The sequence below is a fragment of the Uruburuella suis genome (genome assembly GCF_004341385.1).
Lineage (GTDB): Bacteria > Pseudomonadota > Gammaproteobacteria > Burkholderiales > Neisseriaceae > Neisseria > Neisseria suis.
The window spans coordinates 1-57,671 of sequence record NZ_SLXE01000016.1 but is presented as its reverse complement, the minus strand read 5'-3'; the positions used below and the strand labels follow the sequence as shown (position 1 = coordinate 57,671).

The 57,671-nt window shown below is 56.5% G+C and carries 53 protein-coding genes (1 of these 53 running past the window's edge); 31 read left to right on the top strand and 22 right to left on the bottom strand.

Annotated elements, in window-relative coordinates; all coding sequences use genetic code 11:
* Positions 1–681: the 5' portion of a lysophospholipid acyltransferase family protein gene (locus tag EV680_RS07140; RefSeq protein WP_132954058.1), read on the bottom strand. The gene continues 234 nt to the left of window position 1, outside the view; the window shows 681 of its 915 coding nt (coding positions 1–681); it begins with the start codon at positions 679–681; its stop codon lies beyond the left edge, outside the window.
* Positions 682–749: 68 nt separating this feature from the next.
* Between EV680_RS07140 and metK the strand changes: the two genes are divergently transcribed.
* Positions 750–1,919 (top strand): methionine adenosyltransferase, encoded by a 1,170-nt coding sequence (gene metK, locus EV680_RS07135; RefSeq protein WP_132954057.1) that lies wholly within the window; start codon positions 750–752, stop codon positions 1,917–1,919.
* 74 nt (positions 1,920–1,993) lie between these two features.
* Here the strand turns inward: metK and EV680_RS07130 are convergent, their stop codons facing one another.
* The 4 genes from EV680_RS07130 to fur all read right to left on the bottom strand — a co-directional run bounded on the left by EV680_RS07130 (position 1,994) and on the right by fur (position 4,828).
* Positions 1,994–2,470, bottom strand: a complete 477-nt coding sequence (locus EV680_RS07130; protein ID WP_132954056.1) for a YchJ family protein — start codon at positions 2,468–2,470, stop codon at positions 1,994–1,996.
* A 237-nt stretch (positions 2,471–2,707) separates the two neighbouring features.
* The gene (gene dapD, locus EV680_RS07125) at positions 2,708–3,529 is read right to left on the bottom strand and encodes a 2,3,4,5-tetrahydropyridine-2,6-dicarboxylate N-succinyltransferase (protein WP_132954055.1); all 822 of its coding nucleotides are present in this window, start codon (positions 3,527–3,529) and stop codon (positions 2,708–2,710) included.
* A 21-nt stretch (positions 3,530–3,550) separates the two neighbouring features.
* Positions 3,551–4,279 (bottom strand): leucyl/phenylalanyl-tRNA--protein transferase, encoded by a 729-nt coding sequence (gene aat / locus EV680_RS07120; protein ID WP_132954054.1) that lies wholly within the window; start codon positions 4,277–4,279, stop codon positions 3,551–3,553.
* Between the two features lie 108 nt (positions 4,280–4,387).
* On the bottom strand, positions 4,388–4,828 hold the full coding sequence (fur, locus tag EV680_RS07115) for a ferric iron uptake transcriptional regulator (RefSeq protein ID WP_424580115.1): 441 nt from the start codon (positions 4,826–4,828) through the stop codon (positions 4,388–4,390).
* 135 nt (positions 4,829–4,963) lie between these two features.
* Here fur and EV680_RS07110 point away from each other — a divergent pair, with 135 nt between their 5' ends.
* Together EV680_RS07110 and dapB are read left to right on the top strand one after the other, a co-directional pair.
* On the top strand, positions 4,964–5,395 hold the full coding sequence (locus tag EV680_RS07110) for an outer membrane protein assembly factor BamE (RefSeq protein WP_132954053.1): 432 nt from the start codon (positions 4,964–4,966) through the stop codon (positions 5,393–5,395).
* Positions 5,396–5,408: 13 nt separating this feature from the next.
* Complete coding sequence (gene dapB / locus EV680_RS07105) at positions 5,409–6,218, top strand: 4-hydroxy-tetrahydrodipicolinate reductase (RefSeq protein ID WP_132954052.1); 810 nt, start codon at positions 5,409–5,411, stop codon at positions 6,216–6,218.
* A gap of 461 nt (positions 6,219–6,679) precedes the next feature.
* Here the strand turns inward: dapB and mtgA are convergent, their stop codons facing one another.
* Together mtgA and aroE are read right to left on the bottom strand one after the other, a co-directional pair.
* Positions 6,680–7,366 carry a monofunctional biosynthetic peptidoglycan transglycosylase gene (gene mtgA, locus EV680_RS07100; RefSeq protein ID WP_132954051.1) on the bottom strand — a complete coding sequence of 229 codons (687 nt, stop codon included), beginning with the start codon at positions 7,364–7,366 and terminating at the stop codon, positions 6,680–6,682.
* Positions 7,359–8,177 carry a shikimate dehydrogenase gene (gene aroE, locus EV680_RS07095; RefSeq protein ID WP_132954050.1) on the bottom strand — a complete coding sequence of 273 codons (819 nt, stop codon included), beginning with the start codon at positions 8,175–8,177 and terminating at the stop codon, positions 7,359–7,361. The genes mtgA and aroE overlap by 8 nt, the downstream gene beginning before the upstream one ends.
* Positions 8,178–8,666: 489 nt before the next feature.
* On the opposite strand from aroE, the gene glnA reads away from it, so the two are divergent.
* From glnA to EV680_RS07070, 5 genes are all read left to right on the top strand, one after another.
* Complete coding sequence (gene glnA / locus EV680_RS07090; protein WP_132954049.1) at positions 8,667–10,085, top strand: type I glutamate--ammonia ligase; 1,419 nt, start codon at positions 8,667–8,669, stop codon at positions 10,083–10,085.
* Between the two features lie 630 nt (positions 10,086–10,715).
* A complete protein-coding gene (gene gltS / locus EV680_RS07085) occupies positions 10,716–11,930 on the top strand; it encodes a sodium/glutamate symporter (RefSeq protein ID WP_132954048.1) in 1,215 nt (404 codons plus the stop codon).
* A 320-nt stretch (positions 11,931–12,250) separates the two neighbouring features.
* Positions 12,251–13,273 carry a lysozyme inhibitor LprI family protein gene (locus EV680_RS07080; RefSeq protein WP_132954047.1) on the top strand — a complete coding sequence of 341 codons (1,023 nt, stop codon included), beginning with the start codon at positions 12,251–12,253 and terminating at the stop codon, positions 13,271–13,273.
* Between the two features lie 115 nt (positions 13,274–13,388).
* On the top strand, positions 13,389–14,243 hold the full coding sequence (locus EV680_RS07075; protein WP_132954046.1) for an RnfABCDGE type electron transport complex subunit B: 855 nt from the start codon (positions 13,389–13,391) through the stop codon (positions 14,241–14,243).
* Positions 14,244–14,543: 300 nt separating this feature from the next.
* A complete protein-coding gene (locus EV680_RS07070) occupies positions 14,544–14,984 on the top strand; it encodes an META domain-containing protein (protein ID WP_132954045.1) in 441 nt (146 codons plus the stop codon).
* Between the two features lie 374 nt (positions 14,985–15,358).
* On the opposite strand, the gene bioB is transcribed toward EV680_RS07070, so the two are convergent.
* The 4 genes from bioB to EV680_RS07050 form a co-directional block, all read right to left on the bottom strand.
* A complete protein-coding gene (gene bioB / locus EV680_RS07065) occupies positions 15,359–16,366 on the bottom strand; it encodes a biotin synthase BioB (RefSeq protein WP_132954044.1) in 1,008 nt (335 codons plus the stop codon).
* Between the two features lie 171 nt (positions 16,367–16,537).
* Positions 16,538–17,098: a hypothetical protein gene (locus EV680_RS07060; protein WP_243650353.1), complete on the bottom strand. Its 561-nt coding sequence runs from the start codon at positions 17,096–17,098 to the stop codon at positions 16,538–16,540.
* A gap of 12 nt (positions 17,099–17,110) precedes the next feature.
* On the bottom strand, positions 17,111–17,644 hold the full coding sequence (locus EV680_RS07055) for an alpha/beta hydrolase (RefSeq protein ID WP_132954062.1): 534 nt from the start codon (positions 17,642–17,644) through the stop codon (positions 17,111–17,113).
* 73 nt (positions 17,645–17,717) lie between these two features.
* Complete coding sequence (locus EV680_RS07050) at positions 17,718–18,494, bottom strand: exodeoxyribonuclease III (RefSeq protein ID WP_132954043.1); 777 nt, start codon at positions 18,492–18,494, stop codon at positions 17,718–17,720.
* A gap of 239 nt (positions 18,495–18,733) precedes the next feature.
* Between EV680_RS07050 and pyrE the strand changes: the two genes are divergently transcribed.
* The 7 genes from pyrE to coaD all read left to right on the top strand — a co-directional run bounded on the left by pyrE (position 18,734) and on the right by coaD (position 24,513).
* Complete coding sequence (gene pyrE, locus EV680_RS07045) at positions 18,734–19,375, top strand: orotate phosphoribosyltransferase (protein WP_132954042.1); 642 nt, start codon at positions 18,734–18,736, stop codon at positions 19,373–19,375.
* Between the two features lie 112 nt (positions 19,376–19,487).
* Positions 19,488–19,880, top strand: a complete 393-nt coding sequence (locus EV680_RS07040; protein WP_132954041.1) for an MJ0042-type zinc finger domain-containing protein — start codon at positions 19,488–19,490, stop codon at positions 19,878–19,880.
* On the top strand, positions 19,877–21,190 hold the full coding sequence (gene argA / locus EV680_RS07035; protein WP_132954040.1) for an amino-acid N-acetyltransferase: 1,314 nt from the start codon (positions 19,877–19,879) through the stop codon (positions 21,188–21,190). The genes EV680_RS07040 and argA overlap by 4 nt, the downstream gene beginning before the upstream one ends.
* Before the next feature lie 98 nt (positions 21,191–21,288).
* Entirely contained in the window at positions 21,289–21,558 is a 270-nt protein-coding gene (locus tag EV680_RS07030; RefSeq protein ID WP_132954039.1) for an oxidative damage protection protein, read from the top strand.
* Positions 21,559–22,119: 561 nt separating this feature from the next.
* The gene (menA, locus tag EV680_RS07025; protein WP_132954038.1) at positions 22,120–23,028 is read left to right on the top strand and encodes a 1,4-dihydroxy-2-naphthoate octaprenyltransferase; all 909 of its coding nucleotides are present in this window, start codon (positions 22,120–22,122) and stop codon (positions 23,026–23,028) included.
* A gap of 86 nt (positions 23,029–23,114) precedes the next feature.
* Positions 23,115–23,810, top strand: a complete 696-nt coding sequence (locus tag EV680_RS07020) for a Bax inhibitor-1 family protein (protein ID WP_132954037.1) — start codon at positions 23,115–23,117, stop codon at positions 23,808–23,810.
* A 190-nt stretch (positions 23,811–24,000) separates the two neighbouring features.
* Complete coding sequence (gene coaD, locus EV680_RS07015) at positions 24,001–24,513, top strand: pantetheine-phosphate adenylyltransferase (RefSeq protein ID WP_207894311.1); 513 nt, start codon at positions 24,001–24,003, stop codon at positions 24,511–24,513.
* A 164-nt stretch (positions 24,514–24,677) separates the two neighbouring features.
* Here coaD and gluQRS read toward each other — a convergent pair whose 3' ends face one another.
* Entirely contained in the window at positions 24,678–25,562 is an 885-nt protein-coding gene (gene gluQRS / locus EV680_RS07010) for a tRNA glutamyl-Q(34) synthetase GluQRS (RefSeq protein ID WP_132954035.1), read from the bottom strand.
* 105 nt (positions 25,563–25,667) lie between these two features.
* On the opposite strand from gluQRS, the gene tsaB reads away from it, so the two are divergent.
* From tsaB to EV680_RS06995, 3 genes are read left to right on the top strand one after another with little or no spacing between them, the layout of a single operon-like run.
* The gene (gene tsaB / locus EV680_RS07005) at positions 25,668–26,348 is read left to right on the top strand and encodes a tRNA (adenosine(37)-N6)-threonylcarbamoyltransferase complex dimerization subunit type 1 TsaB (protein ID WP_132954034.1); all 681 of its coding nucleotides are present in this window, start codon (positions 25,668–25,670) and stop codon (positions 26,346–26,348) included.
* Positions 26,345–26,791, top strand: a complete 447-nt coding sequence (rimI, locus tag EV680_RS07000; RefSeq protein ID WP_132954033.1) for a ribosomal protein S18-alanine N-acetyltransferase — start codon at positions 26,345–26,347, stop codon at positions 26,789–26,791. The genes tsaB and rimI overlap by 4 nt, the downstream gene beginning before the upstream one ends.
* Positions 26,785–27,582 (top strand): uracil-DNA glycosylase family protein, encoded by a 798-nt coding sequence (locus EV680_RS06995; RefSeq protein ID WP_132954032.1) that lies wholly within the window; start codon positions 26,785–26,787, stop codon positions 27,580–27,582. Before rimI ends, EV680_RS06995 begins: the two co-directional genes overlap by 7 nt.
* Before the next feature lie 284 nt (positions 27,583–27,866).
* On the opposite strand, the gene EV680_RS06990 is transcribed toward EV680_RS06995, so the two are convergent.
* The 9 genes from EV680_RS06990 to groES all read right to left on the bottom strand — a co-directional run bounded on the left by EV680_RS06990 (position 27,867) and on the right by groES (position 37,473).
* Positions 27,867–28,322 (bottom strand): ClpXP protease specificity-enhancing factor, encoded by a 456-nt coding sequence (locus EV680_RS06990; protein ID WP_132954031.1) that lies wholly within the window; start codon positions 28,320–28,322, stop codon positions 27,867–27,869.
* Between the two features lie 72 nt (positions 28,323–28,394).
* The gene (locus EV680_RS06985; RefSeq protein WP_132954030.1) at positions 28,395–29,000 is read right to left on the bottom strand and encodes a glutathione S-transferase N-terminal domain-containing protein; all 606 of its coding nucleotides are present in this window, start codon (positions 28,998–29,000) and stop codon (positions 28,395–28,397) included.
* Positions 29,001–29,243: 243 nt separating this feature from the next.
* Positions 29,244–30,032 carry a cytochrome c1 gene (locus EV680_RS06980; protein WP_207894310.1) on the bottom strand — a complete coding sequence of 263 codons (789 nt, stop codon included), beginning with the start codon at positions 30,030–30,032 and terminating at the stop codon, positions 29,244–29,246.
* Between the two features lie 14 nt (positions 30,033–30,046).
* Complete coding sequence (locus EV680_RS06975) at positions 30,047–31,396, bottom strand: cytochrome b (RefSeq protein WP_132954028.1); 1,350 nt, start codon at positions 31,394–31,396, stop codon at positions 30,047–30,049.
* 11 nt (positions 31,397–31,407) lie between these two features.
* Positions 31,408–31,992 (bottom strand): ubiquinol-cytochrome c reductase iron-sulfur subunit, encoded by a 585-nt coding sequence (gene petA / locus EV680_RS06970; RefSeq protein WP_132954027.1) that lies wholly within the window; start codon positions 31,990–31,992, stop codon positions 31,408–31,410.
* Between the two features lie 121 nt (positions 31,993–32,113).
* Positions 32,114–32,863: a Nif3-like dinuclear metal center hexameric protein gene (locus EV680_RS06965; RefSeq protein WP_132954026.1), complete on the bottom strand. Its 750-nt coding sequence runs from the start codon at positions 32,861–32,863 to the stop codon at positions 32,114–32,116.
* Positions 32,864–33,058: 195 nt separating this feature from the next.
* Positions 33,059–35,041 (bottom strand): PhoX family protein, encoded by a 1,983-nt coding sequence (locus EV680_RS06960; protein ID WP_132954025.1) that lies wholly within the window; start codon positions 35,039–35,041, stop codon positions 33,059–33,061.
* Between the two features lie 399 nt (positions 35,042–35,440).
* Positions 35,441–37,087 (bottom strand): chaperonin GroEL, encoded by a 1,647-nt coding sequence (gene groL, locus EV680_RS06955; RefSeq protein WP_132954024.1) that lies wholly within the window; start codon positions 37,085–37,087, stop codon positions 35,441–35,443.
* Positions 37,088–37,185: 98 nt separating this feature from the next.
* A complete protein-coding gene (gene groES / locus EV680_RS06950; protein WP_132954023.1) occupies positions 37,186–37,473 on the bottom strand; it encodes a co-chaperone GroES in 288 nt (95 codons plus the stop codon).
* Between the two features lie 519 nt (positions 37,474–37,992).
* On the opposite strand from groES, the gene EV680_RS06945 reads away from it, so the two are divergent.
* The 4 genes from EV680_RS06945 to EV680_RS06930 all read left to right on the top strand — a co-directional run bounded on the left by EV680_RS06945 (position 37,993) and on the right by EV680_RS06930 (position 42,470).
* Positions 37,993–38,994, top strand: coding sequence for a Bug family tripartite tricarboxylate transporter substrate binding protein (locus tag EV680_RS06945; protein ID WP_132954022.1), 1,002 nt, complete (start codon positions 37,993–37,995; stop codon positions 38,992–38,994).
* 131 nt (positions 38,995–39,125) lie between these two features.
* The gene (locus EV680_RS06940; RefSeq protein ID WP_132954021.1) at positions 39,126–39,569 is read left to right on the top strand and encodes a tripartite tricarboxylate transporter TctB family protein; all 444 of its coding nucleotides are present in this window, start codon (positions 39,126–39,128) and stop codon (positions 39,567–39,569) included.
* Between the two features lie 17 nt (positions 39,570–39,586).
* Entirely contained in the window at positions 39,587–41,086 is a 1,500-nt protein-coding gene (locus EV680_RS06935; protein WP_132954020.1) for a tripartite tricarboxylate transporter permease, read from the top strand.
* Positions 41,087–41,417: 331 nt separating this feature from the next.
* The gene (locus EV680_RS06930) at positions 41,418–42,470 is read left to right on the top strand and encodes an AbrB family transcriptional regulator (RefSeq protein WP_132954019.1); all 1,053 of its coding nucleotides are present in this window, start codon (positions 41,418–41,420) and stop codon (positions 42,468–42,470) included.
* Positions 42,471–42,991: 521 nt separating this feature from the next.
* Here the strand turns inward: EV680_RS06930 and EV680_RS06925 are convergent.
* Entirely contained in the window at positions 42,992–43,981 is a 990-nt protein-coding gene (locus tag EV680_RS06925; RefSeq protein WP_132954018.1) for a helix-turn-helix transcriptional regulator, read from the bottom strand.
* Positions 43,982–44,321: 340 nt separating this feature from the next.
* Between EV680_RS06925 and EV680_RS06920 the strand changes: the two genes are divergently transcribed.
* The 9 genes from EV680_RS06920 (at position 44,322) to ppc (ending at position 57,340) form a co-directional block, all read left to right on the top strand.
* On the top strand, positions 44,322–46,487 hold the full coding sequence (locus tag EV680_RS06920; RefSeq protein ID WP_132954017.1) for a FepA family TonB-dependent siderophore receptor: 2,166 nt from the start codon (positions 44,322–44,324) through the stop codon (positions 46,485–46,487).
* A gap of 368 nt (positions 46,488–46,855) precedes the next feature.
* Positions 46,856–47,548: a hypothetical protein gene (locus tag EV680_RS06915; RefSeq protein WP_132954016.1), complete on the top strand. Its 693-nt coding sequence runs from the start codon at positions 46,856–46,858 to the stop codon at positions 47,546–47,548.
* 211 nt (positions 47,549–47,759) lie between these two features.
* Entirely contained in the window at positions 47,760–48,722 is a 963-nt protein-coding gene (locus EV680_RS06910) for an alpha/beta hydrolase (protein WP_132954015.1), read from the top strand.
* The gene (locus EV680_RS06905; RefSeq protein ID WP_132954014.1) at positions 48,715–49,536 is read left to right on the top strand and encodes a siderophore-interacting protein; all 822 of its coding nucleotides are present in this window, start codon (positions 48,715–48,717) and stop codon (positions 49,534–49,536) included. The genes EV680_RS06910 and EV680_RS06905 overlap by 8 nt, the downstream gene beginning before the upstream one ends.
* Positions 49,537–49,938: 402 nt before the next feature.
* Complete coding sequence (locus EV680_RS06900) at positions 49,939–50,901, top strand: siderophore ABC transporter substrate-binding protein (RefSeq protein WP_132954013.1); 963 nt, start codon at positions 49,939–49,941, stop codon at positions 50,899–50,901.
* Between the two features lie 759 nt (positions 50,902–51,660).
* Positions 51,661–52,629, top strand: coding sequence for an ABC transporter permease (locus tag EV680_RS06895; RefSeq protein ID WP_132954061.1), 969 nt, complete (start codon positions 51,661–51,663; stop codon positions 52,627–52,629).
* On the top strand, positions 52,619–53,581 hold the full coding sequence (locus tag EV680_RS06890; protein WP_132954012.1) for an iron chelate uptake ABC transporter family permease subunit: 963 nt from the start codon (positions 52,619–52,621) through the stop codon (positions 53,579–53,581). Before EV680_RS06895 ends, EV680_RS06890 begins: the two co-directional genes overlap by 11 nt.
* The gene (locus EV680_RS06885; protein ID WP_132954011.1) at positions 53,578–54,336 is read left to right on the top strand and encodes an iron ABC transporter ATP-binding protein; all 759 of its coding nucleotides are present in this window, start codon (positions 53,578–53,580) and stop codon (positions 54,334–54,336) included. Before EV680_RS06890 ends, EV680_RS06885 begins: the two co-directional genes overlap by 4 nt.
* A 304-nt stretch (positions 54,337–54,640) precedes the next feature.
* The gene (gene ppc / locus EV680_RS06880) at positions 54,641–57,340 is read left to right on the top strand and encodes a phosphoenolpyruvate carboxylase (protein WP_132954010.1); all 2,700 of its coding nucleotides are present in this window, start codon (positions 54,641–54,643) and stop codon (positions 57,338–57,340) included.
* Positions 57,341–57,671: the final 331 nt, after the last annotated feature.

Genomic DNA, 57,671 nt, shown 5'->3' with positions numbered 1-57,671 from the left:
GCAGAAAAAAAGCGTGGCCACATTTTTCACATTGGCCAGCTTGGCCGCCAGCGTCATGGTGTAGGCTTCGCGGTCGAAAAATTGCACCCAAATGCCGTCGCCGCCGCCGGGCACCTGGTCGGGCAGCACAATAGTGGCTTCGCCCGAGCGCAGCGCTTTAATCACCTGCTTCACACCCTGCATATTGGCCGGCGCGGTGCGGCCGTTGTCGCGCACGCGGCCGGCATTCATGATTTCGCCCAGCGCTTCGATTTTCGGCGGCCGATACATGGCGGTGAGCGGAAACGGCAACTGCTGGCTGATGTAGCGGCCGGCCAAATCATAGCTGCCCAAATGCGGCGTGATCAGCAGCAGGCCTTTGCCCTCCGCCATGGCCGTCTGAACATATTCCCAGCCGTGCACCGTTTGAAACAAATCGGCGATTTCTTCGCTGGGCCGCACCCAAGCCACCGCCAGCTCCAAGCCGCCTTTCATGGTTTCGCGGCACACCGCTTCAATCAGCGTGTCGGCTTCGGTGTTGTCTGCTATAATCCGTGCCGATTGAATGTTATCGCGAATGCGCGCGCGCAGCTTGGGCTGGGTGCGGTAAGCCAGCGAGCCGGCAGCATTGCCGATGCGGTGCAACACCGGCAGAGGTATGGCGGCAATCAAGCGAAACAGCAAGGATAAGATTTTTTGCATGGCGGATAAATTGTGATAAGCATAAGGCTTATTGTAGCAAAGGCCGCCTTTCCACCGCGAGAAAATACATGAGCGAATTTTTATTTACTTCCGAATCGGTGTCTGAAGGCCATCCCGACAAAGTGGCCGATCAAATTTCCGATGCCGTTTTGGATGCCATTCTCAGCCAAGACCCGGCCGCCCGCGTGGCCGCCGAAACACTGGTCAACACAGGCTTGTGCGTGCTCGCCGGCGAAGTGAGCACCAGCGCCCACATCAACTATATCCAAGTGGCGCGCGAAACCATCAAGCGCATCGGCTACAACAGCTCCGAAATGGGCTTCGATGCCGATGGCTGCGCGGTTATGGTGTGCTACGACGAGCAATCGCCCGACATCGCCCAGGGCGTAAACGAAGGCGAAGGCGTGGATTTGGATATGGGCGCAGGCGACCAAGGCCTGATGTTCGGCTATGCCTGCGACGAAACCCCCACGCTGATGCCGTTTGCCATTTATTACGCCCACCGCCTGATGCAGCGCCAAAGCGAAGTGCGCAAAAGCGGCTTGCTGCCGTGGCTGCGCCCCGATGCCAAAGCCCAGCTCACCTGCGTGTATGACGCTGAAAGCGGCAAGGTCAAGCGCATCGACACCGTGGTGCTCTCCACCCAGCACGCGCCGCATATCGAGCGTGACGAGCTGATTGAAGCCGTGAAAACACACATCATCAAGCCGGTGCTGCCGGCCGACATGCTCACCGCCGACACCAAATACCTGATCAACCCCACCGGCCGCTTTGTAATCGGCGGCCCGCAAGGCGATTGCGGCCTCACCGGCCGCAAAATCATTGTCGACACCTACGGCGGCGCCGCGCCGCACGGCGGCGGCGCGTTTTCCGGCAAAGACCCCACCAAAGTCGACCGCTCGGCCGCCTATGCCTGCCGCTATGTCGCCAAAAACATCGTGGCCGCCGGGCTCGCCAGCCAATGCCAGATTCAGATTTCCTACGCCATCGGCATCGCCCAGCCCACCTCGATTGCCATCGACACCTTCGGCACCGGCAAAGTGGATGAAGAAAAGCTGATTGAAATCGTGCGCAGCCATTTCGACCTGCGCCCGAAAGGCATTATCCAAATGCTTGACCTGCAACGCCCCATCTACAGCAAAACCGCTGCCTACGGCCACTTTGGCCGCGAAGAGCCCGAGTTTACCTGGGAGCGCACCGACAAAGCCGCACAGCTGCGCGCCGCAGCAGGCTTGTAAAGCGTGTGAAAAAACCAAAGGCCGTCTGAAAGTTTTTCTTTCAGACGGCCTTTGGTTTTATTTTGCGTGAAAACCTAATCCCGCAAAAACACGCCGCAGCATTGCTTGAATTTCTTTCCCGAGCCGCACAAACACGGCGTTTTCATGCCCGGCAGCGGCACGGTGGGATTGAGAAAATACCAGCGCTGCGCAATGCACACAAAAGCCGAGCGCTCATGATGGTACTGCCGCCCTTGTGCCGTGTCAAACCAAGCCTTAAATTCCACCTCCGCATGGTGCTTGCCCGCGCGCGGCCAATGCTGTAACACCTCCAAGCCGCACCATTGCGTGCCGGCGCTCCATTGCCGCATCGCATCACCATCAAGCAACACCTGCTGCGCCGGCACCGTGGTGGCCACAATATAATCGATATCGCAGCGCACATAAGCGCTGTAGCGCGAGCGCATCAAGGCCTCGGCATCCACCGCCTGCCGCGCACCTTGATGCAAGGGCGCACAACAAGCAGCATAGGTTTGGCCCGATTGGCAGGGGCAGCGGGGTTCAATATTCATATTATTCAATCCTGTAAATCAAACAGCCGCATAAAATCATGGCGGCGCTCAGGCCGATTCGGCAATGATTTTTTTCAACTCTGCAAACGAATAAGCAGCAAATGTAAACAACATCAAAAAGAAAAAGTGTTTCTGAAAACCCATCGTGCATCCTTCATTCAGGGAAGCGCCGAACCACTCGAAAAAACATCAAAAGGCCGTCTGAAAGCCTTTCAGACGGCCTTTTGGACATTTCGTTTACACGCCGCGCAGCAATTCGTTTACGCTGGTTTTGGCGCGGGTTTTGGCATCCACTTTTTTCACAATCACGGCGCAATAAAGGCTGTGGCTGCCATCGGCGGCGGGCAGGCTGCCCGACACCACCACCGAGCCTGCGGGTACGCGACCGTAGTGGATTTCGCCGGTTTCGCGGTCGTAGATTTTGGTGGATTGGCCGATATACACGCCCATCGAAATCACGCTGCCCTCTTCCACAATCACGCCTTCCACGATTTCCGAGCGCGCGCCGATAAAGCAGTTGTCTTCGATAATGGTGGGCGCGGCCTGCAAAGGCTCAAGCACGCCGCCGATGCCCACGCCGCCGCTCAAGTGCACGTTTTTGCCGATTTGTGCGCACGAGCCCACGGTGGCCCAGGTATCGACCATTGCGCCTTCATCCACATAAGCACCGATGTTCACATAAGAGGGCATCAACACCACGTTTTTGGCCACAAAGCTGCCGCGGCGCGCCACGGCACCGGGCACGGCGCGAAAACCGGCGGCTTTGAATTCTTCTTCGCTCCAGTCGGCAAATTTGGTCGGCACTTTATCGAAATATTGGTTGACGCCGTCGTTTTGCACTTCGTTGTCGGCAATGCGGAATGAAAGCAGCACGGCTTTTTTCGCCCACTCGTTTACCTTCCATTCGCCCACGCCCAAGCGCTCGGCCACGCGCAAAGCGCCCGAATCGAGCTGGCGCAGGGTTTCCAACACCGCGTTTTTCACTTCGGTGCTCACGCTGGCGGGGGTGATTTCGGCGCGGTTTTCAAATGCGGTTTCAATAATGTTTTGCAAAGACATGGTTTTCCTCAAGCTTTTGGGTTAGGTTGTCAACGTTGAATAAATCACCTGCCGTCCCACGGGCTGCGGCAGCGCTTGGACGCTCAGGCTGCATAAGGCCGTCTGAAAATCTTCAAAAGGCATGCGCTCCGAGCCGAAGCGGGCTAAATGGGCGGTGTGCATCTGGCAGTCGATTAGCTCTATGCCGCATTCGGCCAAATAAGGCACGGCGCAGGCAAAGGCTATTTTAGAGGCATCGCTTTGGCGGGCAAACATCGATTCGCCGTAAAACACGCGCCCGATTTGCACGCCATATAAGCCACCGGCCAATTGCAGGCCGCCTTGCGCATCGGGATACCAGCATTCAAATGAATGCGCATGGCCGGCTTCGTGCAGGCGGATATAGGCTTTCTGCATTTCGCGGGTAATCCAGGTGCCGGCCTGCCCTTCGCGCGGCGCGGCGGCGCAGGCGGCAATCACGGCGGGGAAATGGCGGTTGGCGCTCACGGCATAAGGTTTGTTGCGCAGGGTTTTGGCCAGCGAGCGGCCGATGTGCAGCTTGTGCGGATAGAGCACCGTGCGCGGCGACAGCGCCCACCAGCAAATCGGCTGGCCGTCTGAATACCACGGAAAAATGCCCTGCACATAAGCGGCCAGCAAGCGCTCGGTGCGCAAATCGCCGCCCACCGCCACCAGCCCGTCGCGCCGGGCGATGGCTTTGTGCACATCGGGAAAGTGCAGGCTTTTCGGGTTTAACACGGGAATATCCACAGCAGCCTACCTTGTTGCGGCCTTGCCGGACAATCGGGCTTGCATATGCTTCAGACGGCCTGTGCAGCAGCAGTCAGGCCGTCTGAAAGCCAGGCAGCTGCAGCGGCTTCAGCGCTTTTCTTTTTTGCGGCACTCGCCGCACACGCCATACATATACAAAGCATGATCAACAATGCGATAGCCGTTTTCTTCGGCAATTTTGTCTTGCAGCTTTTCGATTTCATCGTTGTGGAATTCGGTGACAATGCCGCATTTCACGCACACGATATGATCATGATGGCCGCCGGTGTTGAGCTCATACACCGCCTTGCCGGTTTCGAAATGGTGGCGCAGCAAAATGCCCGCCTGCTCGAATTGGGTGAGCACGCGATAGATGGTGGCCACGCCGATTTCCACGCCTTCATCCAGCAAAATGCGGTAAACGTCTTCCGCACTCAAATGCTCTTCGGCATGCTCTTCAAACAAATCCAAAATTTTCAAACGCGGGCCGGTCACTTTGAGGCCGCTGTCTTTTAATTGGGCGATATTGCTGTCCATAATGGTTTCCATACCCGTGTGGTGTAATTCTCGTTATAATACGCATTTTTAAACGCTTTGCCCACTATTAGATGATAAAGGTTTTCAATTGCCTGAACCTTTCAGGCATACTGCACACCAAGCACATCATCCGCGAAAGGTAAACCCGTGAACAAACCCCTGCTTTTGGCCCTTGCCGGCCTTTTTGCCGTGGCCGGCTGCTCGGCCGAGCGCGTGTCGAATTTTCCCTCTTACAAGCTCACCGTCATCCAGGGCAACGAGCTTGACCCGCGCGCCGTCGTATCATTGCAACCGGGCATGAGCCGCGACCAAGTGCAGCTTTTGCTCGGCACGCCGCTCTTGCGCGACCCCTTCCATGCCAACCGTTGGGACTACACCTTTAATATCGCCCGCAACGGCGTGGTGGAAGATTTACGCGTGCTGACGGTTTATTTCGATAACGACCAACTGGTGCGCGCCGAGGGCAATGCGATCGAACACGCCATCCAGCAGCTCGAAGCCGCCCGCCCGCAAGCCGAGCAGCAAGCCGCCGCACCGCAACCGGCTGCACCTGCGCCGCTTTGGAACGTAAACCCTTAAACCGGGAAACATCATGACTGCATTAAAAGTTGCCATTGCCGGCGCCAACGGCCGCATGGGGCGCGTATTGGTAGAAGCCATCCACCAACATCCCGACACCGCATTGAGCGGCGCGCTCGAGCATGCCGGTTCCGAAGCCCTAGGCTTGGATGCCGGTTTTTCACTCGGCCTCAAAACCGGCGTGGCCATCAGTAGCGATATCGATGCCGTGCTCGCGGCCAGCGATGTGCTGATTGATTTCACCCGCCCCGAGCCCACTTTGGCGCATCTTGAAAAATGTGCCGCCGCCGGTGTGAAGATGGTTATCGGCACCACCGGCTTCGATGAGGCCGGCAAAGCCGCCATTCAAGCCGCGGCCGAGCAAACCGGCATTGTGTTTGCCGCCAATTTCAGCGTGGGCGTGAATCTCACCTTTCACATTCTCGACACCGTGGCGCGCGTGCTCAACGAAGGCTACGACATCGAAATCATCGAAGGCCACCACCGCCACAAAGTGGATGCACCCAGCGGCACCGCGCTGCGCATGGGCGAAGTGATTGCCGACGCGCTCGGCCGCGATTTGAAGCAATGCGCCGTGTATGGCCGCGAAGGCCACACCGGCCCGCGCGACCCTTCCACCATCGGCTTTGCCACCGTGCGCGCCGGCGATATTGTCGGCGACCACACCGCCTTGTTTGCCACCGACGGCGAACGCGTGGAAATCAGCCACAAAGCCAGCAGCCGCATGACGTTTGCCGCCGGTGCCGTACGCGCCGCCGTGTGGCTGCGCGGGCATGACAAAGGGTTGTTTGATATGCAGGATGTGCTGGGTTTGAACACTTGAACAACTGATAATCCGTATCTGTTTGAAAAGGCCGTCTGAAAAGCTTTCAGACGGCCTTTTTCACAAACATTCAATCAATTGCTGTTCGCGTTTCATGTTCATTCAAATACAGTGAAATGCAAGGGAAAATCACACAAAACTGCATGCTGCAACAGCGTAGATTGGGTTGACAAACCCAAGGTTTCAGACGGCTTGCGGATTTGTTGGGTTTACAACCCAACCTACCTGCTGCGCGGGCATAATAAAGGTTTGTTTGATACCAATCCAAAAAAATAACCTAACTTCGTTGCCTCGCCTTGCCGTACGTGTGTACTGTCTGTGGCTCGCTGCCTTGTTAGCTTACTTTTTTGAATGGGCATGACATGCAGGATGTGCTGGGTTTGAACAACCGTTAGATTTGTCAGGAATGAGAACAAGGCCGTCTGAAAACTTTTTCAGACGGCCTTGTTGGATGACTCACCTTATTCCGTATCCGGCAACTCTGCCGAGCCCATGCGCCGCAAGATGATGTTGGTTTTGTTGCGCAACGCTCTATCACGCGGGTTTGCGGCGTAATACAACGGGCGCGGCACGCGTGCAGCGAGCTGGGCGGCCTGCTGGCGGCTGAGCTTGTCGGCGCTTTTTTGGTAGAAATGCTGCGATGCCGCTTCTGCGCCAAACACGCCGGGCGCCCATTCGATAACGTTTAAATAGAGCGCGAAAATGCGGTCTTTATCGGTGGTGGCTTCGAGCATGGCGGTGATGGCGGCTTCTTCGGCTTTGCGGATATAGCTGCGGCTGTCGTTGAGAAACAGGTTTTTCGCCAGCTGCTGGCTGATGGTGGAGCCGCCGGCGCGCACTTTGCCGCTTTTTTCATTGCGCTTGATGGCGCTTTGAATGCCGCTCCAATCGAAGCCGCCGTGTTCGGCGAATTTGGCGTCTTCCGAGGCAATCAGCGCTTTTTTCAGGTTGGTGGAGACAGCATGATAAGGCACCCAACGGTAATCGAGCGCCACCGCCTTGCCCGCATCACGAAATTCGCTCATGCGCATGCTCATAAACGCGCTTTGATGCGGCGCCACGGCGCGATAGGTAATGATATTGCCATACACATAGGCATTAAACAGAATAAACGCCGCAAAAGGCAGCGCCAGCAGCCACTTAAGCATAATGCGCCTCTCTCATATCGTGAATCACGGCGGCAATATCGGGCGCAAAATCGCGCCACAGTTGATAAGAAGCCGCCGCCTGCCCCACCAGCATACCGAGGCCGTCTGAAACGGTGCGCGCGCCGCCTGCGTGGGCAAAAGCGGCAAAGGCGGCGGCCGCTTCACCATACACCATATCGTAAGCCAATTCGCACGCGCCGAACACGGCGGCATTAATGGCCGGCACTTCGCCGCCAAGGCCGCCCGATGTGCCGTTGATCACGATATCGAAATGCGCATGCGGCAAATCGGCCAAGGCGCACGCCTGCACACCAAACGCATCGGCCAGCGCCGCTGCTTTCGATAAAGTGCGGTTGGCCACCACCAATTCGGCCGCCATTTGCGCCAACAGCGGCTGCAACACGCCGCGCACCGCGCCACCCGCACCCAAAAGCAGCACTTTTTTATTTTTGATGGTTGCACCCTGGCGCAGAATATCGTTTACCAAGCCGATGCCGTCGGTGTTGTCGCCGCGAACACGGCCGTCTGCCAACAAAATCAGCGTGTTCACCGCGCCGGCGGTGCGGGCGCGCTCGGAATGCTCGTCCACCCAATCATAAGCATCGGTTTTAAACGGCACGGTCACATTGGCGCCCGCGCCACCTTCGGCAAAAAATCGCGCCGCCGCTGCGGCAAACTGCTCCGGCTCGGCCAAAATGCGTTCGTATTCGATAGACGCGCCTTCTTGACGGGCAAATTGGAGGTGGATTTGCGGAGACTTACTGTGGGCAATCGGGTTGCCAAACACGGCATAGCGCGGCTTGGTGCTCATGATATTTTCCGTTGGTAAAGCGTTTGCATAATCGATAAAAACAATCCGCCCGCATTGCCGGCTGATTTTTTTGGAATGGGCATTATATCGCCGCTGCCGACACATGATGCTATTTTTTCCCGCACTATTTTGCTGACAGCCGCCCGCGCAGACCTGAAAATCTGCCTTGCGCGAATGATGTAGTTTAATTAAATCCGCCTCTGCCGCACATCAAAAATTCAGCAAAGTTTTTTCGAATAAATTGTTGACAATTATTTTGGGCGAATTTATATTGTATCAAACGTTTCTCATGGCTGCGTTTTTTCGCAACAGGCCGTCTGAAACACCTGCTTCATCAATTTGAAATTTTATTACATCCCGCCGCAAGCCCACCGCTTTTCACGCAACCGCCGATGCTTTTATGCCCCGGTTGTGCCACAATAAGCGCTTTGCAGCGCAAGTTTTGCCTGTTTACCCATCGTTATACTTCTCACAATCAGGAGTTTTGCCATGTCTGTAAAAGATGTTGTCAAATTAATCGAAGAAAATGAAGTGCGTTTTATCGATTTGCGTTTCACCGATACCAAAGGCAAGCAGCAGCACGTTTCCGTGCCCGCCCGCGTGTTGCTGGAAGACCCGGAAGAATGGTTTGAAAACGGCCAGGCTTTCGACGGCTCGTCTATCGGCGGCTGGAAAGGCATTCAAGCTTCAGACATGACCCTCAAGCCCGATGCGGCCACCGCCTATATCGACCCTTTTTACGACGATGCCACCGTGGTGCTCACCTGCGATGTGATCGACCCGGCCAACGGCCAAGGCTACGACCGCGACCCGCGTTCCATCGCCAAGCGCGCCGAAGCTTATCTGAAATCTTCAGGCATGGGCGACACCGCATTCTTCGGCCCCGAGCCTGAATTTTTCGTGTTTGACGGCATTGAGTGGGAAACCACCATGCAGGGCACCCGCTACAAAATCCATTCTGAAGAAGCAGCTTGGAGCAGCGGCGAATCTTACGACGGCCAAAACACCGGCCACCGCCCGTTTGTGAAAGGCGGCTACTTTCCCGTTGCTCCCGTGGATTCCGGCCAAGATTTGCGCTCTGCCTGCGTGAATATTCTGGAAGAAATCGGCATTCCGGTGGAAGTGCACCACCACGAAGTGGCCACGGCCGGCCAAATGGAAATCGGCACCCGCTTCAGCACCCTCACCGAGCGCGCCGACTGGACGCAAGACATGAAATATGTGATCCAAAACGTGGCGCACAATTTCGGCAAAACCGCCACCTTTATGCCCAAACCGATTATGGGCGACAACGGCTCGGGCATGCATGTGCACCAATCCATCTGGAAAGACGGCCAAAACCTGTTTGCGGGTGATGGCTATGCCGGTTTGTCGGAAATGGCGCTCTACTACATCGGCGGCATCATCAAGCACGCCAAAGCGCTTAACGCCATCACCAACCCGTCGACCAACTCCTACAAACGCTTGGTGCCGCACTTTGAAGCGCCCACCAAGCTGGCTTATTCGGCCAAAAACCGCTCGGCTTCCATCCGCATTCCGCACGTGGCCAGCAGCAAAGCACGCCGCATCGAAGCGCGTTTCCCCGACCCGATGGCCAACCCCTATCTGTGTTTTGCCGCGCTGCTGATGGCCGGCCTCGATGGCATTCAAAACAAAATCCACCCGGGTGACCCGGCCGATAAAAACCTCTACGACCTGCCGCCGGAAGAAGACGCTTTGGTGCCCACCGTGTGCGCCTCTTTGGAAGAAGCATTGGAAGCGCTCAAAGCCGACCACGATTTCCTCACCCGCGGCGGCGTGTTCAGCCAAGACTGGATCAACAGCTACATCGCCTTCAAAGAAGAAGACGTGCGCCGCATCCGCATGGCACCGCACCCGCTGGAATTCGAAATGTATTACTCGCTGTAATTTCACACGGCACACACAGCTCGGGCATTGCCCGGGCTTTTTCTTATGCGGCGACATAATCATGATGAAATACAAGAAAAAGTGACACGAAACTGTATTCTGAAACGGCGTAGGTTAGGTTGATAAACCCAAGGTTTCAGACGGCCTGTGGCTTATTGGGTTTGCAACCCAACCTACCCGTTGTGCCACTTTTTCTTGCATTCCACTACTATAAAGGCCGTCTGAAACTTTTTTCAGACGGCCTCAGATTTGGATTTCAATACCCATTCAAAAAACAATCTAACTGCGTTGGCTCGCCTTGCCATCTTATTTTTTAGAATGGATATAAGTGCAACACTGTGCGCAAACAAGATTTTCAAGCTGCGGCAAATATCGGATACGCATATTCCGCTTACCGTTTTGTTATTCATTTCACAATCGTTGCAGAATGCTGCGGCTTCACCGCCACACCGGCGTTTCACCCTATTTTCTGCTCTATCTGATTCCGATTGGTGATGAAAATAACAATTACCCTCTGTTTTGACAAATTTTAACCCATCACCTAAGATAACGGGCTGGCTGCCGTTTTGATGTTTCCACAAATCGGGCAGCCTATCAGAACAACACAATCAGAATCAGAAAGAGAAACCTATGGAATGGGCTTTTAACAGCTATTACACCCTGATTGCCGCCACCATTGTGCTGCTGGTCGGCAAATTGATGGTGAACCGCATCAAATTTCTGCAAAACTTCAATATTCCCGAGCCGGTGGCCGGCGGCCTGCTGGCGGCCTTGATTTTATTTGCTCTGCATTATTTTTACGGCGCCAGCTTCAAATTTGAAAAATCGCTGCAAGACGCTTTCATGTTGATGTTTTTCACCTCCATCGGCCTGAGCGCCGATTTCTCGCGCCTGCGCGCCGGCGGTGTGCCTTTGCTGGTATTTTTGGTGATCGTGAGCGTGTTTATCGTGCTGCAAAACAGCGTCGGTGTGGGCTTGGCCAGCGCCATGGGGCTGGATCCGCTCATCGGCCTGATGGCAGGCTCGGTAACACTCACCGGCGGCCACGGCACGGCAGGCGCTTGGGGCTCAGTGTTTGAACACCAATACGGCATCACCGGCGCCACGGGCTTAGGCATGGCGGCGGCCACGTTCGGCCTAGTGGCCGGCGGCCTGATCGGCGGCCCGGTAGCCCGCCGCTTGGTCAACAAAATGCACCGCCCCCGCCTCGATGAAGGCGGCGCGCGCCCCACCCATGCCGACAAAGGCGAGATTATCGACGACCCCTTCGAATCACGCGATCAACCGCGCCTGATCACCGCTTCATCAGCCATCGAAACGCTGGCGATGTTTGCCGTGTGTTTGTCGTTTGCCGAAATCATGAACACTTATGTCGGCGTGTTGCCGAAATTCGTGTGGGCGCTCGGTGCCGGCGTGGTGTTGCGCAACGTGTTGGTGATGGGCTTCAAATTCAATATGTTCGACCGCGCCATTGATGTGTTTGGCAATGCGTCGCTCTCGCTCTTTCTCGCGATGGCGCTGCTGAACTTGAAATTGTGGGAGCTCAGCGGCATGGCCGCGCCGGTGATGGTGATTTTGGCCGTGCAAACGCTGGTGATGGTGCTTTATGCCAGCTTTGTTACCTACACCTTTATGGGCCGCAACTACGATGCCGCCGTGCTTGCTGCCGGCCATTGCGGCTTCGGCATGGGCGCCACGCCCACCGCGGTGGCCAATATGCAATCGGTCACCGAGCATTTCGGCCCCTCGCACAAAGCCTTTTTGATTGTGCCGATGGTGGGTGCGTTTTTCATCGACTTGGTCAACGTTGCCATTTTGAAAATCTTTATCAACTTCTTGCATTAAAATGAAAACGAACCAAAAAGCGCCTGCCGCATCTTACCCCCGGCAGGCGCTTTTTGTTATGATGCCGTCTGAAACTGTTTAATACCGATTCAAAAAAGTAAGCTAACAAGGCGGCGAGCCGCAGACAGTACAGATAGTACGGCAAGGCGAGACAACGAAGTTAGGTTATTTTTTGGATTGGTATAATACCGATTCGAAAAAATTAAGATAACAAGGCGGCGAGCCTGCGACAGTACACCCAGTACGGCTAGGCGAGCCAACGCAGTTTAGATTATTTTTTCGAATTGATATAACTGCAAATCAACCTCAAAGGCGAAACCATGTATCGAAAGCTGCTCACCATCACCCTGACAGCCGCCGCGCTGAGCGCCTGCGGCGACAAGCCCGACAACGCGCCGCAGCTGGTGTGCAACGACCCGGCCGTGCTGCAAAGCGTGCGCAACAATATTCAGGAAATCGTCAAACAAGAAGCCCGCGCCTTCGCCCAAAGCGACAGCCGCCAATTTGTGGATGCCGACAAAATCATCGCCGCCGCCGGCGATTTGGTGATCAACCTCGACAAGCCCGCGCAAGAAATGCAAAACAACACCGCCGTGTGCAGCGGCACGCTCACCATCCAATTGCCCGCCGCCGCTCTTTCCTCCGCCCAAACCAACAGCCCGCTGCTCTACGGCAGCCAAAGCATCGACCAGCTGCTGCAACAGCGCTTGGGCGGCAGCAATTTAAGCTACAACGGCAGCGGCCTTTTCAGCCAAACCCTGCGCTACACCCCGGTTGCCGGCGAGAGCGGCACCGTGGTCAACTATGAAGACAACAGCCTCACGCTCGCCGCCCAAGCCGTGTCCACCGTGCTGCGCCCTTACGGCATCAAAGATATTCTGGTAATCAACGGCCAGCCTGTGCGCCGTGAGGACGCGCTTAGCGCCGCCAGTCTGCCCTTCCCCGAGCCGCCGATGGCCGACCCGCAGGAAATTTTAGAGCACAACGCCGCCAGCCAGGCGCTGAGCGCCCCGCCGGCCTCAGCGCCCGCGCCCGAAGTGCTCACCCCCGCCACACCACCGGCCGATGAAGTCACCTTTTCCGCCAACGATTTAGAGCAGGCCCGCAGCAACAACCGCGCCGCCGACGGTGAAATCAACACCATCTGGAGCCGCATGGATCCGGCCATCCAGCAGCGCCTGCTCGGCGAGCAACGCGGTTGGATTCAAAGCAAAAACAACAGCTGCCGCCAGGCCGCCGCCCAAGCGGGCACCACCTTGCAGGCCGAATACCTGCAATTGCAGTGCGACACCCGCATGACCCGCGAGCGCAGCCAATATCTGCGCGGCTACACCATCAATTGATTGCCCGATAAACTACCGGACACAGGCCGTCTGAACAGCAAGCGGCTTTCAGACGGCCTGTATAAACGAAAACAATCAATCTGTTAGAATACTGCCTTTTCACCCAAGCACCGCCATGACCGCCACCGCCGAACAAATCGACCGTTTGCTGCCGCAAACCCAATGCCGCGAATGCGGCTATTCGGGCTGCCTGCCCTATGCCCGGGCGCTGGCCGAGGGCAGCGCGGCAGTTAACCTGTGCGCCCCCGGCGGTGTCGAAGTGATGCACGACCTTGCCCGCCTGCTCGCCCAAGCACCGCTGCCGCCGGCGCACACCCAGCCCACCGCGCTGGCCTGGATAGACGAAGCCGCCTGCATCGGCTGCACCGCCTGCATCCGCGCCTGCCCGCTCGATGCCATTATGGGCGCCGCCAAGCAGATGCACACCGTGATTGCCGCCGAATGCAGCGGCTGCGGCCTGTGCGTGGCGCCCTGCCCGGTAGACTGCATCCACATGCAGCCGCTCGAAGCCGATTATCTGCCGCAAGCGCGCTTTTTATCCGGCCGCAGCGAGCCGCGCTTTGCCGCCGCCGAACACGCCCGACACCGCTACCAATGGCACACCGAGCGCAAAGCGCGCGATGCCGCCGAGCGCAAAGCCTATCTGGCCGAGCGCGAAGCCGCCACCCGCCAAGCCGCCGCATCGGCCGCGCCCAAAGCCGCTTTCAACCCCGCCGATTTAATTGCCCAAGCCATGTCACGCGCGCAAACCCAGCAAACCCGGCGCAGCCAAACAGCCAACCGCGCAGACTGGCAGGCCGGCCAAATCGAAGCAGCCCAAGCCCGCGCCACCTACCGCCGCGCCCAGCGCGACCTGCAATACGGCACCGAAGCCGAAAAAGCCGCCGCGCTGGAATGGCTGCGCGCCTATAAAGCCGAGCAAGAAGCCAAATCGCCGCCTCTTGAAAAACCAGCAAAGAAGGCCGTCTGAAAGCGCAGCAAACTTTATTGCCCGGCAACAGTCTTAGCCTCTGTTGACAATCTTTTTTGCAATTGCTTGCTAGGGTCTGTTCACAATTCATCCGCAAGTAAGATTTTGAGCGCAAAAGCGTGGCTGCAAGGCGAAAAGCACAGCAAGGTTGAACACCTTGCGAGCATTTTTAACGCAGCAGGCGCGTTTTTGAGCCAAAATATTGCCGCGTGATGAAATGTGAACAGACCCTAGGGGCTGCTCACACTTCAGCCGCGCATAAAATTTTGAGCACAAATTTGCCTTATTGAAGGATAAACCATGAAACCCGCCGTTTTGCTGCCGCTGTTTTTGAGCGCCTGCATCGCCATCCCCTTTCCCGTACCCGGCAAAAGCCAGCGGCCGCCGCAACAGATTTACGGCCAATGGCAGATTACCGAAATCAACCGCCGCGCCGTGGAAGCGCCCGACATCAACCTGCGCATTTTCAGCATCAACCCGCAGTTTAGCGCCCGCACCGATTGCAACCAATTGTTCGGCCACTATACCGCCGGCGACAACCACAGCCTCACTTTCCACGACATCGCCGCCACCCGCATGGCCTGCCCCAGCATGCAAATCGAGCGGCAGCTGGCCAAAACCCTGCCGCAAGTGCAAAGCTACCGCATCCAAGGCCGCCACCTCGAGCTGCTCGACAGCGAGGGAAAACGCATCGTGCGCGCCAAAGTCAGCACCAGCGATGCCGACACCGCCGAACACTGAACACTTCGCCGCCGGTAAACAGCCAAAAAGGCCGTCTGAATATTGTTTCAGACGGCCTGCTTTATGATTAATGCGGCAATATTTCCAACCCGCAGCCCGTAGGTACGATTAGCCGCGCCTTTTGCGGCGTAATCGTACGCATGCATTCGGGCGTGGAAACCTATCCCGCCGGTTGGCATGCGTACGGTTACGGCCTGCGGCCTAACCGTACCTACGCGTTATAGTTAAAACAAGAAAAAGTGATACAAAACAACGTACTATCACGGAGTAGGTCGGGTTGATAAACCCAACGTTTCAGACGGCCTGTGGGCTTGTTGGGTTTTCAACCCAACTTACCCGTTGTGTCACTTTTTTATGCATTCCACTATAGCTGCTCAAGCCTGCGGCTGATGCTGCAAAGGCCGCAAGCCGAGCTTATCCATCAACATGCGGTCGCCGTCTTCTTCCGGGTTTTCGGTGGTGAGCAGTTTGTCGCCGTAGAAAATCGAGTTGGCGCCGGCCAAGAAACACATGGCCTGCATGGCTTCGGGCATATTGGCGCGGCCGGCGGAAAGGCGCACATAGCTTTGCGGCATGGTAATGCGCGCCACGGCGATGGTGCGCACGAATTCGGTCCAGTCCAAATCTTCCGCTTCGGCCAAGGGCGTGCCCGCCACTTTTACCAATTGGTTGATTGGCACGCTTTCGGGCTGCGGGTCGAGGTTGGCCAGGCTGGCAATCAGGCCGGCGCGCTCGGGGCGGCTTTCGTTCATGCCCACAATGCCGCCGCAGCACACTTTCAGCCCGGCGCCGCGCACTTTGCCCAGCGTGTCCATGCGGTCTTCGTGTTGGCGGGTGTGGATGATGTCGTTGTAGCGCTCGGGGTCGGTGTCGAGATTATGGTTGTAGTAATCCAGCCCGGCGTTTTTCAAATCTTCGGCCATGCCCGCTTCGAGCATGCCGAAGGTGCCGCAGGTTTCCAGGCCGATGCTTTTCACGGCGCTGATGATTTCGCCCACTTTTTCCACATCTTGCGGTTTGGGCCCGCGCCAAGCTGCGCCCATACAGAAACGGCTGGCACCGCGTGCTTTGGCGATGCGGGCTTTTTCGAGGATTTCGGCCACATCCATCATGGTTTCTTTTTGCACTTCGGTGCTGTAGTGCGCCGATTGCGGGCAATATTCGCAATCTTCGGGGCAGCCGCCGGTTTTGATGGAAAGCAGAGTGGAAAGCTGGATTTCTTGCGGGTTGAAATATTGGCGGTGCACTTGGGCGGCTTGGTAAACAAGCTCGAGCAGCGGCAGCTCGAATAATTCTTCCACTTGGCATTTGCGCCAATATTGGGCGGTGGCATGCGGCGCGCGCGCGCTTTGGCGGCGCAGGGCTACGGGGGATACGGTCATGATGATGGGCTTTCTGAAAATTTCGCAGCGGCGCAATGTCGCTGACGTGCAGCTTGCAGGCGCAATGTCTGCAAGTGCTCAAACGAGGCCGTCTGAAAGTTTTCAGACGGCCTCAAAAGTGATTAGTGTAACGGCTTTAAACGCGGCTTACAATCTTTGCAGCGCTGCCTTTTATTCAGGCGGTTTCCAGCCTTTTTTCCAGCTTTTCAAATCCACCACGGCCGGCGGCGCGCCGAAATCTTCAAACCAGCTGTCGACCGCCCATTTTTCACCGCTGCCGTTTTCAATCAACTGCGCCGCATAATGCAAATCGATAATGCGTGGCAGGCGGTAAACCGGCTTGCCCACGCTGTGGTATTGCAGCCAGCCCTGCGCGGCCAGATAGTTGAGAAACGTGGTGGTGTTGGTGCTGTGGTCGGCGCAATCCATGCGGCCTTCGGCCAAGCCGTCGCGGAAGTTGCCGCCTTTGTCCTGATAAATCGGGCTTTGTGCGCCGGCATTGAGATAAAGCTGCTGTACCGCATCGCGCACGGCATCACGCTCGGCGGCGGCGCTGTTTATATTTTGAAACAAAGCTTGCAGGCGCGCGCGCGTGCCGGCATCCACATTCACATAAGTGTCGGCCTTGCAGCCGTAGCGGTAGCAAATCTGCATGCGCTCGGGCGCGGCCGCTTGGGCTGCGTTTGCCGCCAGCCACAGCAGCGGCAAAAGCCATAATTTTGTTTTCAGCATTTTTCAGACGGCCTAATTCAACAACATTTCCTGCATCAATTTCATGCCCCATTGCCAGCCGTGCAGATGGCTGTTTAAGTGCCCTTGATGCGGCGACACCAGCAGCCGCGCATTCAAGCAGGCCGCTTGTTGCGCCGCCCATTCGCGCGGGCATTCGGGGTCGTTTTCGCCAATCACCAGCGCGGTTTTGCAATGGCAGCGCACGCGTTGCAGCGTGTGGCAATCATCATCGGGAAACGCGCTTTGCAGCGGCGACACCAGCATCATGTTTTGAATCCGCCGCTGTGTGTTGACATCGGCCAGATAAAGCCACGCGAGCCAGGCCGACACACCCGCGCCGTGCGCCACCACCGCCACATTATTGCTGTGGATGCCCTGCCAGGCCGTCTGAAGCGCGGCCTGCCATTGCTCGATGTGCTGCGTGCGCGCCGCTTCGGCCACGCGCACCATCGGATAGCTCACCGCCCAGCGGTCGAGCCACATTTCCGGCTCGTCGGCATCGCGGATCAGCAATAAGGTGAGGTCTTCGAGTTGGTGGGTTTGCATGGTTTGCGCTTTATCTTTCAGACGGCCTGTATGTTTATGCACACCGCAGGCCGTCTGAATAAGGGTTCATCATTCAAATCGAATAATCATATTCCACCACCAAAGGCGCGTGGTCGGAAAATTTTTCTTCTTTATACACATGCGAGGCCACGGCTTTGGCGGCCAAACCGGGCGTGACCATTTGGTAGTCGATGCGCCAGCCCACGTCTTTGGCATAGGCCTGGCCGCGGTTGCTCCACCAAGTGTAGCCGGGGATTTCGGGATAGAGCGTGCGCCACATATCGGTCCAGCCCAATTCGGCGATCACTTTGCCTATCCAAGCGCGCTCTTCGGGCAGAAAGCCGGAATTTTTCTGGTTGCCTTTCCAGTTTTTCAAATCGATATTTTGGTGGGCGATGTTCCAATCGCCGCACACCACGATATCGCGGCCTTCGGCTTTCATCTCGTTGAGCATGGGGTAAAACGCATCGAGAAAGCGGTATTTCAATTCTTGCCGCTCGGGCGCGCTGGTGCCGCTGGGCAGGTAGAGCGAAATCACGCTCAAACCGCCGAAATCGGCGCGCACAAAGCGGCCTTCGCGGTCGAATTCTTCAATGCCCATGCCGATTTGCACATTATCGGGCGCGCGTTTGCTGTAAATCGCCACGCCGCTGTAGCCGCGCTTTTCGGCGCAATGCCACACGCCGTGCATGCCGTGCGGATTTTTCATTTCCGGCTTCATGTCGGGCTCTTGCGCTTTTAATTCCTGCACGCACACAATATCGGCATCTACCCTGCCCAAATAATCGATAAAGCCTTTTTGCGTGGCCGAACGGATGCCGTTTACATTGGCGGAAATGATTTTAACCATGGCTCTAAAATGTGATAAATAAAACGCGATTGTACCCGAAAAGTGTTTCATACCCATCCAAAAAAACAAGCTTACTGCGTTGTTTCACCTTGCTCTGCCAACCGTGCTGTCTGCGGCTCGCCGCCTTGCCGGCTTACTTTTTTGAATGGGCATCACGGCCGCAAAACACTTCGCGCAGCTGCGCAGCCATTTGCGCTATAATCGGCTTATTGTTCCGAATCACTGCCAAAGAGCCTTTTATGTCTGATTTCCGTCAAGATTTTCTGAAGTTTGCGCTTGAGCAACAGGTGTTGAAGTTTGGTGAATTCACCACCAAAGCCGGGCGCTTGTCGCCTTATTTTTTCAACGCCGGCCTCTTCAACGACGGCGCGGGTACGCTTGCGCTGGCGAAGTTTTATGCCGAAGCGATTATCGAGAGCAAGGTGGCATTCGATATGCTGTTCGGCCCCGCCTATAAAGGCATTATTTTGGCCGCCGCCACCGCCATGATGCTGGCCGAAAAAGGCGTGAACGTGCCCTTTGCCTACAACCGCAAAGAAGCGAAAGACCACGGCGAAGGCGGCGTGCTGGTGGGCGCGCCGCTCAAAGGCCGGGTGCTGATTATCGATGATGTGATTTCCGCCGGCACTTCCGTGCGCGAATCGGTGCGGCTGATTCAGGGCGAAAACGCCGTGCCCGCCGGCGTGGTGATTGCGCTCGACCGCATGGAAAAAGGCACGGGCGACTTGAGCGCCGTGCAGGAAGTGGAGCAGCAATACGGCCTGCCGGTGGTGGCGATTGCCAATCTGAACGATTTGTTTACCCTTTTGCAAAACCACAGCGGATTCAGCGCTTATCTCGAGCCGGTGCGCGCTTATCGGGCGCGCTACGGCGTGGCCTGATCTGCCTTTCAGACGGCCTGTTTTCCAAATAGCAACACCCGCTATACAGGCCGTCTGAAACTGCTTACAATCTTTTGCATTCTTCATCAAAGTTATCCAAAGCGAGCCGATTATGCCCGTATGCGCCTGCCCGCACTGCAAAACCCAGCTGTGGGTGAACGATGCCCAGCTCAACATCGCCCAAGGCTTTGTGGTGTGCAGCCAATGCGAAGGCCTGTTTCAGGCCCGAGACCACACCCGCCCCACGCCGCCCAAACTGCAAGCCGGCCAATTGCCCGAAGCCCGCACCGATGTCAAGCTGGTGCACCGCATCGGCAAAGAAGTGCGCACGCGCAAAGTGTTGAGTAAAAACGAAATCGCCGATCTGCTCGACGGCATGCTGCCGCCCGAAGCCAAAGCCGCCCCGGCCGCCGCCAAAGCGCAGCCGTTTAACTGGACGCTCGCCTCGCTGGTGGCGCTCACCGTGTTAATCATGCAGCTTTTCTACTTATTGCTCCTGCGATGAACTTATCCGAATTTTTTGTGCGCGACTTTCGCGAAGCCGCCCCCTATATCAACTATCTGCGCGGCAAAACGCTGGTAATCGGCATTGCCGGCAGCCTGCTCGAAGGCGCTACTTTGCGCACGCTGGCCGCCGATCTCAACCTGCTCGCCAGCCTCGGCGTGCGGCTGGTGGTGGTTCACGGCTCGCGCAGCCAAATCAGCGCGCTTGCCGAAGTGCGCGGCCACACGCCGCAATACCACAACGGCCGCCGCATCACCGACGAAACCACGCTCACCCACGCCAAGCAGGCTTGCGGCATGCTGCGTTGCGACATCGAAGCGGCCTTATCCATCGGCATGACCACCGCCACCCAGCGCAGCCGCGCGCTCGCCATTGCCGCCGGCAATTTCGTGTCGGCACGGCCGCTGGGCGTGATCGACGGCATCGACATGGGCTACACCGGCCGCGTGCGCAAAATCGACACCGAATCCATCCGCCAGCGCCTCGACAGCGGCGCTCTGGTGCTCATCAGCCCGTTGGGGCATTCATTGAGCGGCAAAACCTTCAACCTGAGCATGGGCGACATCGCCGAAGCCGCCGCCATCGCGCTGGCTGCCGAAAAGCTGATTTATGTGGTGGAGCAAGAGGGCATACTCGACGAACACGGCACGCTGATCAGCAACCTTTCCGCCCAAGAAGCGCGCGAATTGCTCGATAATCAGCGCGCCCAGCCCAACCAGCGCCGCCTGCTGCAATCGGCCGTCAACGCGGTGGAAAAGCAGGTGCAGCGCACGCAGATTCTCAGCGGCCGCCAAGACGGCAGCCTGATACGCGAGCTTTTCACCCGCCACGGCGCCGGCACCTCGGTGGCGCGCGCCGCTTTTATGACCATCCGCCAAGCGCAAAGCAGCGATATTTCCGCCATCACCACCCTCATCCGCCCGCTCGAAGACGAAGGCGTACTGCTGCGCCGCAGCCGCGAATATCTGGAAAACCACATCGGCGAATTTTCCATACTCGAGCACGACCGCCAGATTTACGGCTGCGTGGCGCTGAAAACCTTTGAGCCGAGCGAAGCCGGCGAGCTTGCCTGCCTGGTGGTGTCGCCCGAAGCGCAAGACGGCGGCTACGGCGAATTGCTGCTCGAGCACCTGCTCGCCAACGCGCGCGCGCGCGGCATCCGCCGCCTGTTTGCCCTTTCCACCCACACCGGCGAATGGTTTATCGAACGCGGCTTTCAGGCCGCCGCCGTAGCAGATTTGCCTGAAGAGCGGCAGCAGGAATACCACCAAAGCCGCCGCCAATCGAAAGTGTTTGTTTACAGCTTATAAACCCAAACCTTTCAGACGGCCGATATACAAAAAAGCCGCCATCCATTAAAATCAAGGCCGTCTGAAACAAACCGCATCCATCAAAAAAGGAAACCGCCATGACCCGTATGGTTCAATGCATCAAGCTGGGCAAAGAAGCCCCCGGCATGAAATTCGCCCCGCTGCCCAACGAATTGGGCAAACGCATTTTCGACAACGTTTCACAAGAAGCGTGGGACGCTTGGACGCGCCACCAAACCATGTTGATCAACGAAAACCGCTTAAGCCTGGCCGACCCGCGCGCGCGCCAATACCTCGCCCAACAAATGGAAAGCTATTTTTTCGGCGAGGGCGCCGACCATGTGCAAGGCTACACGCCGCAGGAATAAAACGGCGCACCCACCATGCGGGCATGCCCCGCATTTTTTTATGTGTTCAAACAGGCAGCCTGCAACGCACTCAGCCTATTCAATATTCCACGGGCAATACCGATTCAAATCAATCAGCCATTATAAATATTGCATGCAAAGGCCGTCTGAAACATCCATCTTTCAGACGGCCTGTTGTTAAACTTACTGGTTAAATGGAAAATGCGCGCCTATGGCGCACACCTTTTGCCCATTTGAAGATGTCACGCAGCCGGCGCTATTTATAGTGGAATGCAGAAAAAGTGACACAACGGGTAGGTTGGGTTGAAAACCCAACAAGCCCACAGGCCGTCTGAAACGTTGGGTTTGGCAACCCAACCTACCTGTTATAGTGCGTAGTTTTGTATCACTTTTTCTTGCATTCCACTATACATCGGCAATCCTGCCTGAGATTGCGTTGCCCTCGCTGCCTGCCTATCTCGTTTTTCTGTAGCCGTCTGTACCTTTATCTGCATCAAACCCTTTCAGACGGCCTCGTTTATAATCCCCTCACTTTCCTCTTTAAAAAGAAAAGCCCTCAGAATGAGCTCCGCCCGTCATTGGATAAACGCCGCGCGTTTGCGCACGCTGCCTTTGGCCGCCGCTTCCACCCTTTGCGGCGGCCTGGTGGCCAAAAGCGCCGATGCGCTCAACGGCACGGTGTTGGCCTTGTGCACCGCCACCGCGCTGGCCTTGCAAGTGTTCAGCAATTTTGCCAACGACTATGGCGACACCCGCCACGGCGCCGATTCACCGCTGCGGCAGGGGCCGGTGCGCATGGTGGCCTCTGGGTGCATCAGCCAAAGCCGCATGCGCGCGGGCTTGGTGCTGGCGGCGCTGCTCTGTTGCGCGCTCGGCATCGCGCTGTTGGCGGCAGCCTTGCCTGCCGTTGCCGCCGCCGAACCTGCGGTTTGGCTGCTGTGGCTGCTGCTGGGCGCGGCGGCCATTGCGGCGGCTTTCGGCTACACCGCCGGCCGCAAACCCTACGGTTATCAAGGCTGGGGCGATTTTTCGGTGTTGCTGTTTTTCGGCTGGCTGGGCGTGCTCGGCAGCGCTTGGCTGCAAAGCGGGCAATTGCACCCGTCTGCGCTGTTGCCGGCCACGGCGCTGGGGCTGTGGTGCAGCATGGTGCTCAACCTCAACAATATGCGCGACATCTGCAGCGATTTGGCCGCCGGCAAGCGCACCATCGCCGCGCGGCTCGGCCTTTCGGCGGCCAAGCGCTACCACGCCGCGCTTTTGGCTATTTCCGTGTTGTTATGGTGGTTGTGGCTGCCGCAGGCTTTTGATGATGCAGCACAAGGCCGTCTGAAAGCCATATTGTTGCTATTGGCTTTTATCCACTTGTATTTTCTGAAAAAAGCGCCATCTTGCAGCGCATTGGATAAATTATTGCCGCAATGGAGCCTGAGCATTTTGGCTTGGGTGCTGCTGCTGTGGTTTTTTATCTGAACCAACCATACTTTTCACACAAAAGCCACGATTTGCTGCTAAAATCGGCTTTCTTGATTTCACACACTTCAAACGGAGCAAACGCCATGCAAAACGACGTTTACGATTACACCCAGGCCGCCGGCACCGGCGCGGTGCAGAAAAACACCGTGCTGCGCAAAACCTACGGCTTATTGGGTCTTTCTTTCATTCCTTGCGCCGCCGGTGCTTTTTTAAGCAGCCAAACCGGCATCAATCTTTACACCATGTTCGGCAACCGCTGGATTGCCTTCGGCGTGACGCTGGCCTTTTTCTACGGCATGATTATGCTGATTGAGAAAAACCGCCACAGCAATACCGGCGCGGCTTTGCTGATGGTGTTTACCTTCGGCATGGGCGTGCTCATCAGCCCGATGCTGCAATACAGCCTGAGCATCAGCAACGGCCCGCAGCTCGTGGGCGTGGCCGCCGCGATGACGGCCGCCGTGTTTTTCACCATGGCCGCGATGGCGCGCCGCACCAAAGCCGATATGAATTCGCTCGGCCGCTTTTTGATGGTGGGCGTGGTGGTGCTGATGGTGGGCGTGGTGGCGAATATGTTTTTGCAGATTCCCGCGCTCGGCCTCACCATTTCCGCAGGCTTTGTGATTTTCAGCTCGCTGCTGATTATGTTTCAAATCCGCAATATCATTGACGGCGGCGAAACCAGCCATGTGAGCGCGGCGCTGACCATTTTTGTGTCGCTCTACAATATTTTCAGCAGCCTCCTGCACATCCTCACTTCGCTTTTCGGTGAAGAGTAATATCCGGCTCCCAACACAGGCCAACTGCATTGCTCCATTTGGATTGTAAAGCAAAACACACAATGTAATCGCCTGTCATTTATGCTGTATCAAAAATGGCCGTCTGAACGCTTTCAGACGGCCATTTTTATTTTGACATTATCCGCTTGCGCACTTATGCTGCCGTTTTCACCGTTTTTTATCCCGCATCATGAACACAAGCCTGCGCCGCGCCGTGTATGCCGGCAGCTTCGACCCGCCCACCAACGGCCACTTATGGATGATACGCGAAGCACAAGCCATGTTTGACGAGCTGGTGGTTGCCATCGGCATCAACCCCGACAAACAAAGCACCTACAGCGTGGCCGAACGCGTGGCCATGCTCGAGGCCATCACCGATATTTTCCCCAATGTGCGCATCACCACTTTTGAAAACCGCTTTTTGGTGAACTATGCCCACGGCATCGACGCACATTTTATCGTGCGCGGCATCCGCACCGCCTCCGATTATGAATACGAGCGCTCGATGCGCTACATCAACAGCGATTTGCGCCCGTCGATTTCCACCGTGTTTCTGATGCCGCCGCGCGAATTCGCCGAAGTGTCGTCCACCATGGTTAAGGGCATGGTCGGCCCCAACGGCTGGCGCCACATGGTGCGCCGCTATCTACCGCAACCGGTTTACGACAAAATTCTCAGCGATCACGAAGGCAGCGAAGATTGAGCGCAAACAGAGGCCGTCTGAAAGGTTTCAGACGGCATTTGTTTATCTCGGTTTATTTATAGTGAAATGCATAAAAAAGTAAGCCAACAAGGCGGCGAGCCGCAGACAGTACAACTAGTACGGCAAGGCGAGACAACGAAGTTAGGTTATTTTTTGGATTGGTATTACTCCGTGGCAATCGCCGCTTTGGGCACTTTGGCCATATCCCAATGCCGCACCGCCCAAGCCAGCAAGTCCTGCGGCCTGCCCACTTCAGGCGCGGCGGGCAGCTTCAAATAAGCCATCACCTGCCGCAGCAAAGCTTCGCGCACACCCAAATCCAGCGCCGGTGCCAGCGTTTGCTTCGACCATTTCTGCCCCGCACCATTCACCAGCAGCGGCAGATGCGCATAATGCGGCTCGGGCGCATCCAAAGCGCGTTGCAGCCACAGCTGGCGCGGCGTGGACACCAGCAAATCCTGCCCGCGCACAATATGCGTGATGCCTTGCGCCGCATCATCGGCCACCACCGCCAATTGATAAGCCCAAAAGCCGTCGGCACGCAGCAGCACAAAATCACCGATGTCGTGCGCCAGATTCTGCGCATAATGGCCGACCACCGCATCATCAAAGCCGATGATTTCATCCGGCACGCGCACGCGCCAGGCAGGCGTTTTGTGCAAAGCCCGCTGCGGATCCAACCCGGCGCAGCAACCGTTGTACACAAAACCATCCGCCCCCGCACGCGCCGCCGCTTGCCAATCTTTGCGGCTGCAATCACAGGGATAAACCAGCCCTTTTGCTTTCAGACGGCCTAAAGCTTCATGATATAAATCATAACGGCGGCTCTGATAAGCCACGCCGCCGTCCCACTCAAAGCCAAACGCTTCCAGCGTGCGCAAAATATCATCTGCCGCACCGGCCATTTCGCGCGGCGGATCGAGATCTTCCATACGCACGAGCCAACGCCCGTCCTGCGCACGCGCATCGGCATACGAAGCCAGCGCGGTGAGCAGCGAGCCGATGTGCAACAGCCCGGTGGGGCTGGGGGCGAAGCGTCCGATATACATAATTCGCAACTGTGTTTGAAAATGCCATTATAAAAGTTTTCAGGCCGTCTGAAAGCCACTTCGGCAATGCTATAATGCAGCTTCTTTAATGAAAACAAACCCAGCATGCAAGCCGATTTTTCCCGCCCCACGCTCGCCATCGACACCAGCACCGGCTATCTTTCGCTCTCGCTGCATTCAGACGGCCAAACTTTATTGCACCACGTTGAAGCGGGCAATCGGCAATCGGAGCAGATTTTGCCGCAAATCGGTGCGCTGTTTGCTCAAGCCGGCATTTCGGCTGCGGATTTGGGCGCGATTGTGTATGCGCAAGGGCCGGGCGCATTTACCGGCCTGCGCATCGGCGCGGGTGTGGCGCAAGGCTTGGCCGCGCCGTTTGCCACGCCGCTTATCGGCGTGCCCTGCCTGGATGCGGTGGCTTGCCAAATCAGCGCGCCCTGCGTGCTGGCCGCCACCGATGCGCGCATGGGCGAAGTGTTTTACGCATGGTTCGACACCGCCGACCACCGCCGCTTGAGCGATTACCAAGTGGGCAAAGCGGCAGAAATTGCGCTGCCGCCGGGCTTTGTTGCAATCGAGGCAAAAGGCGTGGGCAATGCCTTTGCGCTGGCCGATGCGCCGCCTTTTGCCGGCACACCCGACATGCCCACCGCCGCCGATTATCTGCGTTTGGCGCAAAGTGGCCGCTATGCCGCCACCGGCGCGGCGCAGGCCGAGCTTTTATATGTGCGCAACAAAATCGCACTCACCGCGCAAGAGCAGGCGGCGCGCAAGGCGCTCACATGAAGATTCGCACGGCAGCACTTGAAGATTGCCCGGCCTTGGCGGCGCTGGATGCCCGATGCAACCCGTCGCCTTGGTCGGCCGCGCAGTTTCAGACGGCCTTACACAGCACGCACGATTATGTGGTGGTGCTGGAGGGCGCCGGGCAAACTTTAGCCGGCTTTGCCGTGTGGCAAACGCTGTTTGACGAATCGGAGCTGCACCTGATTGCCACCGAGCCTGCGCTGCGACGGCAAGGCTTGGCCACGCAATTATTAAGCGAATGGTTTCAGACGGCCGCCGCAGAAAACGTGCAGCGCCTGTTTTTAGAAGTGCGCGAGGGCAACCTCAATGCGCAAGCCCTTTACCGCAAACACGGCTTTGCCGAATGCGGCCGCCGCCGCGATTATTACCCGCTACCCGAGGGCGGCCGCGAAGATGCGGTGTGGATGGAGAAAATATGTTAAGCAGCCGTTATCTGCATTTGCACGAAGCGCTGGGTTTGGGGCCGATGTGGCTGAAGCAGGGCGCCAAAGTGCTGAGCGCCGCACCCGCTGCGGCCGCCCCAAAAGCAGCAGCACAATCTGCGCCGGCCGCAGAAGCGCCCGCCCGCAGCCCCGCAAACGCATCCGTTGCCCGCCAAGCCGCCATAGCCGCTGTGGGCGGCCAAAGCGCAAACCCTGCCGCCCTCACACTGCCTGCCACACATTTCACCCAAGCAGATGTGCCAAACAGGCCGTCTGAAAAAATCTTAGCCGAATCAGCACCCGCAACCACTGCACGCAACAGCGCCGATTACCACGCGCTGCTCGCCGGCAAAGTGCAACCGTCGCAAGTGGTGGCCGTCAGCATTTGTCCATCACCGGAAGACCGCACCGCCGGCCATCTGTTTAGCGGCGATGTCGGCGTGCTGCTCAACAACATGCTCGCCGCCATCGGCTTGGGTGCCGCTGATGTGCACAAAACCAGCTGGGTGCAGGATGCGCCCGCGTTCACGCCCAACCCCGATGCCGCCGATATCGCCGCCGCGCTGCCGCGCATGTGCGCCGAAATGGCGCTGGCCGAGCCCAAAGCCGTGCTGCTGCTCGGCCAGATTTTCGAACAAACGGAGCACGCCGCTGCCATCAGCGCATTATGCGGCCCGTTGCCTTATTTTATCGTGCCCCACCCCGCCCGCCTGCTGCGCCAACCGCAATTGAAAGCACAAGCTTGGGCGAGCCTGAAGCAATTGCGGCGTGCCCTTGCAATGGCGGGTTAAAGCGCGGATTAGCGCGGCAGCATACCCATTTTTTATCACTGCCATATCGGCTTTTGCAGCAGGCTCCAGCCACCCAACCAATAATCCGACAACACACCATGCCGCCAAAACAGTAAAAGCAGGCAGTAAACCGATAATGGAAATAGTAAGGCCGTCTGAAAGATTGATGTTTCAGACAGCCTTAATTTTTACCGATGCACGCCCACTATAGTGGAAACAGTAAGGCCGTCTGAAACTTTTCAGACGACCTTACCTTTATGCGTTTGCTGCATGATTTCAAACCGCTATTTCACCAATTTCAAGCCTTTTTTCGGTTTATCGCCATCGCTTTTCTTACCGGCTTGCTCTGCGCGCGCATCGGCTTTTTCGCCGGCATTTTGCGCATCGGCAGGGTGCGGCGGCTCGGGCGTGTGGTTTTCTTCCGTTTCCAGCGCTTCCACTTCAAAGCCCATGCCCTCGCCGCTCTCGCGGGCGAAAAGGCTGATTACATGCCCGATCGGAATCCACACTTCATGCGACACGCCGCCGAAGCGGGCGGAAAAGCTCACCCATTCGTTATCGATAATCAGATTGTGGCTGGCGGAGGGGCCGATGTTGAGCACGATTTCATTATCGCGCACATATTGCATCGGCACGCGGGTTTGCTCGTTTACCCAGGCAACGATATGCGGTGTTTGGTCGTTATCCACACACCATTCATACAGTGCGCGCAGTAAATACGGTTTGGTGCTGCTACTCATCTTGTTTATCCCTTTCAGACGGCCTCGATATTTAATCCGGCCGGCATATACAGGTGGCTGAAACAGGCCTGTTTAGCGGCGCATGGCTTTTTCTGCAGGCGTTAAGGCTTCGATAAAGGCTTCGCGCTGGAAAATACGCTCGGCGTATTTCAGCAACGATGCGGCGGATTTGCCCAGTTTGATGTCGTAATGATCCAAGCGCCACAGCAGGGGCGACAAGGCTACATCAATCATGGAAAATTCTTCGCCCAGAATATATTTGTTTTTGGCGAAAGCCGGTGCCAGCAGCGTTAAGCCCTGCGCAATCGCTTCGCGTGCACGGGCTTGGTCTTTGCTGTTGGCCTCAGGCATTTCCAGCACTTTCACATGGCCGAACAGCTCTTTTTCCATGCGGTAAAGCACCAAGCGGCCGCGGCCGCGCATCACCGGATCGCCCGGCATCAGCTGCGGATGCGGAAAGCGCTCGTCGATGTATTCGTTGATGATATTGGATTCGTGCAAAATCAAATCACGCTCCACCAGCACCGGCACTTGGTTGTAAGGATTCATCACCGCCAAATCTTCAGGCTTATTGAAAATATCCACATCCTTGATTTCGAAATCCATGCCTTTTTCATACAAAACAAAACGGCAGCGCTGGCTGAACGGACAGGTAATACCGGAATAGAGGGTCATCATGTTGGGGCGGCTCCGAGAGAATTCAGGCAGATGTGTTTTCAGACGGCCTGAAGGAAATTGAAAACAGTTTATTATAGCAACTTGCTTGCCGATTTGCCAGAAAATACGCTCAACATATTGTTTTAAATGGATTTTCAATAAATTCTTACTTTTTAAGAAAATCAGTTTGCCGACAAAGCCAGGCCGTCTGAACGTAAAAAAGGCAAAACCGAGTGGTTTTGCCTTTTATTTGAGCCGTTGAAATTAATGCACGTCTTTCCAGTATTCTTTTTTCAGGAAATAAGCCAGCGGCAGCATCACGGCCAGCAGGAAAATCAGCACGATATAGCCGATTTGCTTGCGCTGCATCTGCGCAGGCTCACCCATATACACCATGTAGTTCACCAAATCGCGCACGTAATCGTCATATTCTTTTTCGATGACCTTGCCGTTGGGCAGGCGGCGGCTGTGCAGGCCGGTGCTTTCCCAATAAAGCTTGGGCACCAGATTGCCGTGCTCGTCTTTTTCCCACACCGGTTGGCCGTCTTTATCCAGCTCCACCGCTTTCACACCTTGCTGCTCCCACAAGGGGTGCGGCATACCTACTTTGTCGAACACGGTGTTATTCCAGCCGGTGGGGCGGGTCGGATCTTGATAGAAGCCGCGCAGGTAAGCATAAAGATAATCGGCACCGCGCGAGCGGGCAATCAGGGTTAAATCAGGCGGCGCCGCACCAAACCATTTTTTGCCCTCGGTCGGCGTCATCGCAGCCTGCATCACATCGCCGACTTTATCGGTGGTGAACATCAGGTTTTTCTTGATTTCGTCTTCGGTCAGGCCGATATCTTGCAGGCGGTTGAAGCGCATACCGGTGGCCGAGTGGCACGAGAGGCAATAGTTGGTGAAAATCTGCGCACCGCGTTGCAGGCTCACCTGGTCGCCCAAGTCGATATCCACTTTTTCATAATTGGCGTGGCCGCCGGCTGCTGCCGCCATACTCATCGGCGCTGCCAGCAATAAGGCAGCAAACCAGTTTTTAAATGTATTTTTCATTTTCGCTGCCCTCATCAGATATTGGTTGCAAACAGATATGCACCCACAAAGGCGATCGCCACATACACAAAGAACATCCATTTCTGCTTGCTTGTGCTCATGGTGACGCGTTCGGGCACGGGGCGGTCTTTATCGATTTTGGTGTAAAACGGCATGCCCAAGAAGAACGCGAAGTAGATCACGCTCAGAATCTGCGCCACGATGGTGCGCAAATTGGTGGCCGGCAAAGCGCCCAAAATACCCAGGCCGATAAAGGAAATCACAAACAGCACCAGCATGGTTTTGAAAATCGGGCCGCGGTAGCGCACCGATTTCACCGGCGAGCGATCGAGCCACGGCAAGAGTGCAATCAACACCACCGCAGCGCCCATACCGAGCACACCCCACACTTGGGTGCCGAAGAAAGAAGGAATCGCACGCAAGATGGCGTAAAACGGGGTGAAATACCACACGGGGGCAATGTGCGCCGGGGTTTTCAGCGGGTCGGCCGGGTCGAAGTTGGGCGCTTCCAAGAAGTAGCCGCCGCCTTCGGGGGCGAAGAACATAATCGCGCAGAACACAATCAGAAACACCACGGTGCCGAGAATGTCTTTCACGGTGTAGTAGGGGTGGAACGGAATGCCGTCGAGCGGCAGGCCGTTTTCGCCTTTGAGCTTTTTGATTTCCACGCCGTCGGGGTTGTTGGAGCCCACTTCATGCAGGGCAATCAAGTGCGCCACCACCAAGCCGACCAACACCAGCGGCACGGCAATTACGTGCAGGGCGAAGAAGCGGTTGAGGGTAACATCGGACACGTTGAAGTCGCCGCGAATCCATACCGACAAATCGGGGCCGATCACGGGAATGGCGGCAAAGAGGTTAATGATTACCTGCGCGCCCCAAAACGACATCTGACCCCACGGCAGCAAATAGCCCATAAAGGCTTCGGCCATCAACGCCAGGAAAATCAGCGAGCCGAACACCCACACCAATTCGCGCGGTTTTTTGAACGAGCCGTAAATCAGGCCGCGGAACATATGCAGATACACCACCACGAAAAACATCGATGCGCCGGTGGAGTGCATATAGCGGATAATCCAGCCGCCCGACACATCGCGCATGATGTATTCCACTGCGGTAAAGGCAGCGGGCAGGTGATAGGCGTTGGCATTGCCGTCAGGCTTGTAGTTCATGGTCAGGAAGATGCCGCTGACGATTTGAATCACCAGCACCAGCAAGGCCAGTGAGCCGAAGAAATACCAGAAGTTGAAGTTTTTGGGCGCGTAATATTCGGTTACGTGCTCCTTCATCATTTTAGACAAAGGGAAGCGTGCGTCCACCCAGCCTAACAATGATTTGTTTTCATTATTGGTTTGGTTTGCCATGATGAGTCCCTTTATTTGTCGTCGCCGACCAAAATGGTGGCGTCGGTCAGGTATTTATAAGGCGGAACAATCAAATTGGTCGGCGCGGGCACACCTTTGAACACGCGGCCGGCCAAATCGAATTTAGAGCCGTGGCAGGGGCAGAAAAAGCCGCCTTGCCAGCTTGCGCCCAAATCGGCGGGTGCCACATCGGGGCGGAAGGTCGGCGAGCAGCCCAAATGGGTGCAGATGCCGATTACCACGAAGATGTTGTCTTTGATGGAACGCAATTCGTTTTTGCAGTATTCGGGCTGATGATCGACATCCGACGATGGATCGGCCATTTCGCCATCTTGTGCGGGAATGCTTTTTTGCTGCGCTTCGGTGCGGTTGAGCACCCAAATCGGCTTGCCTTGCCATTCAACGGTCATCAGCTGACCGGCTTCGATTTTGCTGATATCCACTTCGATGGGCGCACCGGCGGCTTTGGCTTTTTCCGAGGGGAACCAGCTGGCCAGAAAGGGCGCAGCCACACCTACGGCCGCCACACCGCCCGCTCCGGCAGTTGCCAAAGTGAGGAATCGGCGGCGGCCTTGATTGATTTCTTTATTATCCATTATTCAGTCATCCTAATGATTGGGAATACCGAGCCATTAAACTCCGCAATTCTACCTGATTTTATAGGGATACTTAAAGCATTATTTAAAATAAGGTAAAGTTTTGCGACAAACTTTGATTTTATGCAGGATTTTGTTCGTCAAAAAAATGCACCGACACATCAAATGCCTGCGCCAAAGCCTGCCCCAAAGCCCGCACGCCGTAGCGCTCTGTGGCATGGTGGCCGGCGCTGATAAAGGCCACGCCGGTTTCGTTGGCCAAGTGATATTGCGCTTCGGAAATCTCGCCGGTAACAAAAGCATCCACGCCCTCATCGATGGCCGTCTGAAAGAAACCCTGTGCACCGCCGGTGCACCAGGCTATCTTTTTGATTTGCATGGCCTCATCGCCCACCACCACGGGCGCCCTGCCCAATTTTTGCATCAATTCACCGGCCCAATAGCTTAAGGTTTCTACTTGATCGGGGCGGCCGATATGGAGCAGATTCTGCTCGCCGCACGCATAATCGGTTTGCCAGCCCATCCGCTTGGCCAGGCAGGCATTGTTGCCCAATTCGGGGTGGGCATCGAGCGGCAGGTGATAGCCGGCCAGGTTGATTTGGTGTTGCAACAATGTTGCAATGCGCTGCTTTTTCCAGCCGGTGATGGTAATCGGCTCGTTTTTCCAAAACATGCCGTGGTGCACCAGCAGCATATCGGCGCCCTGCCCGGCTGCATAATCAATGGCGGCGCGGCTGGCGGTGACGGCGGTGATGATTTTGGCCACTTCATCGCACCCTTCCACTTGCAGGCCGTTGGGGGCGTAATCTTGAAACAGGCGGGTTTGCAACGTGTGGTCGCACCAGTCGAGAATGTCGCGGCGTGTGGTCATGCTTATCCTTTTTTTGGTTGCTAACGTTTCAGACGGCCTCGCAAGATATATCGGATAGCAAGACATGCAGAGGCCGTCTGAAACGCAAATGTAGTGGCATGTATTCTACCCGAATCGGCGCCAGCATTATGATAAAGGCCGTCTGAAAGCTTCAGACGGCCTGATTTACATCAATATTTTGAAACCATTTGCCGCTCAGCTGCCAATCACGCCGCCGTCGTTTTTGGTGATAACCACGGTGGCGGCGCGCGGGCGGCCGGCGGCCGCACCGTCGGGCCAGCTGGAAACGGCGGTGGGGCGGGCGGGATCGCTGTCGCCTTTTGAGGGCTCGCCCGGGTGTTGAATGTTGATAAACATGGTTTTATTGTCGGGCGTGAAAGCGATGCCGGTGATTTCGCTGCCGTTGGGGCCGGTGAGAAAGCGGCGGTATTCGTTGCTGCCCAACACGGTGGCCACCATTTGGTTGTTGCCCATGCCGGCATATTCTTTCATGTTGAGCGTGGAGGTGGACACATCGGTTTGAATCCACAACACACCTCGATTGTCGAACGCCAGGCCATCGGGGCTGCCGAAATCATCGCCGTTGATGTTGCCTTTGTGCTCCGGTTTGACAGCCTGTTTATTGCCGGCCAGCACCAAAATATCCCATTTAAATGAAAGCTTGGTGCCGTCGCCATCGGCTTCCTGCCAATGAATGATGTGGCCGAACAGATTATTGGCGCGCGGGTTGGCGGCATCGGCGGCAGGTTTGCCCGCCTCGCCGCGCTGGCTGTTGTTGGTGAGGGTGCAATAAATGCTGCCGGCGGTGAAAGGGTCGGCGGTGATCCACTCGGGGCGGTCCATCTTGGTCGCGCCCACTAGGTCTGCGGCCATACGAGTTTTCACCAGCACTTCGCCTTGGTCGGCAAAACCGTTTGCGGCGGTGAGGCCGTTTTGGCCGTGCACCAGCGCGAGCCAGTCGCCGCTGCCGTTTTCATTGAAGCGGGCAGCATAGAGCGTGCCCTCTTCCAACAGGCGCATATTGGCAGCGCGGTTGCCCGGCTGATAGCGGTTTTTCGACACGAATTTATAAATGTATTCAAAGCGTTGGTCATCGCCCATATACACAGCCAGGCGGCCGTCGGGGGCAATGGTCACTTTGGCGCCTTCGTGTTTGAAGCGCCCCAGCGCGGTGTGTTTGCGCGGTGTGGATTTGGGATCGAACGGGTCGATTTCCACCACCCAGCCGAAGCGGTTGGGCTCGTTGGGGTTTTTCTCGCTGTTGAAACGCTCGTCCACTTCGCTCCAGCGGTAGCTGTCTTCCGATTTGCCGATGCCGTAGCGTTTTTCCAAGGCGCTGATGTTGCCGCTGGGATTGGTGAAAATATCGCTCCAGTTTTCTTCGCAGGTGAGGTAAGTGCCCCAAGGTGTGTAGCCGTTGGCGCAGTTTTGCATGGTGCCCAGCACGCGCTCGCCGCGTGAATCGGCACGGGTTTTCATCAGGCTGTGGCCGCGGGCGGGGCCGGTGATGCCCATCGGCGTGTTGGCGGTGATGCGGCGGGCATAGCGCGAGGGGCGCACCACTTCCCAGCCGTTGCCGCCTTTTTTCACTTCAACAATCGACACGCCCATCGCGTTTTGGCCTTTGCGCGCTTTGTTTAAATCCCAATTGGCGCTACCGTCTTTAAACAACAAACCGTTGTCGATATATTCGTGGTTCATCGCCAGCAAGCCGTGATTGGAAGCTTGCGAACCCAGCGGCACGGGGAAATAAGCCATGCCGTCGTGGTGCATACCGGCCTGAGCCGCCTGCTCGATGGTGGTGTTGCTGCCGTCTTGCTTAAAGGCGGGCATATTGCCGGCGATGCCCACGGGGTCGCCCCATTTATAGAATGCGCGGGCGCTGTAGCCTTCGGGCACTACCACTTTGTCTTCAGTCGAAAACGGCACCGGGCGGAAACCCAGGCTGCGCGCGCGCGGCATATCGCTGCCCAACACTGCAGCCTGCGCCGGATTGGCCAAGCCCAACACACCGAGCGGCAAAGCCGCAGCCACGCCCAATGCACCGCTGCTTTGCAGCATGGCGCGGCGCGACAGATGTGTATTCATCACTTGCGAAAATGCCGCATTGCCGCTCTCATTGCTGATTTCGTCGGCGTGGCTGTTTTTAATCAAATGGTTTTTCAGTGGTTTGCCCATGGTTCGGCCCTTTGTCTTTTTCGTTAATAATCATTACTCGGTGATGCATCTGCAAAACAGGGCAAGCTTAAAGGGCACAGATGACAGTTTGATGTGAATTTAATGACGCTTTTATGACAGAAAGGCCGTCTGAAAGCTTTTCAGACGGCCTTTGGCATTATGCAAAAATCCCGCAGCAAGCGCAGTTTGCATATGGGGTAAATGCCATAAACGCGCATGTATTTGTTCATACAACAACAAGGCCGTCTGAAAGATTATGGTTTCAGACGGCCTTGTTTTAGGGTGGTTTATTTAAATTGACATGAAACCTTCAGACGGCCTTTTGTGCAATACAAAAAATCCCGCAGGCTTTCGCGCTGCGGGATTTTGCCGGTTAAAGCATGTCGGTTTCAGACGGCCTTACATCATACCGCCCATGCCGCCCATACCCCCCATGCCGCCCATATCAGGCATGGCCGGTTTGTCTTCCGGGATTTCGGCAATCATGCATTCGGTGGTCAGCATCAGGCCGGCGATGGAAGCGGCGTGTTGCAGCGCAGAGCGGGTTACTTTGGCAGGGTCGAGCACGCCCATTTCAATCATGTCGCCATATTCACCGGTGCCGGCGTTGAAGCCGAAGTTACCCTTGCCTTCCAACACTTTGTTCACCACCACGCTGGGCTCGTCGCCGGCATTGGCCACGATTTGGCGCAGCGGCGCTTCGATGGCGCGCAACACGATTTGCACGCCGGCTTTTTGGTCGGCATTGGCCACGGCCACATTGTCGAGCGAAGAGCGGGCACGCAACAGCGCCACGCCGCCGCCGGCAACCACGCCTTCTTCAACTGCGGCGCGGGTAGCGTGCAGGGCGTCGTCTACGCGGTCTTTCTTCTCTTTCATTTCCACTTCGGTGGCCGCACCCACTTTAATCACGGCCACGCCGCCGGCCAATTTGGCCACGCGCTCTTGCAGTTTTTCTTTATCGTATTCGCTGGTGGCGGTTTCGATTTGCTGGCGGATTTCTTTCACGCGCGCATCAACTGCTTCTTTGTTGCCCAAGCCGTCGATAATGGTGGTATTTTCTTTGCCCACTTCGATGCGTTTGGCTTGGCCCAAATCTTCCAACGTGGCTTTCTCAAGCGACAAGCCCACTTCTTCGGCAATCACGGTGCCGCCGGTGAGAATGGCGATGTCTTGCAGCATGGCTTTGCGGCGGTCGCCAAAGCCCGGCGCTTTCACGGCCACGGTTTTCAGAATGCCGCGGATGTTGTTCACCACCAAAGTGGCCAAGGCTTCGCCTTCCACATCTTCAGCGATAATCAAGAGCGGGCGGCTGGTTTTGGCCACTTGCTCGAGCACCGGCAGCAAATCGCGGATGTTGCTGATTTTTTTGTCGAAAAGCAGCACAAACGGGCTGTCGAGCGCAGCGATTTGTTTTTCCATGTCGGTGATGAAATAGGGTGACAAATAGCCGCGGTCAAACTGCATGCCTTTTACCACTTCCACTTCGTTTTCCAGCGATTTGCCGTCTTCTACGGTGATCACGCCTTCTTTGCCCACTTCGTTCATGGCTTTGGCGATGATTTCGCCGATGGATTCATCAGAGTTGGCGGAAATCGAAGCCACTTGGGAAATTTCTTTTGATTTTTCCGGCACCGGCTTGGCGATTTTTTTCAACTCATCCACCAAAGCCACCACGGCTTTGTCGATGCCGCGTTTCAGGTCGGTGGGGTTCATGCCGGCGGCCACATATTTCATGCCTTCTGCCACAATAGATTGCGCCAGCACGGTGGCGGTGGTGGTGCCGTCGCCGGCCACGTCTGAAGTTTTAGAGGCCACTTCTTTCACCATTTGCGCGCCCATGTTTTCGAATTTGTCTTTCAATTCGATTTCTTTGGCTACAGACACGCCGTCTTTGGTGATGTGCGGGCCGCCGAATGCGCGATCCAGCACCACGTTGCGGCCTTTGGGGCCCAAGGTTACTTTAACGGCGTCGGCCAATACATTGACGCCTTTTACCATTTTTTGGCGCACTTCATTGCCGAATTGTACGTCTTTTGCTGCCATGTTGGATTCTCCGAATAAATAGATTGATAATCTTGAAACAGGCCGTCTGAAACATTTGCAGGCTTTCAGACGGCCTTAGGTTTTTGTGTGGATAAAGATTATTCCACGATGCCGAAAATATCTTCTTCGCGCATTACCAACAGCTCTTCGCCGTCGGCTTTCACGGCCTGGCCGCTGTATTTGCCGAAAATCACTTTGTCGCCGACTTTCACATCCAGCGCGCGGCGTTGGCCGTCTTTGCCGACTTTGCCTGCGCCCACGGCAATCACTTCACCCATATCGGGTTTTTCAGCGGCCGAGCCCGGCAAAACGATGCCAGAGGCGGTTTTCTCTTCAGCTTCCAAGCGTTTGACAACTACACGGTCGTGCAGGGGACGAATGGTCATGTGTATGCTCCGATAAAAATAAACAAAACAAATACCTGCAAGCAGGCTTTCATAAATAGCGGTTTGCTTTTCACAATAAAAAACAAACCATCGTATAAAGGTGTGATGCTACATAAGGCTGGATGCGGTAAATTCAAGCCCCGGCAGATAATTTTTTCAGACGGCCTGAAAAACAATCTGCTCAAAATTAAATAATCATCCGCTTGTTTGAAACTAGCTTTCCATTTAAAGCAAAAACACCACATTCTGATATTTTTCAACCATTGGCACAAAACATGGTTTTATATTTCTAAAAAGCATAAATCTACGATAAAAACCTATTTAAACAAAGAAATATATCACATTAAAACCACCACCAAACAAGCGCCTTTCTTACATTGTTGCCAATTTTCAATACCTGTTCAAAAAAATAGATATTAATATTCATTGACAGATTTATACCGTTGTTTATAAATTGCACCCACACATGGCCGCGCACAAACAGCGGCCACACTTGACAACAATTTGGAGGAGAAACCGATGAAACCCACACACGCAAGCTGGAAATGGGCGGCAGGCGCCCTGATTGCCCTTTCGCTGGCAGGCTGCAGCAAAGGCGGCGACGAAGCCGGCGCACCCAAGCGCCCCGAATGCATCGCACCGGCCAAGCCCGGCGGCGGCTTTGATTTAACTTGCAAGCTTGCGCAATCGGGCTTGAAAGACACCGATTTGCTCAAAGCGCCGATGCGCGTTACCTATATGCCCGGCGGCGTGGGCGCGGTGGCCTACAATAAAATCGTGGCCAACGATTCGGCCAACAACGATGCCATTGTGGCCTTTTCCACCGGCTCGCTGCTGAATCTGGCGCAAGGCAAATTCGGCCAATACACCGAAAAAGACGTGCGCTGGCTGGCCGCGGTGGGCACCGATTACGGCATGGTGGCGGTGAATGCCGAATCACCTTATAAAACGCTGGCCGATTTGGTGGCCGCGCTGAAAGCCGACCCGAAAAAAGTGAGCTTCGGCGCGGGCGGCAGCGTGGGCGGACAAGACTGGATGCAAACGGCCATGCTGGCCAAAGCCGCCGGCATCGACCCGAAAAACATGACTTATGTGGCGCTTGAGGGCGGCGGCGAAGCAGTCACTGCGGTGCTGGGCAACCACATTCAAGTGGTGAGCGCGGGCATTGCCGAAATGGGGCCGCACATCGAATCGGGCAAAGTGCGCGTGTTGGCCGTGTTTGCCAAAGAGCGCCTGGCCGGCAAACTGGCCGATATTCCCACCGCCAAAGAGCAGGGCTATGACGTGGAATGGCCGGTGATCCGCGGCTATTATATGGGCCCGAAAGTGAGCGACGAAGCGTTTAACTGGTGGAAGGGCCGCTTCGATAAAATGCTGGCCGACCCGAAATTCGCCGAACTGCGCAGCCAGCGCGATTTGCTGCCTTTTGCCATGACCGGCAGCGAATTGGAGCAATATGTGTTGCAGCAAACCGAAGCCATGCGCACGCTCTCGCAGGAATTCGATTTGATTAAAAAATAAACGCAATGCGCCGTGCCTGCCTGCACGGCGCATTGTGCATTGCCCGCCTTTCGCAGCCGGCTGTTTGGCAGTCTGCGGTGGATGAGGTTGAAAAGCAACAAACACACGCTGCACACACAAAGGATTTCCCCATGAATATCGAACGCTGGTTCAGCGGCTTGTTGGCGCTTACCGCCATCGGCCTGCTCACACTGGCATGGGGCTACACCGCCCCCATTGCCTACGACCCCATCGGCCCGCGCCCCTACCCCATGCTGATTTTGTCGCTATTGGCGCTGGGCTGCATTTATCTGGTGGTGCGCCCGAGCACACTCACCCACGCCCTCAATTTGGGCTACACCAAAGCCATTTTGAAAAACATCGGCTTGTGCATGGCTTTTTTATTGGCTTATGCGCTCACTTTCGAGCTGCTCGGCTTTCCGCTGGCCACGGCGCTGATGGCGTTTGGCGTGGGCAAGCTCTTTGGCGGCAGCAGCAAAGCCTGCCTGATTTCCGGCATCGCGCTGGGCGCACTGCTTTATGTGCTGTTTGACCTATTGCTCGATGTGCCGCTGCCTTTGGGCTTTTTCGGCTGAACGGGGAAAGATAAATCATGGATACTTTTCAATATTTGATGGACGGCTTTCAGGTGGCGCTGATGCCGAAAAACCTGCTGATTGCGCTGATTGGCGCTTTTATCGGCACCATCGTCGGCCTTTTGCCCGGCTTGGGGCCGATCAACGGCGTGGCGCTGCTGCTGCCTTTTGCGTTTGCGCTCGGCCTGCCGCCGGAGAGTGCGCTGATTTTGCTCGCTGCGGTATATTTGGGCTGCGAATACGGCGGGCGTATTTCCGCTATTCTGATTAATGTGCCCGGCGATGCGGCGGCGATTATGTCCACGCTCGACGGCTATCCGCTGGCCAAACAGGGCAAGGCGGGCATTGCCCTGTCGCTCTCGGCCATGAGCTCGTTTATCGGCAGCACCATCGCCACCATCGGCGTGGTGCTGTTTGCGCCGCTGCTGGCCAATTGGGCGATTGCTTTCGGGCCTGCCGAATATTTCGTGCTGATGGTGTTTGCCATCACCTGCTTGAGCGGCTTGGTGAGCGATCAGCCGGTGAAAACCATGGTGGCCGCCTTAATCGGCCTGAGCCTGGCCATGGTGGGGGTGGACGCGGTAACGGGCGTGTATCGCTTTACTTTCGACTCGGTGAATCTGAGCGACGGCATTCAATTCACCACCATTGTGATCGGCTTTTTCAGCATCAGCGAAATTCTGATTATGCTGGAGCACACCGCCACCGGCCAGAAAATCATGTCGCAGGGCAAACGCAGCCTGTTTAACCTGAAAGAATTCATGTTCAGCTTCGGCGCGATTATCCGCTCGGGCATCACCGGCTTTATCGTCGGCATTCTGCCCGGTGCCGGCGCCACCATTGCCAGCGCCATGACTTATTCCACCGAGCGCAAAATCGCCGGTGAAAAAGGGCGCTTCGGCGAAGGTGATTTGCGCGGCATCGCAGCACCCGAGGCGGCCAACAATGCCTCGGCCTGCGGCTCGTTTATCCCCATGCTCACGCTGGGCGTGCCCGGCTCGGGCACCACGGCGGTGATGCTGGGCGCGCTCACGCTCTACAACATCACGCCCGGCCCGCAATTATTCAGCGAGCAGCCCGATATTGTGTGGGGTTTGATTGCCTCGCTCTTCATCGGCAACGTGATTTTGCTGGCGCTCAATATTCCGCTGGTGGGTTTTTTCGCCCGGCTGTTGAATGTGCCGAACTATATTCTGATTCCGGCCATCGCCACGGTGAGCTTTGTGGGCGTGTATGCCATTCACAGCACCACTTTCGACCTGATTTTGATGGTGGCGCTGGGCGTGTTCGGCTATATGCTGCGCAAGCTCAATTTCCCGCTCTCGGCACTGATTTTGGGCTATGTGCTGGGCGAAATGATGGAATCGAGCCTGCGCCGCGCGCTGTCGATTTCGCAAGGTGATTTGGGCATTTTGTTTCACGGCCCGATTGCCATCACGTTGTGGGCGCTGAGCGCGCTGATGGTGGCGCTGCCGTTGATGCGCCTGCTGCGGCGCAAGAAAAAAGCAAGCGCTTAATCATGCAAACACGGCCGCATCATGCGGCCGTGTTGCTGCTTTTGCCATCAATCGGTCTATAATACAAATAAACTTGAGGCCGTCTGAAAAGCTTCAGACGGCCTCAAGTTTGATTCCACATTTTTTCGCTATACTGTGCTGCTTTTATACTTTTATATATAGTGGAATGAAAGAAAAACTTATACAGGCGCATGTAGCAAGCCATATGCAGAAGCCGTTTAAACCGCGTGCGTGGCTGCGCCACACACCCTACACATGATGCTAAATTTCTTATTTTTGTATAAGTTTTTCATTCATTCCACTATATTTTCCAAGTTCGGACCCTTTCGCCATGCATGCTTTCAGCCGCTTAATTTTCGGCTTTCTCACCGCCTTGGCCGGCGCGCAATTGGCTTTGTGGCTGCATCTGCCCTTGCCCTGGCTTTTGGGACCCTTGCTGCTCACGGCCGTGTGCTCGGCGCGCGGCTGGCCGATTAGCGGCCACACGCTGTTTCGCAATGCCGGCCAATGGTGCATCGGCACCTCGCTGGGGCTTTATTTCACGCCGGCCATGCTGGGCGTGATTGCCGTGAATATTCCCGCCATTGCCGCAGCCGTGCTGTTTGCCCTTTTGCTCGGTGCGTTGGGCGCGGCGGCTTATTACCGCTTCGGCGGCGTAGATTTTCAGACGGCCTGGTTTGCTTCGGCCATCGGCGGCGCCAGCGAAATGGCCAATTTGGCGGTGCATTACAAAGCCCATGTCGAGCAAGTGGTGTCTGCACACAGCCTGCGCGTGTTGCTGGTGGTGGTGATTATCCCGTTTGCCTATCAGTTTTTGGGTGTGCACGGCATGGACGATGGTGGCACGTTTGGCAAAAATCCTGCCGTTTACGGCGGCGGCCTGCTGGCGCTGGTGGCTTGGACGGGCTTGTTCGGCTGGCTGTTTAAGCGTTTGGGCTGGACCAACCCGTGGGTGTTCGGCCCTTTGCTCGCCACCATCATCCTCACCGCCCAAAATATCCATTTATCGGCCATTCCGCCGGCGGTGCAATATTTGGGGCAATTGTTTATCGGCTGGTCGCTCGGCAGCAAATTCACGCCCGGCTTTTTCAAACGTGCGCCGCGCTTTCTCACCACCGTAACCCTCACCACGCTGGCCGGGCTGCTGCTCACCACCGCAGCCGCTTGGGCGCTGAGCCGCGCCACGCAGCTGCCCTATCCTGCCGTGCTGCTGGGCATGGCGCCCGGCGGCATTGCCGAGATGACCATCACCGCAAAGGTGCTGCATTTGAGCGTGCCTTTGGTGACCGTGTTTCACGTTTGCCGCATGGTGTGCGTGCTTTTGAGCACGGGGCCGCTTTATCGGTTGCTGGTGCGGCGCATGCGCACATCAAAGCCGGCCTGATCAGACGCATGATAATTTTGATCAACTGACCTGCCGGCTTGATGGATGCGCTTTATGTTTATCCCAGAGGCCGTCTGAAAACCGTTTTCAGACGGCCTTGCTGCCTGTTGATAGCACATCTTCAACATAAGAAAATAAAACGGGGCAACGCCGCGCCGGTTTAAATCATGACCTTATAAATTTTAAATCATGACCTTATAAATAAAGAAAAGAAAATCAATTCCACGTTCGATTTCCAACAATAAACCCGAGGCCGTCTGAAAAGTTTTCAGACGGCCTCGGGTTTATACCCATTCCCAAAAGCAAGCTTATAAAGTACAGCATAGATATAGTGGCATGCAAGAAAAAGTGATACAAAGCCACGCACTATCACGGAGTAGGTTGGGTTGATAAACCCAACGTTTCAGTCGGCTTGTTGGGTTTTCAACCCAACCTACCCGTTGTGTCACTTTTTTATGCATTCCACTATAGTATGACAAGGCCAGAAAACGCCATAAGGTGATTTTTTTGGATGGGTGTCATCAAGCCATCGAGCGCACCTGCCGCGGGCACACATGATATTGCTGCTTGAATGCCTTGCTGAAGCTTTCCAGATGCCGGTAGCCCGCGGCTGCGGCCGCTTCGTTTACGCGCGCGCCGGCGAGCAGCGCCCGATAAGCGCGGGCAAGCTTGAGGCGGCGCAGATAGTGGGCGATGCTCACGCCGTGATGCTCCTGAAAATTGCGCTGCAAAGTGGTGGTGTTGCAATGGCAATGTGCCGCCATCTGCGCCAGTGGCCAATCATCGGCCTGCCCGCTGTGCAAAAGTGCGGTGAGCCGGTTGACCCTTTTTTGTTGCGCCACCGGCAGCCCGCCGACATGCCCGCCTTGCAACACCAGCTGCTGCGCCACTTCGGCAAGCAGCGCCACGGCAGCGCTTTCCTGCTGCAAGCGGCGCACGGGCAACGGCAGCCTCTGCGTTTCGGCCGCTTCGATTTGCGCGGCCAGCACGCGCATGTGCGGGCTGACCTGAAAATAGCGGGCCTGCAAATGCTGCGTCGGCGGCAACGTGAGCCAGGCCGGTTGCGCCGGCCAACCGTTGCAGCAGGCCGCCCACCAATCCAGCCCGACAAACAGTACCAATTCATGATGTTGCGCCTGCACTTTGAAATGCTTGCCGCCGCATTCTCCCTTCAACACCGGCAGCCACACGCCGTCATACGCCGCTTCTTTTCCAATGCCGATTTCCGTGCCGCCCACACTCAGGCGGCTGCACCCGGCCAATGAAAGCACCACCCGCAAATCGGGTGCAAAGTGAATCAGCGGCAAATCCACGCGCTCGGCCACCTTGAAATGTGCCGACTTCACCGACAAGCCTTCGCGCAAATGCCAGCTTTCCACCGTGCCGCACAAATGCGGGTGCGGGTTGCGCCGGCGCGCTTCGTTTCCTGATAAAGCCGCAGAAGAAAACGGCGCACTATCCGCCATCTGAGCGTTGGTTTCCACCATTGCCATGCTGTTTTGTCCTTTCACGCGGCACGCTGCCTTTTTCACAGGGTAAAAAATTGCTTTTCACCGCAGGTTTTACCGCCGCGTTCTGCTAATATATGAATGATATTGATTATCATAACATATATTAAAAACCACATCGATGATAAAACCCGCATCCTGTTTGCCATATTTGTTTTTGCAGCTGCGTAAGGCCGTCTGAAAGCCTTATACCTATTCAAAAAAGTAAGCTAACTAGGCGGCGAGCCGCAGACAGTACAACCCGTACGGCAAGGCGAGCCAACGAAGTTAGGTTATTTTTTTTGGGTTGGTCTTATGCAGGCAATCGAATCTACACAACCCTTGACCTTCCGGAGCCTTTTTAATGCCTACCCCGCAATTGCGTTTGCCACTTCTCTCTCTCAGCCTGCTGGCAGGTTTTGCCCATGCCGAAACAGCCGAGAGCACCGCCGAATTAGGCACTGTTTACGTAACCGCCGAGCGCCAATTGCAGCAATCGCTGGGCGTGTCGAAAATCTCGGCGCAAGATTTGGAAAAGCAGCCGGTAGTGAACGACATTTCCGAGCTGGTGCGCACCATGCCCGGCGTCAACCTCACCGGCAACACCGCCACCGGCCAGCGCGGCAACAAGCGCCAGATTGATTTGCGCGGCATGGGGCCGGAAAACACGCTGATTTTAATCGACGGCCGCCCGGCCACCTCGCGCAATTCGGAGCGCATCAGCATGCGCGGCGAGCGCAACACCCGCGGCGACAGCAACTGGGTGCCGGCCGAAGCCATCGATTCGATTGAAGTAATCCGCGGCCCCGCCGCCGCCCGCTACGGCTCCGGCGCCATGGGCGGCATGGTGAATATCGTCACCAAAAAAATCACCAACGAATTCAGCGGCAGCCTGAATTACTACACCAACCAGCCGCAAGACGATGACGAAGGCGCCACCAACCGCGTGGGCTTCAACCTGAGCGGCCCGATTGTGAAAGATGTGTTGTCGTTCCGCATCTACGGCAGCGCCAACAAAACCGATGCCGATGATGCCAACATCAATGCCGCCGCCGGCAATGCCGATGCCGCCGGCGTGGAAGGCGTGCGCAATAAAGACATCGCCGGCCGTCTGCATTGGAAAATCAGCCCCGCCCAAAGCCTCACCTTCGACACCGGCTTCAGCCGCCAAGGCAATATTTACAACGGCGACACCCAAAACAGCGACACCCACCCCGCCGCCGAAGCCTTACGCACCAGCCTTATCGGCTCGGAAACCGCCCGCCTCTACCGCAGCAATTTCGCCCTCACCCACACCGGCGCCTGGGATTGGGGCGACACCAAATCGTATATCAGCTACGACCGCACCACCAACAGCCGCCTGCCCGAATATCTCGCCGGCGGCCCCGAAGGCAGCTACAGCAGCGATGAATTCACCAACAGCTACCTGAAAAACCTGCGCCTGAGCAGCGAAGCGCATATTCCGTTTGAATGGGGCGTGCCGCATGTATTGACGGTGGGCGCCGAATTCACCGACAGCCGTCTGAAAGATGCCTCATCCAACCGCCAAAGCTTCACCGACCAAGGCAACACCGACATCTTCGACGGCATTTCCGCCACACGCGGCAGCAATGCCTCGCAACGCGAATGGGCCGTGTATGCCGAAGACAACATCGCCCTCACCGAGCGCACCCACCTCATCCCCACCCTGCGCTTCGACCACCACAGCAAATCCGGCGGCAACGTGAGCGGCGGCCTCAATTTTTCACAACAACTGGGCGAATATTGGCTGGTTAAAGGCGGCATCGCCCGCGCCTACAAAGCGCCCAACCTTTATCAAACCGACCCCAATTTTATTCTCTACACCCGCGGCAACGGCTGCCCCATCGGTACTTCAGGCCGCTGCTACTACATGGGCAACGCCGATTTGAAGCCGGAAACCAGCTGGAACAAAGAAATCGGCGCCGAATTCAATAAAAACGGCTGGCAGGCATCGGCCACTTATTTCCACAACGCCTACCGCAACAAAATCGTGATCGGCGACGTGCTGGTTGCCCAAAGCGATTTAGGCAACGCGCTCTACCAATGGAGCAACACCCCCAAAGCCACCGTGGCCGGCGTGGAAGGCAACTTGGTGGTGCCGCTGCATGAGCGCTTGAAATGGAACAACAATTTCACCTATATGCAAAAATCGGAAGACTACCAAGGCAACCCCTTATCGATGATTCCGAAATTCACCTTCAACAGCACCCTAGCGTGGACGCCCACCGAAAAATGGGATGCCAACCTCACCTTCACCCAATACGGCCGCATCAAGCCGCGCACCGTGGCGGTGAACCGCACCGAAAACAGCAACGGCCTGAGCACCAATGAAGTGGGCAGCTACGGCCTGTGGGGCATCAATGCCGGCTATCAATTCAACAAACACACCAGCGCCCGCGCCGGCATCAGCAATATTTTCGACAAGAAAATCTACCGCACCGCCGACGGCGCACAAACCTTCAACCAACACGGCCGCGCCTTTTACGGCAGCCTGAAAGTGGGGTTTTAAGATTTAAGGCCGTCTGATACCAATTCAAAAAAGTAAGCTAACAAGGCGGCGAGCCGCAGACAGTACAGATAGTACGGCAAGGCGAGACAACGAAGTTAGGTTATTTTTTTGGATTGGTATGAAACGCAATAACAGCCCGTAGATTGGGTTAGGCCGCCAAGGCCGTAACCCAACAACATCTTGGTTTCCCGCAATATTGCCCGAAACCGGAAATGTTAGGCCGCAGCCTTGGTCTTTGTAGGTCGGATTCTCGAATCCGACATTTGGCCGCAAGGCCGAATTCAAGAATCCGACCTAGCACCGCTGCAGATTAGCACCACCACTCAAACATGCCCCATATTGATACACCCACCATTCAAGGAAACCGCATGAAAACCAGCACCGCATTATTTATTGCCGCCGCCCTCGGCTTGAGCAGCCCCGCTTTCGCCGCAGGCTTCGCCCATCAACAAGACATCCGCTATGCCGGCCAAACGCTTGCCGTGGCCGACACCTCCGCCCGCCTGCTCGGCAACCAACAAGGCAATGCGCCCGAACTCGTGGCCGACATTAACGACGGCTTGGGCAAAACCAAAATCCCCGGCTACAAAATCCAGATTATGAGCCGTAGCTATTCGCTCGCCGCCGACGCCCGCCCCGCACGCGAAGGCAGCGGCTGGAGCGACAACCGCGCCATCCACCGCGGCGTGAAGCTCTTAATCGGCATTCCCGTGCACAACGGCCAGCCCGATTTGGCCGCCGCCAAGCTCTTGAGCCTGGCCTTAATCAGCGATGCCGACACGCCCGACACCTTCAAAGCCGAAGACAAAATCCGCCCGCGCGGCAAACAATTGGTTAACAAAGAAGCCAAACTCACCCGCCCCAGCCTGCAACTGAGCGAGCTGCAACTGCCTGATTTTGCCAGCGGCGAGCGCAGCGGCGGCGGCGTGAAGCTGAACGCCTCGGCCACGGTTAACGGCAAACCGCTAACGGTGACCATCAACAGCACCTTGCGCGAATTCGATGTCGCCAAACCCGATGCCGCCCGTGGCTTCGGCGCTGATGCACGTTTGGTGAAATAACGCCGCAAAGAATGGCCGTCTGAAACGCAATAACAGCCCGTAGCTGTAGGTCGGATTCTCGAATCCGACATTGGGCCGCAAGGCCGAACATGCCGCAATCTTGTTCTGCAAACAAGTGTCGGATTCAAGAATCCGACCTACAGCTACTGAATGATTAAAGCTTTTAGCGTTTGTTTTTTATCCCGTTTCTCTTTCAGGCAGCCTTAACCCTATGCTACGAATAGCCTTATTTCTCACTACCCTGCTATTGGCCGCGCACAGCCCCGCTGCCCCGCCGCCCGATATGAGCCGGCGCGCCGATTTTTCGGTGCTCTCCGCGCCTGAGAGCGGCTACCGCTTCCACACGCTGGATTTCCCCACCGCCGATGGCAGGCCGGCGCTTCGCGTGTATGCCGGCATTCCCGAAGCCGCGCCGCCAGCCGCCGGCTTTCCCGCCTTGTTTGCGCTTGACGGCAACGCCTTGCCCGAGCTTTTAAACACCGCAACCTTGCGCCGCCTAGCCGCCGAAGCGCCAACCGTGCTGGTGCTGATTGGTTATGCCAACAATTTGCGCTTCGATGCCGCCGCCCGGGCCTATGACTACACCCCGCCCGATACACACGGCCAGGCTTTGGCCGATGATTTCGACCCCACACGCCAAAACGGCGGCGCAGCGATATTGCTGCAACGGCTCACCACCGAAATCCGCCCTGCCGTGGCCAAACGCGCGCCACTGAATCCGCAACGGCAAACGCTGTGGGGGCATTCCTACGGCGGCCTGTTTGTGCTCTACAGCTTGCTGCAACAACCCGATGCGTTTACGCAATACATCGCCGCCGACCCCTCATTGTGGTGGCAGCGCGGCCTGTTTCTGCAACAGGCACAGCAAGCGTTCAGACGGCCTTTGCCATTTCAGCCCCGTGCACAATTGTGGCTGCAAAAAAGCGGCAAAGCCGAGCGCAAAACCGCGCAAAACCCACAGCAACAACAGCGCATCGAAGCCCGCAACCGCGCCGTGGCCGCCGTGCCGCCCGATGCCGCCAAAACACTGGCCGCACAATTGGGCAAACTGCCCGGCCTGAGCGTGCATTATCAGGATTATCCGCAACACAGCCACGGCAGCCTGCTGGCCGCATCGTTTCAGGCAGCCTTAAGCCAAGCTTCCACCCCTTTTCAGGAACCAACCCATGACTGAGCCCAACCCCAAACGCGCGCGCCTGATTCAAGTGCAAAGCTGGCACGATCTCAGCCCGCACCTGCGCCGCATTGTGTTTCACAGCCCCGAATTGGCCGATTATCCGTTTACCCGCAACGGCGCCCACATCAAAATCCTGCTGCCCCGTGCCGGCCAAAGCAAACCTGTGCTGCCCGACCTCACCCCGCAAGGCCCGCGCTGGCCCGATAAAACCGCCGCGCCCTACAAACGTTCCTACACCTTAAGCGCGTTTGACCGCACCGAGTGCACCATGACCATTGATTTTGTGCTGCACAACAGCAATGGCCCCGCCTCACACTTTGCCCGCAGCGTGCAGGCCGGCCAAAGCATCGGCGTATCCGCCCCCGCCGGCAGCCGCGATATGCCGGCTTCTTGTGCGCACGCCGTCATCGCGGGCGACTTAAGCGCCCTGCCCGCCATCAGCGCCATGCTGGCCGAAATGCACCCGCACAGCCGCGGCGATGTGTGGCTGTGGCTGCCCGAGGCGGCCGATTTGCCCGCACTGTTGCCCAAACCCGCCGCCATAAATGTGCACTTTTTCAGCGGCAACGCGCCCGACACCGTGGCCGCCATTGCCGCCCAAATCGCCGCGCTGCCGCAGCCGCCAAGCGATTGCCGCTGCTGGTTTGGCGGCGAAGCGCAATTGGTGGCCGCCTTGCGCCCGATTGCACGGGTGCAATGGCGGCTGCCCGCCGCCCATTGCTATGCCGTGCCGTTTTGGCGGCGTGGCGAAGATGAAGAGCAATATCACCGGCAACGGCATGTGTTTATGGATGCAGACGATGCGCTCTAGGGTCTGTTCACATTTCATCTCGTGGCAATCTTTTGGCTCAAAAACGCGCCTGCTGCGTTGAAAATGCTCGCAAGGTGTCCAACCTTGCTGTGCTTTTCGCCTTGCAGCCACGCTTTTGCGCTCAAAATCTTACTCGCGGATGAATTGTGAACAGACCCTAAGCTCAAAGCAATACTGCACGAATATTTATTAACGTCTTCATAAATACAACACCACTCAAATTTTAATAATACGAATCATTGTTAATCATAAAAACTTATGCGAAAATTAAAAGCAATTATTATCCATGCCTTGGCCGTCTGAAAACGTGTATGCACGTTCAGACGGCCTGATATTTCAACCGTTAACCAATACGCTGCGTTTGCCAAGCGCGTTTTGAATCCTCACCTGATGGAGTTTGCCATGACCTTACGTTTCACCACGCTTGCCCTATGCTGCACCGCTGCCTTGGCCGCCTGCTCGCCCCAACCTGCCGCTTCCGATAATCATGCCGCCTCTGCCGTGGCGGCTGCCGCTTCGGAAGCAGGCAGCGTAACCATCGACACCGCCCGCGGCGAAGCCACCGTGCCGGCCAACCCCGAACGCATCGCCGTGTATGACTGGGGCATGCTCGATACGCTGGGCAAGCTGGGTGTGGATGTGGGTGCCACCACCACCAATATCCGCCTGGGCTATCTGCAAGACGCCGCCCGCAACATGCAGCCGGTGGGCACTTTGTTTGAGCCGGATTATGAAGCGCTCCACGCCTTCGCGCCGCAATTGATCATCACCGGCTCGCGCACCGCACCGGCGTTTGAGCAATTGAGCAAGCTCGCGCCCACCATCGAGATGACTGCCGACACCACCAAAATGCGCGAAAGCACCGAGGCGCGCATCGATGCGTTTGCCAAAATTTTCCACAAAGAAGCCGAAGCCCAAGCGCTGAAAAAAGAAATCGATGAATCCTTTGCTGCGGCCAAAGCCGCCGCACAAGGCAAGGGCAGCGGGCTGGTGATTCTGGTTAACGGCGGCAAAATGTCGGCCTTCGGCCCCGATTCGCGCTTCGGCTGGATACACCGCGATGTGGGCGTGCCCACGGTGGATGCCGAGATTAAAGAAGGCAGCCACGGCCAACCGATTTCGTTTGAATACCTCAAGCAGAAAAACCCCGACTGGCTGTTTGTGCTCGACCGCGGCTCGGCCATCGGCCAAGAAGGCGAAGCGGCCAAAGATGTGCTGGATAACCCGCTGGTGGCCGCTACCACCGCTTGGAAAAAAGGCCAAGTGGTGTATTTATTGCCGGAAAACTATCTGGCCGCCGGCGGCGCGCAACAGCTTTTGAATGCCACCGCGCAAGTGCGCGAAGCGTTTGAAGCGGCGAAGTAAACGACAGTTGTGTTTCAGACGGCCTTGAACGTTTAGGGCGGGCGAAACTGGGCAGGCAGCAAGCCTTACGGCTTACCACCCTCACCTTTACCCCAACAAGTCGGCGCAAATCCTCTCCGACTTATTGATTCGGCAATTAAATATTGAACATTTTCAGATGCCGGCAAACAAGCCTTTGGCTTGTTGCCCTCTCCCTAGCCCTCTCCCATGGGAGAGGGAACAGGTTTCTGCTGCGGGCAAGAGGATGTGAATATTCAATAATTAGTTGCCGCATCTATAGATTGACCGGCGCAGCGTGTCAATCTTGTCCGCTTTGAGCAGAGGGAGGGGATGTAATACCAGTTCAAAAAAGTAAGCTAACAAGGCGTCGAGCCGCAGACAGTACAACTAGTACGGCAAGGCGAGACAACGAAGTTAGGTTATTTTTTGGGATTGGTATAAGTGACAGGCCGTCTGAAAGATTGTTATTGCGCAAACATTGATACTCGCTTGAATAATCAAGCGATAACTGTTTGAGTGCGTAGTGCATAGGTACGATTAGCGAAGCTTAATCGTACCTATGCACTGCTGAAGCTCGAAATGTTTCAGACGGCCTCGAACGGTTGTAGCTTAATGATTGGAAATATTTGAATGACCGTAATCTTTCAGACAGCCTCTCGCATGCGTACGATTACGCTGCGCTAATCATACCTACGTACCGATGCTGTCTGAAACCAAACCAAATTAAAGAAGAAGAAACCGTTCCTTATGCAAACCAAAATGCAAGCCGAATCCCGTTTGCTCAACTGGGGCAGCGCCGCCGCCCTACTGCTCTTGTTTGCTGTCAGCTTATCGGTGGGCGTGGCCGATTTCAGCTGGCGCAATCTGTTTGCCATGCCCGATGAATGGCAGCTGCTGCTCACCAGCCGGCTGCCGCGCACGTTTGCCATTGTGCTCACCGGCGCGTCGATGGCGGTGGCGGGCATGATTTTGCAGATTTTGATGAAAAACCGCTTTATCGAGCCTTCGATGGTGGGCGCCACCCAAAGTGCTTCGCTGGGGCTTTTACTGATGGCTTTGCTGTTTCCCGCGGCCACGCTGATGGTGAAAATGTCGGTGGCGGCCGCGGCGGCGCTGGCGGGCATGTTGGTGTTTATGTTGCTCATCCGCCGCCTGCCGCCCACGGCGCAGCTGATGGTGCCGCTGGTGGGGATTATTTTCGGCAGCATTATCGAATCGGCCGCGGTGTTTGTGGCTTATGAAACGGAAACGCTGCAATTGCTCAGCGTGTGGCATTTGGGTGATTTCTCGGGCGTGTTGCTCGGGCGTTATGAGTTGTTGTGGCTGGCGGGCTTATTGGCGCTGGCCGCTTATCTGATTGCCGACAGGCTCACCATTTTGGGCTTGGGCGAAACGGTGAGCATCAATTTGGGGCTCAACCGCAAAACCATTTTGTGGGCCGGGCTTGTGATTGTGGCGCTGATTACTTCGCTGGTGGTGGTAACGGTGGGCGGTATTCCGTTTATCGGGCTGGTGGTGCCCAATATCGTCAGCCGCTTGGTGGGCGACAAGCTGCGTCAAAGCCTGCCTGCGGTGGCGCTGCTGGGGGCGGTGCTGGTGCTCGCGTGCGACATTATCGGGCGGCTGATCCGCTATCCGTTTGAAATTCCGGTGGCCACGGTGTTTGGGGTGTTGGGCACGGTGCTGTTTTTGGTGTTGCTGATGAAAAGGAGCGGCCATGCCGTCTGAAAAACGCAACCTGCTGCTGGCCGCCTTGCTGCTGGCTGCCGCATCGGCTTTGTTTATGACGCTAAACGCGCGCGGCATGTGGGATTTCGTGCTGCCTTTGCGCGCGGCCAAATTGCTGGCGATTTTGCTGGTGGCCTATGCCATCGGCGTGTCGACTTTATTGTTTCAAACGCTCACCCACAACCCGATACTCACGCCCTCTTTGCTCGGCTTTGACACTTTATATGTGTTTTTACAAACGCTGTTGGTGCTCGTGTTGGGCGGCATCGGCTATGTGCAGCTCAACCCGGTTTGGAAATTCAGCGGCGAAATGCTGGTGATGTTGGGCGGCTCGATGTTGTTGTTTCAAGTGTTGCTGCGCCAAGGCGGCCGCGATTTGGCGCGCATGATTTTAATCGGCGTGATTTTCGGCATTTTCTTTCGCAGCATCACCGGCCTGCTGCAACGGCTGATGGATCCGGAAGCCTTTGCGGTGGCGCAGGCTTTTTCTTATGCCTCGTTCAATTCGTTTAACCGGCAGCTTTTGTGGCCGGCTTTGCTGGTGGTGTTGATTAGCGTGCCCTTGCTGTGGCGTGAGCGCCATCGCCTGGATGTGCACCTGCTCGGCCGCGACCAAGCCGTCAACCTCGGCATCGCTTATCAGCGCCACACTTTATGGCTCTTGGCCTGGGTGGCCGTGCTGGTGGCCACGGCCACGGCGCTGGTGGGGCCGTTTGGCTATCCGGTGAGCTTTTTCGGCCTGCTCGTTTGCGCACTGTCCAACCATTTTGCCGGTACGCTGCGCCACAATGTGCGCCTGCCGATGGTGTTTCTGGTGGCCGCGCTGCTGCTGGTGGGCGGCCAAACCCTGTTTGAGCATGTGCTCGGCATGCAGGCGGTGCTGAGCGTGGTGGTGGAATTTGCCGGCGGTTTGGTGTTTTTATATTTGATTTTGCGGAAAAAACAAACATGATTCATATTGAAAACGTGAGCCACCACATCGGCAAACAAACCATTTTGAACAATATCCGTTTGGAAATTCCCGCCGGCGGCATCACCGCACTCATCGGCCCCAACGGCGCGGGCAAATCCACGCTGCTCTCATTGATGGCGCGGCTGCAACCGCTCACACACGGCCATATCCGCTACGACGGCCGCGATCTGGCCGCCACGCCCACCGCCGAAATGGCGCGCAAGCTGGCCATTCTCACGCAAGAGGGCAGCGTGCAAAGCCGCATTTCGGTGCGCGATTTATTGATGTTCGGCCGCTTTCCCTACCACCAAGGCCACCCGCAAGCCCTCGACCGCGAAATCGTGGCCGCCGCGCTGCATGAATTCGGGCTTGAGCCTTTGGCTGAACGCTACCTCACCGAGCTCTCCGGCGGCCAACGCCAAAGGGCCATGATTGCGATGGTGTTTTGCCAACAAACCGATTATGTGCTGCTCGACGAGCCGCTCAACAATCTGGACATGTTTTACGCTAAAAGCCTGATGCAGCTTTTGCAGCGGCTCACCCACGAGCACAAGCGCACCACCGTGGTGGTGTTGCACGACATCAATCAGGCCGCCGCCTATGCCGACCACATCGTCGCCATGCAGCACGGCCAAGTGGCGTTTGCCGGCGCACCGGATGACGTGTTTACCGAAGCCAACATCAAAACCTTATTCAATATGGATGCGGCGGTGATTGATTATGCTGGCAAGAAGCTGGTGGTGCACCACGTTTGACAAACCCGTTGGCAAACCCAAAACAGGCCGTCTGAAAGCTTTCAGACGGCCTGTTTTTAAAATTGAAACTTTATTACAAATTATCTTTTTCAGACGGCCTAAAGCACTCACACCATCAAAATATCAAGCAAAAAAAGCCAACATTTATCCCGACAAACCCATTATTTATCCCGAAAATTCAAATATTTTTCAGATTTAAATCAAATTACATTTTGCTACATTGTTATCAATGATGACCCAGCCACACACATGCTATACAATGATTTTCATCCGCCTTGATTATGACAAGAGAAAAGAGCAAACCATGCAGCTTCACATCCTCAACAATCCCAAAGATGCCCCGCTGGTCGAAGATGCCGCTTTTCTGAAAGCCGCATTGTTTGACCTGCTTCAGCGCGAAACCACACCGGCCGTGGCCAACACCTTGGCCGCGCTGGCCGAAGCCGAAGAAGGCAGCAGCATTATCAAGGCCGCCCTGCCCGCCTTAAATGAGCAGCAAACCCAAAATCTGATTATCGCCTGCGGCCTGTTTGCGCAAATTCTCAACATCGCCGAAGACGTGCACCACGAGCGCCGCCGCCGCGCCCACGAAAACGCCGGCAGCGCCCCGGTGGAAGGCAGCCTGGCCGAAACCGTGCACAAGCTGCAAACCCACAATATCGATGCGGCCGCCATGCAATCGCAGCTTGCGCGCACCCACATTGCCGCCGTGCTCACTGCCCACCCCACCGAAGTGCAGCGCCAAGCCACGCTCAATTTCCACCGCCGCATCCGCGCCCTGTTGCCGCAACGCGAATATTGCAACAGCCCCGAAGCCTTGGCCGAATTGAAACGCGAAATCGACACCACGCTGCTGGCCTTGTGGCAAACCAGCGAAACCCGCCATTTCAAAATCACCGTCGACAGCGAAATCAACAACGGCGTGTCGATTTTCCCGCTCAGCTTTTTTAAAGCGCTGCCCAAACTTTACCGCAGCATGGAAAACCAGCTCCAATCCGCCTGGCCCGGCATCAAGGTGCCCGAGCTGCTGCAAATCGGCGGCTGGATAGGCGGCGATCGCGACGGCAACCCTTTTGTGTCGGCCGCCACCTTGCGCCACGCCTTCACCCGCCATGCCGACACCGTGTTCCACCACTACCGCCGCCAGCTGGGCGAATTGTTTCACGATTTGCCGCTCTCTGTGCGCCGCGTCAATGTTAACCCGGCCGTGCTCGCACTCTCCGCGCAATCGCCCGACACCGAAATCGCCCACGAAGAAGAGCCCTACCGCCGCGCCATTGCTTATATTATGGCCCGCCTGATCGGCAAAGCGCACCACTTCGGCCTCACCTTGGGCTGCCGCTTCGGCACGCTTAAGCCTTATGCCGATGCCGATGAATTCATCGCCGATTTGAAAATCCTGCAACAATCCCTGCGCGAAAACGGCAGCGAGCTTTTGGCCGATGCGCGCCTGGGCGACCTTATCCGCACGACTTCGTTGTGCGGCTTTTTCCTGATGCCGCTCGATTTGCGCCAACACGGCGGCAAACACGCCGATGTGGTGGCCGAGCTTTTCCGCCATGCCGGCCTCGAAGATTACGCTGCCCTCTCCGAAACCGACAAACAACACGTGCTTTTGCGCGAGCTGCAAACCCAACGCCCGCTCTACAACCCCTATCTCGACTATAGCGAAGAGAGCCGCTACGAATTGGCGATTTTCCGCGAAGCGCGCAAAATCAAAGAAGAGCTGGGCGAAAAAGCCATTAATCAAAGCATTATTTCCAACGCCGAAAACGCCAGCGACGTGCTGGCGCTGGCCTTGCTGCTGAAAGAAAGCGGCCTGCTCACCCTCGAACACGGCCGCCCGCACAGCCGCATCAATATTGTGCCGCTGTTTGAAACCATCGAAGCACTGGAAAACGCCCGCCCGGTGATGGCAACCCTGTTTGCCCTGCCCTGGTATCAAGCCTTGCTCGCCAGCCGCGGCAACACCCAAGAAATCATGCTCGGCTATTCCGACAGCAATAAAGACGGCGGCTACGTCACCAGCTCATGGTGTCTTTATCAGGCCGAGCAGGAATTGGTGGAATTGTTTGAAAAACACCAAATCAACATCCGCCTGTTTCACGGCCGCGGCGGCAGCGTCGGCCGTGGCGGCGGCCCCGCTTACCAAGCTGTGCTCGCCCAGCCCGCCGGCAGCGTAACCGGCCAAATCCGCATCACCGAGCAGGGCGAAGTGATCACCGCCAAATATGCCGACCCCGGCAACGCCCACCGCAACCTCGAAACCCTCGTGGCCGCCACGCTCGAAGCCAGCCTTCTGCCCAACCGCCAAGACCCGGATCAAGAATTGATGCAGGCCTTGTCCGACAGCGCCTTTGCCCACTACCGCAGCCTGATTACCCACTCCGATTTTATCGATTATTTTCTGCAAACCAGCCCGATTCAGGAAATCGCCACCCTCAACCTCGGCAGCCGCCCCGCCAGCCGCAAAACCTTGGCACGTATTCAAGATTTGCGCGCCATCCCGTGGGTGTTTTCTTGGACGCAAAACCGCCTGATGCTGCCGGCTTGGTATGGCTTCGGCAGCGCCGTGGCCGAGCTTTGCCGGCAAGAAGGCCGTCTGAACGATTTGCAGCAGCATGCCCGCCACAACCCCTTCTTTCAGGCCATGTTGTCAAACATGGAGCAAGTGATGGCCAAAACCGACATCACCCTGGCCGAAGAATACGCCGGCCTGAGCCAATCGCCCGAGCAAGCCGCCGCCATTTTCGCCATGATTAAGGCCGAATACCTGCTCAGCCGCCAAGCGCTGCTGGATATTCTGCAAAGCAGCGAATTGCTCAGCGACAACCGCAGCCTCGCCCGCTCGCTCGCCCTGCGCATCCCCTACCTCAACGCGCTGGGCAGCCTGCAAGTGGCGCTGCTCAAACGCCTGCGCCAAGATGCCGACAACCCGCACCTGCTACAAATGGTGCACCTCACCATCAACGGCGTGGCACAAGGCCTGCGCAACACCGGCTGAAACCTGCCGCTTTGGCAGCTTGGGTTGCCGCCGGAAATCATGCGGCACGGCCAAGCACCAAGGCCGGCCACATCAGCGGCATCCCCCGCCGCCGTGGCGCTGTTGACGGTGCATTGAAGCACGGTTTTAAAGAAGCCCGTCAACATTAAAACAGCAAACAAAGGCCGTCTGAAAAAAGTTTCAGACGGCCTTTCAATCAAAACCATCAACCCGCCAAACGCGTGCGTGCCCACGGCACACACCCTTGTATATTAAAACCAATGTACCATAGCATCCAAACAGGTTATCCGCCTCCGTACACACCCTGGGATTTCCACATCCGCGAAGTAGC

Bases quoted from the DNA above. Each gene is read 5' to 3' on its own strand.
- metK (WP_132954057.1), top strand. From the start codon at position 750: ATGAGCGAATTTTTATTTACTTCCGAATCGGTGTCTGAAGGCCATCCC.
- EV680_RS07130 (WP_132954056.1), bottom strand. From the start codon at position 2,470: ATGAATATTGAACCCCGCTGCCCCTGCCAATCGGGCCAAACCTATGCT.
- dapD (WP_132954055.1), bottom strand. From the start codon at position 3,529: ATGTCTTTGCAAAACATTATTGAAACCGCATTTGAAAACCGCGCCGAA.
- fur (WP_424580115.1), bottom strand. From the start codon at position 4,828: ATGGAAACCATTATGGACAGCAATATCGCCCAATTAAAAGACAGCGGC.
- dapB (WP_132954052.1), top strand. From the start codon at position 5,409: ATGACTGCATTAAAAGTTGCCATTGCCGGCGCCAACGGCCGCATGGGG.
- mtgA (WP_132954051.1), bottom strand. From the start codon at position 7,366: ATGCTTAAGTGGCTGCTGGCGCTGCCTTTTGCGGCGTTTATTCTGTTT.
- aroE (WP_132954050.1), bottom strand. From the start codon at position 8,177: ATGAGCACCAAGCCGCGCTATGCCGTGTTTGGCAACCCGATTGCCCAC.
- glnA (WP_132954049.1), top strand. From the start codon at position 8,667: ATGTCTGTAAAAGATGTTGTCAAATTAATCGAAGAAAATGAAGTGCGT.
- gltS (WP_132954048.1), top strand. From the start codon at position 10,716: ATGGAATGGGCTTTTAACAGCTATTACACCCTGATTGCCGCCACCATT.
- EV680_RS07080 (WP_132954047.1), top strand. From the start codon at position 12,251: ATGTATCGAAAGCTGCTCACCATCACCCTGACAGCCGCCGCGCTGAGC.
- EV680_RS07075 (WP_132954046.1), top strand. From the start codon at position 13,389: ATGACCGCCACCGCCGAACAAATCGACCGTTTGCTGCCGCAAACCCAA.
- EV680_RS07070 (WP_132954045.1), top strand. From the start codon at position 14,544: ATGAAACCCGCCGTTTTGCTGCCGCTGTTTTTGAGCGCCTGCATCGCC.
- bioB (WP_132954044.1), bottom strand. From the start codon at position 16,366: ATGACCGTATCCCCCGTAGCCCTGCGCCGCCAAAGCGCGCGCGCGCCG.
- EV680_RS07060 (WP_243650353.1), bottom strand. From the start codon at position 17,098: ATGCTGAAAACAAAATTATGGCTTTTGCCGCTGCTGTGGCTGGCGGCA.
- EV680_RS07055 (WP_132954062.1), bottom strand. From the start codon at position 17,644: ATGCAAACCCACCAACTCGAAGACCTCACCTTATTGCTGATCCGCGAT.
- EV680_RS07050 (WP_132954043.1), bottom strand. From the start codon at position 18,494: ATGGTTAAAATCATTTCCGCCAATGTAAACGGCATCCGTTCGGCCACG.
- pyrE (WP_132954042.1), top strand. From the start codon at position 18,734: ATGTCTGATTTCCGTCAAGATTTTCTGAAGTTTGCGCTTGAGCAACAG.
- EV680_RS07040 (WP_132954041.1), top strand. From the start codon at position 19,488: ATGCCCGTATGCGCCTGCCCGCACTGCAAAACCCAGCTGTGGGTGAAC.
- argA (WP_132954040.1), top strand. From the start codon at position 19,877: ATGAACTTATCCGAATTTTTTGTGCGCGACTTTCGCGAAGCCGCCCCC.
- EV680_RS07030 (WP_132954039.1), top strand. From the start codon at position 21,289: ATGACCCGTATGGTTCAATGCATCAAGCTGGGCAAAGAAGCCCCCGGC.
- menA (WP_132954038.1), top strand. From the start codon at position 22,120: ATGAGCTCCGCCCGTCATTGGATAAACGCCGCGCGTTTGCGCACGCTG.
- EV680_RS07020 (WP_132954037.1), top strand. From the start codon at position 23,115: ATGCAAAACGACGTTTACGATTACACCCAGGCCGCCGGCACCGGCGCG.
- coaD (WP_207894311.1), top strand. From the start codon at position 24,001: ATGAACACAAGCCTGCGCCGCGCCGTGTATGCCGGCAGCTTCGACCCG.
- gluQRS (WP_132954035.1), bottom strand. From the start codon at position 25,562: ATGTATATCGGACGCTTCGCCCCCAGCCCCACCGGGCTGTTGCACATC.
- tsaB (WP_132954034.1), top strand. From the start codon at position 25,668: ATGCAAGCCGATTTTTCCCGCCCCACGCTCGCCATCGACACCAGCACC.
- rimI (WP_132954033.1), top strand. From the start codon at position 26,345: ATGAAGATTCGCACGGCAGCACTTGAAGATTGCCCGGCCTTGGCGGCG.
- EV680_RS06995 (WP_132954032.1), top strand. From the start codon at position 26,785: ATGTTAAGCAGCCGTTATCTGCATTTGCACGAAGCGCTGGGTTTGGGG.
- EV680_RS06990 (WP_132954031.1), bottom strand. From the start codon at position 28,322: ATGAGTAGCAGCACCAAACCGTATTTACTGCGCGCACTGTATGAATGG.
- EV680_RS06985 (WP_132954030.1), bottom strand. From the start codon at position 29,000: ATGATGACCCTCTATTCCGGTATTACCTGTCCGTTCAGCCAGCGCTGC.
- EV680_RS06980 (WP_207894310.1), bottom strand. From the start codon at position 30,032: ATGAAAAATACATTTAAAAACTGGTTTGCTGCCTTATTGCTGGCAGCG.
- EV680_RS06975 (WP_132954028.1), bottom strand. From the start codon at position 31,396: ATGGCAAACCAAACCAATAATGAAAACAAATCATTGTTAGGCTGGGTG.
- petA (WP_132954027.1), bottom strand. From the start codon at position 31,992: ATGGATAATAAAGAAATCAATCAAGGCCGCCGCCGATTCCTCACTTTG.
- EV680_RS06965 (WP_132954026.1), bottom strand. From the start codon at position 32,863: ATGACCACACGCCGCGACATTCTCGACTGGTGCGACCACACGTTGCAA.
- EV680_RS06960 (WP_132954025.1), bottom strand. From the start codon at position 35,041: ATGGGCAAACCACTGAAAAACCATTTGATTAAAAACAGCCACGCCGAC.
- groL (WP_132954024.1), bottom strand. From the start codon at position 37,087: ATGGCAGCAAAAGACGTACAATTCGGCAATGAAGTGCGCCAAAAAATG.
- groES (WP_132954023.1), bottom strand. From the start codon at position 37,473: ATGACCATTCGTCCCCTGCACGACCGTGTAGTTGTCAAACGCTTGGAA.
- EV680_RS06945 (WP_132954022.1), top strand. From the start codon at position 37,993: ATGAAACCCACACACGCAAGCTGGAAATGGGCGGCAGGCGCCCTGATT.
- EV680_RS06940 (WP_132954021.1), top strand. From the start codon at position 39,126: ATGAATATCGAACGCTGGTTCAGCGGCTTGTTGGCGCTTACCGCCATC.
- EV680_RS06935 (WP_132954020.1), top strand. From the start codon at position 39,587: ATGGATACTTTTCAATATTTGATGGACGGCTTTCAGGTGGCGCTGATG.
- EV680_RS06930 (WP_132954019.1), top strand. From the start codon at position 41,418: ATGCATGCTTTCAGCCGCTTAATTTTCGGCTTTCTCACCGCCTTGGCC.
- EV680_RS06920 (WP_132954017.1), top strand. From the start codon at position 44,322: ATGCCTACCCCGCAATTGCGTTTGCCACTTCTCTCTCTCAGCCTGCTG.
- EV680_RS06915 (WP_132954016.1), top strand. From the start codon at position 46,856: ATGAAAACCAGCACCGCATTATTTATTGCCGCCGCCCTCGGCTTGAGC.
- EV680_RS06910 (WP_132954015.1), top strand. From the start codon at position 47,760: ATGCTACGAATAGCCTTATTTCTCACTACCCTGCTATTGGCCGCGCAC.
- EV680_RS06905 (WP_132954014.1), top strand. From the start codon at position 48,715: ATGACTGAGCCCAACCCCAAACGCGCGCGCCTGATTCAAGTGCAAAGC.
- EV680_RS06900 (WP_132954013.1), top strand. From the start codon at position 49,939: ATGACCTTACGTTTCACCACGCTTGCCCTATGCTGCACCGCTGCCTTG.
- EV680_RS06895 (WP_132954061.1), top strand. From the start codon at position 51,661: ATGCAAGCCGAATCCCGTTTGCTCAACTGGGGCAGCGCCGCCGCCCTA.
- EV680_RS06890 (WP_132954012.1), top strand. From the start codon at position 52,619: ATGCCGTCTGAAAAACGCAACCTGCTGCTGGCCGCCTTGCTGCTGGCT.
- EV680_RS06885 (WP_132954011.1), top strand. From the start codon at position 53,578: ATGATTCATATTGAAAACGTGAGCCACCACATCGGCAAACAAACCATT.
- ppc (WP_132954010.1), top strand. From the start codon at position 54,641: ATGCAGCTTCACATCCTCAACAATCCCAAAGATGCCCCGCTGGTCGAA.